29 protein-coding genes, 1 tRNA gene and 1 pseudogene (1 of these 31 only partly in view) are annotated in these 43164 nt (G+C 63.4%); 5 read left to right on the forward strand and 26 right to left on the reverse strand.

Annotation, left to right across the window (positions count from 1 at the left end):
• From AC3A6F_RS23575 to AC3A6F_RS23610, 8 genes and pseudogenes are all read right to left on the reverse strand, one after another.
• On the reverse strand, window positions 1-2901 hold the 5' portion of the coding sequence (locus AC3A6F_RS23575) for a DEAD/DEAH box helicase (protein ID WP_487685795.1). The gene continues 198 nt to the left of window position 1, outside the view; 2901 of the gene's 3099 nt are visible here — the first part of the coding sequence; the start codon lies at window positions 2899-2901; the stop codon falls past the left edge of the window.
• A 214-nt stretch (window positions 2902-3115) separates the two neighbouring features.
• Complete coding sequence (locus AC3A6F_RS23580; RefSeq protein ID WP_487685797.1) at window positions 3116-6247, reverse strand: type III restriction-modification system endonuclease; 3132 nt, start codon at window positions 6245-6247, stop codon at window positions 3116-3118.
• Between the two features lie 83 nt (window positions 6248-6330).
• Entirely contained in the window at window positions 6331-8319 is a 1989-nt protein-coding gene (locus tag AC3A6F_RS23585; RefSeq protein WP_487685800.1) for a site-specific DNA-methyltransferase, read from the reverse strand.
• A 388-nt stretch (window positions 8320-8707) separates the two neighbouring features.
• Complete coding sequence (locus tag AC3A6F_RS23590; RefSeq protein WP_487685803.1) at window positions 8708-9370, reverse strand: DUF4391 domain-containing protein; 663 nt, start codon at window positions 9368-9370, stop codon at window positions 8708-8710.
• Window positions 9367-12660, reverse strand: a complete 3294-nt coding sequence (locus tag AC3A6F_RS23595) for a helicase-related protein (RefSeq protein ID WP_487685806.1) — start codon at window positions 12658-12660, stop codon at window positions 9367-9369. The genes AC3A6F_RS23590 and AC3A6F_RS23595 overlap by 4 nt, the downstream gene beginning before the upstream one ends.
• A gap of 7 nt (window positions 12661-12667) precedes the next feature.
• A pseudogene (locus AC3A6F_RS23600) lies at window positions 12668-13057 on the reverse strand (Fic family protein); the annotation flags it as partial.
• Window positions 13058-14149, reverse strand: coding sequence for a redox-regulated ATPase YchF (gene ychF, locus AC3A6F_RS23605; protein ID WP_147936429.1), 1092 nt, complete (start codon window positions 14147-14149; stop codon window positions 13058-13060).
• Window positions 14150-14289: 140 nt separating this feature from the next.
• The gene (locus AC3A6F_RS23610; RefSeq protein ID WP_487685809.1) at window positions 14290-15375 is read right to left on the reverse strand and encodes a patatin-like phospholipase family protein; all 1086 of its coding nucleotides are present in this window, start codon (window positions 15373-15375) and stop codon (window positions 14290-14292) included.
• A 95-nt stretch (window positions 15376-15470) separates the two neighbouring features.
• On the opposite strand from AC3A6F_RS23610, the gene AC3A6F_RS23615 reads away from it, so the two are divergent.
• The gene (locus tag AC3A6F_RS23615; RefSeq protein ID WP_487685812.1) at window positions 15471-17351 is read left to right on the forward strand and encodes a DUF3857 domain-containing transglutaminase family protein; all 1881 of its coding nucleotides are present in this window, start codon (window positions 15471-15473) and stop codon (window positions 17349-17351) included.
• A gap of 24 nt (window positions 17352-17375) precedes the next feature.
• Here the strand turns inward: AC3A6F_RS23615 and pth are convergent, their stop codons facing one another.
• The 7 genes from pth to AC3A6F_RS23650 form a co-directional block, all read right to left on the reverse strand.
• Window positions 17376-17960, reverse strand: a complete 585-nt coding sequence (pth, locus tag AC3A6F_RS23620) for an aminoacyl-tRNA hydrolase (protein ID WP_147936431.1) — start codon at window positions 17958-17960, stop codon at window positions 17376-17378.
• A gap of 123 nt (window positions 17961-18083) precedes the next feature.
• Entirely contained in the window at window positions 18084-18671 is a 588-nt protein-coding gene (locus tag AC3A6F_RS23625; RefSeq protein ID WP_320473391.1) for a 50S ribosomal protein L25/general stress protein Ctc, read from the reverse strand.
• A 343-nt stretch (window positions 18672-19014) separates the two neighbouring features.
• Entirely contained in the window at window positions 19015-19965 is a 951-nt protein-coding gene (locus tag AC3A6F_RS23630; RefSeq protein WP_109345370.1) for a ribose-phosphate pyrophosphokinase, read from the reverse strand.
• 145 nt (window positions 19966-20110) lie between these two features.
• Window positions 20111-20187 (reverse strand) — tRNA-Gln (locus tag AC3A6F_RS23635).
• Window positions 20188-20252: 65 nt separating this feature from the next.
• Window positions 20253-21152: a 4-(cytidine 5'-diphospho)-2-C-methyl-D-erythritol kinase gene (gene ispE / locus AC3A6F_RS23640; RefSeq protein ID WP_487685816.1), complete on the reverse strand. Its 900-nt coding sequence runs from the start codon at window positions 21150-21152 to the stop codon at window positions 20253-20255.
• Window positions 21153-21155: 3 nt separating this feature from the next.
• Window positions 21156-21749, reverse strand: coding sequence for a lipoprotein insertase outer membrane protein LolB (gene lolB, locus AC3A6F_RS23645; RefSeq protein WP_487685819.1), 594 nt, complete (start codon window positions 21747-21749; stop codon window positions 21156-21158).
• 230 nt (window positions 21750-21979) lie between these two features.
• Window positions 21980-23857, reverse strand: a complete 1878-nt coding sequence (locus tag AC3A6F_RS23650; protein WP_487685822.1) for a tetratricopeptide repeat protein — start codon at window positions 23855-23857, stop codon at window positions 21980-21982.
• A gap of 108 nt (window positions 23858-23965) precedes the next feature.
• Between AC3A6F_RS23650 and mutM the strand changes: the two genes are divergently transcribed.
• The 3 genes from mutM to mutY are packed head-to-tail and all read left to right on the forward strand — an operon-like array spanning window position 23966 to window position 27862.
• On the forward strand, window positions 23966-24799 hold the full coding sequence (gene mutM / locus AC3A6F_RS23655) for a bifunctional DNA-formamidopyrimidine glycosylase/DNA-(apurinic or apyrimidinic site) lyase (RefSeq protein ID WP_487685825.1): 834 nt from the start codon (window positions 23966-23968) through the stop codon (window positions 24797-24799).
• A 19-nt stretch (window positions 24800-24818) separates the two neighbouring features.
• Window positions 24819-26741, forward strand: coding sequence for a dynamin family protein (locus AC3A6F_RS23660; RefSeq protein ID WP_487685828.1), 1923 nt, complete (start codon window positions 24819-24821; stop codon window positions 26739-26741).
• The gene (gene mutY, locus AC3A6F_RS23665) at window positions 26738-27862 is read left to right on the forward strand and encodes an A/G-specific adenine glycosylase (protein ID WP_487685832.1); all 1125 of its coding nucleotides are present in this window, start codon (window positions 26738-26740) and stop codon (window positions 27860-27862) included. The genes AC3A6F_RS23660 and mutY overlap by 4 nt, the downstream gene beginning before the upstream one ends.
• Before the next feature lie 69 nt (window positions 27863-27931).
• Here the strand turns inward: mutY and AC3A6F_RS23670 are convergent, their stop codons facing one another.
• The 11 genes from AC3A6F_RS23670 to AC3A6F_RS23720 form a co-directional block, all read right to left on the reverse strand.
• Complete coding sequence (locus AC3A6F_RS23670; protein ID WP_487685835.1) at window positions 27932-28570, reverse strand: NAD(P)H-dependent oxidoreductase; 639 nt, start codon at window positions 28568-28570, stop codon at window positions 27932-27934.
• Between the two features lie 28 nt (window positions 28571-28598).
• On the reverse strand, window positions 28599-29387 hold the full coding sequence (locus AC3A6F_RS23675; protein ID WP_487685838.1) for an SDR family NAD(P)-dependent oxidoreductase: 789 nt from the start codon (window positions 29385-29387) through the stop codon (window positions 28599-28601).
• 136 nt (window positions 29388-29523) lie between these two features.
• Window positions 29524-30405: a LysR family transcriptional regulator gene (locus tag AC3A6F_RS23680; protein ID WP_487685840.1), complete on the reverse strand. Its 882-nt coding sequence runs from the start codon at window positions 30403-30405 to the stop codon at window positions 29524-29526.
• Between the two features lie 12 nt (window positions 30406-30417).
• Window positions 30418-31563: a deoxyguanosinetriphosphate triphosphohydrolase gene (locus AC3A6F_RS23685; RefSeq protein WP_487685843.1), complete on the reverse strand. Its 1146-nt coding sequence runs from the start codon at window positions 31561-31563 to the stop codon at window positions 30418-30420.
• An 11-nt stretch (window positions 31564-31574) separates the two neighbouring features.
• Window positions 31575-33185: a bifunctional shikimate kinase/3-dehydroquinate synthase AroKB gene (gene aroKB / locus AC3A6F_RS23690; RefSeq protein ID WP_487685873.1), complete on the reverse strand. Its 1611-nt coding sequence runs from the start codon at window positions 33183-33185 to the stop codon at window positions 31575-31577.
• A gap of 105 nt (window positions 33186-33290) precedes the next feature.
• Window positions 33291-35198 (reverse strand): Ig-like domain-containing protein, encoded by a 1908-nt coding sequence (locus AC3A6F_RS23695; protein ID WP_487685845.1) that lies wholly within the window; start codon window positions 35196-35198, stop codon window positions 33291-33293.
• Window positions 35199-35226: 28 nt separating this feature from the next.
• Window positions 35227-37434, reverse strand: coding sequence for a type IV pilus secretin PilQ (locus AC3A6F_RS23700; protein WP_487685848.1), 2208 nt, complete (start codon window positions 37432-37434; stop codon window positions 35227-35229).
• 12 nt (window positions 37435-37446) lie between these two features.
• Window positions 37447-37983: a pilus assembly protein PilP gene (locus AC3A6F_RS23705; protein ID WP_487685852.1), complete on the reverse strand. Its 537-nt coding sequence runs from the start codon at window positions 37981-37983 to the stop codon at window positions 37447-37449.
• On the reverse strand, window positions 37980-38702 hold the full coding sequence (locus AC3A6F_RS23710) for a type IV pilus inner membrane component PilO (protein WP_487685855.1): 723 nt from the start codon (window positions 38700-38702) through the stop codon (window positions 37980-37982). The genes AC3A6F_RS23705 and AC3A6F_RS23710 overlap by 4 nt, the downstream gene beginning before the upstream one ends.
• Complete coding sequence (locus AC3A6F_RS23715) at window positions 38699-39331, reverse strand: PilN domain-containing protein (protein WP_487685858.1); 633 nt, start codon at window positions 39329-39331, stop codon at window positions 38699-38701. Before AC3A6F_RS23715 ends, AC3A6F_RS23710 begins: the two co-directional genes overlap by 4 nt.
• A complete protein-coding gene (locus tag AC3A6F_RS23720) occupies window positions 39331-40353 on the reverse strand; it encodes a pilus assembly protein PilM (protein WP_487685861.1) in 1023 nt (340 codons plus the stop codon). The genes AC3A6F_RS23715 and AC3A6F_RS23720 overlap by 1 nt, the downstream gene beginning before the upstream one ends.
• A gap of 363 nt (window positions 40354-40716) precedes the next feature.
• Here AC3A6F_RS23720 and AC3A6F_RS23725 point away from each other — a divergent pair, with 363 nt between their 5' ends.
• On the forward strand, window positions 40717-43050 hold the full coding sequence (locus AC3A6F_RS23725) for a penicillin-binding protein 1A (RefSeq protein WP_487685864.1): 2334 nt from the start codon (window positions 40717-40719) through the stop codon (window positions 43048-43050).
• Window positions 43051-43164 lie beyond the last annotated feature (114 nt).

A 43164-nucleotide genomic window follows, 5' to 3' on the forward strand; every position in this document is an offset into this window, starting at 1 on the left:
CGGCGAGAACAGCACGATGGCGCGCTCGGCGCCCTGCAGCGCGTGCACGGTGCCGACCGTCAGGCGGCTGTCCTTGCGCAGCAGGTCCGGCATCTCCCGGCGCAGGCGCCGGTCGATGGCGCCCGCTTGCGCCGCGAACGGGGTCACGATGCCCACCAACTTCCAGATCGGCGTCGGCTTGCCTGCGTCATCGAGGTAATGGCGCTCGATGTCGGCGCGGTGGGCCTTGAGCCAGTCGACGACCGCGGCCGCTTCAAGCTCGTTCTGGCGGCTGCCGCCGCGCCGCGCATCCCTGCCGCCGACGTGGATCAGCTCGCATGGCGGCAGGATCCGCGCTTCCGGCGGCAGCGATGCCCGTTTCGGTTCGAGGCGGCCCGCGTAGATCAGCCGGTTGCAGTAATCGATCAGCTCCGGCACGCAGCGGCGGTGTTCGGTCAGCATCAGGCCGCGGATGTCCTCGTACTGCTGGACCGCGCAGCTGCGGTTGGCGACGCGCATCAAGCTGCCGCTGGCCGATGCATAACCGCCCTGCTCCAGGCGGTCGTAGGCGGGGTTGTGGAAGGTCGGCGCCAGGCCGAACTTGACGGCGTTGGCGCGGTCGGTCGCTTCGCCGCTGTTCCAGACCGGCTCGATCTGGAAGGTATCGCCGACCACCATCGCGCGCCGCGCCAGGGCGAACATCGGCGCGCCGATATCGGGCGAGACCTGGCCTGCCTCGTCGACCACCAGCAGGTCGATCGTGTTCCAGAACGGCATGTCCTCGCCTTCCCAGGCGGTGAAGAACGACGGCGCCATGTGGAAGTTCGACACCAGGCAGGGAGAGAGCTTGGCGAAGCGACGGTACTTCGCTTCGAGCTTGCTGCGCCCCTTCGTATCCTTGATGCCGCTCCTGATACGGTGCCGCACTTCCAGGATCCACTGGCCCGACCAGTACCAGTCGGCGACCGCGAACATGCGCGCGCGTACCTTCTTGTCCAGGTGCTCGTTCAGGTTGGCCAGACTGGCGTCGAGCAGCTCCGGATCGTCGCCGGCCACATCGCGCCAGGCGGCGAAGGCGCTGGTGATGCGGGCGCGCTCCTGCTCTGCTAGGGCCATCTCCTGCTTGACCTGTTCGCTCTGTTCGGCAACCGCCTGCTTCAACGTCTGCAGCGCGGCGACGGCGTCGTTCTTCTGTTGCAACGCCTCTTTCTTGAGCAGATGGAAAAAACCTGGAACGCCATCGCCCCGGTGCTGAAGATCGGACGTCAGCGGATGCGCGAGCAGGGCCTGGCGGTCGCGTGCCATGCGGCGCCGACGCAGTGAAGGCACGAAATTGAAGAGGTCGAGCCAGATCGACGCATCGGCCAAATACGCCGCCCAGGATTTCTCGGCCTGCAGGATGTCGTCGCGGCGGGCCTCGTAGGCGCGCTGCGCGGCATCGGCGGCATGCTCGCCCTCGTCCAGCCGGGTGCGCAGGTCCGCCAGCGCTTCACGGCAACGCGTCAGCTCTCCGTTGGCGTTCGCCAGCAAGGCCTTGTACGACGCCACGGCGCTTTCGCCCTCTTCCTGGCCGAGCGCGTGGAACAGCGCGTGGCGCGCCGCGACCAGCGTCTCCAGGCGGGCGGCAAGGCCGGCCAGCTCGGCGTGCAGGTCGTGGACCACGGTTCCGACCCCATCGCCGCGACGCCTGAAGTGCATCGCGGCGCAATCGAGGTAGTGCCGCTCCACGGCGGCCAGCATCTCGGGCGTTTCGAACGCCTCGAAGGCATGGGTCTTGCCGGTGCATACCGGATGCTGGCTCTGGCGCGACTCGGACGCCATGAACAGGCCGAAGCCGCGCTCGTACAAATGCCAGCGCCGATGGCCGGTGTCGGCGGCGATCTTCGCGAAGCTGTCGAGCACGTTCTCGACCGCTTTCACATTGGTCGAGGCGACCAGGATCAGCGGGCACTCGGCGCCGGCCAGGGCGGCATCGACCCAGAGCTGGGCGACCACGCTATGTAGCAAGGTGGTCTTGCCGGTGCCGGGCGGCCCGTTCACCGCCAGCACCTGTCCTTCGGGCAGGCGCTGCAACTCGCGCATCGCGCCGCGCTGGGATGGCGACAGCGGATAGGCGGGATGCACGTGGCCGACGGTCTTGTCATCATGCGGCGCCGCGTCCAGCAAGGCCAGCGGCGCGCGCGCCGGCTGCTCGTCGAGCCTGCGCAGCGTGTCGAGGAGCGGCGTGGGAGGACGGTCCGCGATGATGCTGTCGTACAGTTTTAGTAGATGGCGCGCCACCATCGGCGGCTCGTAGGCGACGCCGTGCCAGCCGGAGACCAGCACATGGTCGTCGAGCGCGAAATCAGGCAGGCGCAGGTCGAGCGAAGCCGGCGCCAGCAGCGGCAAGCCTGCCCCCGTCACCGCTTCGAACAGGCGTGCCGCGAGGTGCAGCGTGTCACCCATGCCGGTGGGCTTTTCGGGCAGGGAGGCGATGAATTCGTCGTGGCGCGCCAGCGCGCCGACCGAGGTGCGCTGTAAGGTCGGCTCGAGCAGATCGCGCGGTATCCACGGTAAGCGCTCGGGGTCGGGCGACAGCGCGCCGTCGCGATCGAGCAAGCATGGAATGCACAGCACCGACGCGCCCCGGTGCAGCTCGGCGCCATCGTGCTTGACGCCATGGCTCGCCGCCACCGATACACGGGCGGGGATGAGCACGTAGGGAATCCGGCCGTCCCGCTCCAGCCTACTGGCGTCGAACTGCGCCGCGACCCAGGTGGGCACGTCCGGCGTGGCGGCGGTGATCCGCCAGCGGCCGTCGATTTCGCCGATGGCGATGGGCTTGCTTTCGGGCGCGACCTCGGGGTGGAGCAGGCTCGCCTGGGCTAACGCGGCGCGCCAGTAGGGCAAGGGCAGCAAGGGGATTGGGACTGGTTCGTTCATATTTCCGGTATTTCTTCCTGCATTTCGGCTTGTTAGATCACAGCCAAAACCGGGATAGGGGCCGTCAGTTTAACTGACGGCCCCCCTCACACACCACCTGGCATGCGGGTCCGCACCGGGCGGTTGAAATAGTTGAGTTCATCGCGTCGAACCCGGGGCACGAACGGCTGCAAGTTACGGCTGTTTATCTCGGAAGATAAACAGCTTGCCTCCGCTACTTCACCACCTCCATCAGCTTGCCGAAACTGTCCACCACGTCGTACTTGACGTTCTCCGGGGCGTAGCGGCGGTTCATCTCATCGAAAAACTTGCGTGCGCACTTGATCTTGATGTTTTCGATCTCACGCAGGTCCAACGAGGACATGGATCCCTTGGTTTCCGCCACGAAATAGATATGCTTGACAGCGCCTTCCTTGAAGCTGATCGCCCAGTCTGGGTTGTAGTCGCCCACGGGCGTGGGAATGAGGAAGCCGCGTGGCAACTTGGCATAGACCACCACCTCATTTGCTGTGTCCAGCTCTTTCACGAACTCTCGCTCTACCTTCGAATCCGTCAGCACGTAGTCGTAGATGTGTCGCTGAAGCTTGTCACCGGCCTTGCTGAAGTCCTGCTTCGTCTGCCCGGCAGTGAAAATATCGAGATCGAACTTCTCTTCGACGGGATCGTAGGCCAGGTGTTCGATGATGACCGTGGCCTTCTGCTCGTTGACGAGTCGCGTGGCCTCGGCGATGAAACTTTCCGGGTTGGTTTTGAACTGCGCAAAAACCGCGACGTTAATACCCTTAAGAATTTCCGCCACCGTGCGACGAGTCAATTGAGTACCTTCGGCCAATTTTCCGATCAGGTCGTACTTGACCGCTGAATGAATCGACTGCTTGTTGTATTCGGTATTTGTTTCAGAGACCTTGAAACCATCTCCACGCTTAAGAGCCTCGCCCGTCACCTGGTCGATCTGTTCGCCTGCCTGGATGGTGTATTGCAGCGGCGTCACGCGCAGGGCCGCATCCAGCTCCTTTACCGCCTTTTGCACCAGCTCGTCCGAGTCAAAATCGACACTGTAGGCCGCCTTGCGGTTGATACGGTTCCACAGCGCCTTGAACTCCTGCTTGTCGAAATTGGCGTTGAGCGGGTTCTTCTTGGGTTTGCGGTCGTCGCCGATGTCGGGCAACTGGCTGGCACTGAACACGCTGTCGATAAGCTGATACACCTGCGCAGCGTGCGGTTGCAGTTCATCTGGCAGGTCAGCCAGCGTTCCAGCCTTCTTGGCATCGTGATATTCATCCGCGATCCGATCTGAATCGTCTGTGTAGTCGTTCTTGACCAGATAACGGTAGATTTGCTTCGCCAGTTGCGGTGTGACCGGTACATCGCCGGTCGCCGTTTTCATCACCTTGCTGGTGAAGTATTCCGCATTTGCGACACGCGGACGTTCCGACAGCGAATCGCTGATGTCCTTCTGCAGCGCGGCAACAAAGTCTTTGAAGCTCTCACTGGCGACCACGGTCAGCACGTTCACGTCGTGAACGGTGGCCGGGTGATCCATCCGGTCGCCTGTCTGGTTGACGGACAGCCGTAACCCACGCCCTACTTCTTGTCTGCGTGTGACCTCGTTGTTGTAATCGGGATGCTTCAAAAAGCAAATCACGAAAACATTAGGGTTATCCCAGCCTTCGCGCAGGGCGGAATGCGAGAAGATGAAACGTACCGGCTCTTCGAGTTTGAGAAGTTGCTCCTTCTTTCGGAGAATCAGGTCATAGGCATCCACATCGTCCGACATGCCTTTGTTTTCACCTGTCTTCGTAATGCTCGGATCAACGTCGCGCTTGCTCTTCTTGTCGATGGAAAAGTAGCCGGTATGGGTCTTGTCGGCCGGAATACCCTTCAAGTACTTGACGTAGGCCGTCTCGTCCAGATCGAGCACCTCGTTTAAGTACTGCGTGTATTCCTCCTCAAAGATTCGGGCGTATTCACCCTTTTCGTCCGCCTGCGTGTAGTCGCGGTACTTGGCCACCTCGTCAATGAAAAACAGGGTTAGCACCTTCACGTCTTGCTGGAACAGCACCTGCTCCTTGTCGAAGTGCGCCTTGACGGCCTCACGAATCTGAATGCGGCGTAGCACGGCCTCGGTCACATCGCCGGTGGCGTCGCCGACGGTCAGCTCCACGCCATTGGTAAAGCTCAGGGTGTCGGTGTTGGCGTTGATGTCCGTCACCACGTAGTTGCGGTACTGATCTAAGCCACCCGACAGGTCGAACAGGTTGTCGCCCTTGCCGAGCTTGCGTACCACGCGCTTGATGTCGCCATTGGCGAGCTTTTGCTCAAACTCCACGCGCGCCTCGGGCGGCTTCTTACTCGAAATTTCGATGGATTGCAGGTACAGATAGCCCGCCGTGCCCGCCAGCCCCTTCACCGCGATGCCGCGCACGGCAATTTTCTTCACCAGCTTTTGGTTGTAGGCGTCCAGCGCATCGAGGCGGTGAATCTTGTTGTGGGTGGTCTTATGGGTGGCCGAGTAGCGCAGCACCATCAGCGCATTGAACTCCTCCAGCGATTTCAGCGTCGCCACACCTTCCATCTTCTGCGGCTCATCCAGAATCAGGATAGGCCGGTTAGCGCTAATGATGTCGATTGGTTTGCGTGATTGGAAATCATCCAGGCCGACCATTTCAGTCTCACCTTTGGCATTCACCCTTGGAGTTCCGTAGATGCGGCGAGCGTCTGCTCCTCGTGAGGCGAACGCCTGCACGTTAATCACCATCACGTTGATGCCCGAATCCGACGAGAAGCTCTCCAGGTGGTGCAGTTGCTTGGAGTTGTAGATAAAAAAGCGCGTCCTCTTGTGATACGTCTCCAGAAAGTGCTCGGCCGTGATCTCTAGCGACTTGGCCACGCCCTCACGGATCGCGACGCTGGGCACGACAATGATGAATTTGCTCCATCCATACAGCTTGTTCAACTCGAAGATGGTCTTGATGTAGCAATAGGTCTTGCCCGTGCCGGTTTCCATCTCAATGTCAAGGTTGATCTTGGCTACCTTGGTCTTGACCATCGTATCCGACAACGGCAGGTTCTGTCCCCGCTGGACGGCCTGGATGTTGTCCAGCAGTGCTGTTTCTGACAGCGTGAAGTCGGCGTTGCGAAACGCGGCATCCCTTTCCGCTGCAGCTTCAGGCGAAGCGGCCTCCAGCGTCAGCATAGCTTGCGGACTCTCAGGGGGCGCTTTCTGGCTGCCTGGATCGAGCCGGTAGCGAATGCCGCCGTGATGTGGAGCCTGCCCCTTGAAGCTGTCCACCACCGCCTGCACTGCCGCCGTCTGGTAGGCTTGCGTCTTGAACTTCAGTTTCATCGGGCACCTCCATGTGCCCACCCCTTCGGGTGCACTGTCGTGCATGCAAACTTATTTCTAAAGAAATTTGTCATCGCCGCCCCTCAGATACTCTTTACTTCGGTGGATGGCGACAAGAGCTTGAAGATTTGTTCCACATTGATCTTGACGGCACTGTCCTTAAACCCAGCGTCGCGAAACACCACGCGCAGCGGTTTGTGCGTGGCTAATTCCTTGACGAAGGCTTCATCAATGCCGCCGTGCGCGTCAAAGCAGGCGACAAGAGCGTCACCGCCCACATAGAACACATCCTTGCCCTGAATGGCTTGCTTTTCGATGGGCAGGGTGAGGTCAACGCCCCAGTCCAGCATCACCTGAAATAGCAGATCTTCCGCTGTACGGTCGAGCTTGATGTTGTCTACGAACAGATCGAGATTGGCCTTGTCCAGCGCATCGGGGGAGTAATAGACGTTGGCCATATTCGATGTATCAAGTGCCAAAACACGGAAACCAGGATCGATCTTTCCTTCTCCCGCAGATTCCAATATAGCGCTTGCTGCCCGTCTAATCCTTTCCTTAGTTAGAGAGGGGATAACCTTGGGGAGGTTGTGCTTTTCACAAAAGAGATAACCATCTTTCTGATTCTTGTCGTCAAATCTAAGCGGCTCTTCAAGCTGGATCAGTAGCCACTTCGCGGCCTCATCGGATTCAGAGTTGTAGTCCATGACTCCGTGCGCAGTCGTTCCCGAGCCCGCGAAAAAATCCATTACCACTTCGTCCGATTTTACACGCGATATTTCACACAGATACTTGATCAAAGAAGATGGCTTAGCAAAGCTAAATGGAACACCGAGTTTTTTCAGCTCATGAGAGCTATTTTGGTTTATATGGTCTTCAATTAAGCTGTTTGGCTTGGCAGTAGAATTAGCAATTACATCGGCTAAGAAAGTCTTCGTGAATACGTTCCATAAAACTGAATTCCCGTTTGAGTCGACTAAGTTGGAAGATCGTACTCTTCTAACGACAATTTTGTCTTTATTATTAAGGTACGTCTCCTTACTCCACCTCCACACCTTATCCGCACCTGTGACTGGAGCCACACCTGCCCCGTCCACCTTGGACTCAGGAAAGGTGTTACCGGGAGGGATTAGTAAGGTGCCGTCTGGAGCTTCGATGTAATATCGCTGATTACTGCAACCTCGCATGGGATCTAGACTGGTCATGTACAACCGAACAAGCTGATACTTTTCGCCTTTTCGTGGACCATCATCATCCACATGTTTATAAGCACTAACGTTAGCACCGCCAAAGAACACTTCGCAAAACTCTTTATTCTTTGCGTAGGTCAAGATGTAATCGAAATTCGGCGACCAATAATCACCTTGGTTATTTGCCTTCTTGGATACCCTGCATGCGCATCCCAAGAAGTTTTCACCTCCAAAAATCTCATCACATAATTTCTTAAGAGATGCTTGTTCGTCGTCGCCGATAGATATAAATATCAGGCCATTGTCCGACAACAAGTTTCTCGCAAGTCTGAGCCTCGGATAGATCATGCTGAGCCAGTCAGAATGAAATCGTCCATTCGACTCATTATTCGAAACCAGTTTATTCCCAGCATCATCTTGCTGGAACGATCGAGAGAAGTATTCCTCGGCGGTCTCAGAAAAATCGTCTTCATAGATGAAGTCATTACCTGTGTTGTACGGCGGATCGATGTAGATCATCTTCACCTTGCCCAGATAAGTTTCCTGCAACAGCTTCAACGCATCCAGGTTGTCGCCCTCAATGAACAGGTTCTTCGTTGTATCGAAGTCCACACTTTCTTCGCGTATCGGGCGTAGGGTCTTGGCAATCGGCGCATTGGCTGTCATTAGCGCCTCGCGCTTGCCAGGCCAGTTGAGGTGAAAGCGCTCCTGCGGCCCTTCAACGATGGAAGTTGAGATTTCCTGCCTGAGCTGGTCGAGGTCCACCGCCAGCTTCACGCTGCCGTCTTCGCCTCGCGCCTCAGTCACGCAGCCGGGGAACAGGTCGCGGATGCGCGCGATGTTGTCTTCGGTCAGGTTGGGCGAGTGCATTTTCAATTTATCCATGGGCAATTTCCTAAAATTCTTACAGATTCAGCAGTATCAAAAAACTGCCCTACTAAAACGGAATGTCGTCATCTTCAGCAGCGACACCAGTATTATCTGCTGGCTCCTGCTTAAACTCGTGTGGTGCTTCAGCCTCGGTTTTTTGCCAGTCAGTGGCGATAGCCTGCCAATCCACGCTGCACTCAATCTTCTCGCCGTGATCATCTCCTCGAGCCCCTCATCAGACCAGAACGCCCAGAAGTCAGGATCATCCGACTTGGGTCGTTGATCCTTGAGCAAGCTATTGATCTGTACCATCATCATTTCTGACCTTGGCGATGTCGGGGTACAGCTCTTATAAGGTTGACTGCTCGCTAATTTTCGGCATGATTTCAAGCTCCTTGTTTTTTTATTCGATCAATGCTGCATGGTCTTTCTTCAACTGCCGCAATTGAGAATTGATCTCCACTTTGCGGTTGAACTGTTTTTGCTTAGCCAGCCGAGCTGAGGTTTTGTCCACCTCACGTTGTTTGGCCTGTGCTTGCTCAACACGCGCGACCAATTCGACCAGCGTTTCTTGTGGCCGTGCTGGCAAAGGGATTAGCCGATGGAGCAGCTGTTCGTATAGGCCCCCTAAGTGCAGAGCAATAGGCATGGCGGTGCGCTCGCAGCCAGCCGGAAACCACTCTGATGCAAAGTAGTCCGAATGGACCCAGCAGCAGGTGTCGGCTTCGCTCGGGCGTTTGTGAGCGGCAATTACCTGCGTTTTTCCCTCGAAGGCCATTTCAAACACGATTGGAAAAGGTATGGCCCCGTCGATGCTGCGCAATACGTCTCGATGTAGTTCCGGTACTTTGAGCTGGATACTGAATACCTGAACCTCTGGCACACCGGGCCGCTCTGGTAGGTGGAGCGTTTCCGGGGCCAGCTTGAAAGCCCAGACGACCTGTTCCACCTGCTTAACGAACAGGTCTTTCAGCCTAGTGTTGGCCCCGGTATGCTCGTAGATTTTGTTCTTAGGTAGCACACGCCCGAAGGCTGCCTGCTTGGGGTAGGCAATCAGCGCACTCATCCAGCCTCCTGAATCACGAGGAAGCTGATGAGTTCGAAGTCGTCCAGTCCGGAGATGGTGCCTTTGAGCGCCGTGGTCTTGCCTCCGGTGAACAGGCTGTCCAGATCCTTTTCTTCCTTAACCTCGATCATCGAACGGATAGCCTTGCCTAGCAGGTCGGAGTAGGGCTGCATATTGCGGCCATCCGCCGTTTCCTGATTGAAGCGCTGGCACACTTCTGCGATGGGTTTGTCCTGTCCCTTGCAGCAGGTGCGCGCCAGATCAAGCAGGCGCTTGACCTCAGTATGGTCGTGGATGACCTCGCCCTCGCGGTTGATGTAGACGAGGTAGTACGGATGCAGGCGGTTGTGCTCGTTGAGGTTGCCCCCTGAGTTACGGTTGCGCAGCGTGAAGATCACCCCCGGGCGCAAGTCCATTTCGGGCTGGGCGGGTACGATGGCATGCATCCCAGTGGGCACGTTATCCAGTTCTCCGTGGGCTTTGACATAGTTGAGCAGGTCCATGCGGAAGTCATTAAGGCCCAGATCGGTGATGGAAACACCCGTCTTCAAGTCCTCCAGCTCGATAACTTCCTCCTGCAAGCGGCGCAGTTGCTCCTTGCGGTACGACACGTCGTTGGCTTGCGCGGACAGCACGTTGTCGTCGCCGGTGGCGGTAACGTCGGCGATCATCATCCGGCTCTCGACGCGCTCTTTGAGGTTGATGTATTCATCAAGCGAAATATCCGGCCAGTAGTTGACCAACTGGATGCTGTTATTGGGTGAGCCGATACGATCCACCCGGCCGAAGCGCTGGATGATGCGCACCGGGTTCCAGTGGATGTCGTAGTTGATCAGGTAATCGCAGTCCTGCAAGTTCTGCCCTTCGGAGATACAGTCGGTGCCGATGAGCAGATCGACTTCGTGCGGCTCGTCCGGCAGCACCACGGCCTTCTCTTTCGAACGCGGGGAGAACAAGGTGAGCAGTTCCTGGAAGTCGTAGTTGCGCTTGTGTGTACCGCTCTTGATGGTGGACTGCGGTGCGCCCTTGCCGGTGACCTTGGCGGTGTGAATGGAAAGGCTGGCCAGCAGTTCCGGCGCAAGATTGGCGTACAGGTAATCGGCGGTGTCGGCAAAAGCGGTGAAGATCAGCACCTTCCGGTTGCCGGGGTTGATGGGGTTGTCGATCTTGCCGAACACCTGCGTCTTGAGGTGCTGCAACTTCGCATCATGCTGCGGGGTGATCTTGTTCATCGAGGCCAGCAAGGCGTCGATAACTTGTAAGTCCGCCTTAAGTTCGTGCTCCCAGGACGGCAAGTCCATGTCCGCGAGGCTGATCTTGATCTTGCCGCCGATCTCGCTGCCCTCGTCGCCGGGCATCGGCAGGTCGTCATCCTCGGCGTCCCGCCCCTCCAGCACGTCCGAAAGGTCGCCCACCGTGGCCGCACCGCCGGATTGATTGAACGCGGCGATCTTGGCTAACGTGGCTTCGTTATTGGCGCGCAGCGATTGCAGGGTGAGGCGGAATGACTGCACAGAGCTTTCTAGACGCTTGAGCAAGTTGACCGTCATCAGGGCCTGTAGGCTCTTTTCACGGTCAGCCTGACGCAGTGTGCCCTTGCCGCCGACTTTGGTGTCGTAGATCTCTTCGTACTTTTTCAGACGACTGGGCAGGATGTAGCTGATGGGCGCATACACAGCCAGCTTGAGCAGGGAGAGCTGCTCGAAGATTTCGTTAAAGCCCAGCACATCTGACCGCTCGGTCAGGCGGCAGTGGAACGAGAGCGGCTTGCGGCGCTCGGGAAACTTGCCGATGTCCTTGGTGTCGTAGAAAGTCTGGATGTGCTTGCGCGAGCGGGCGATGGTGACGCTATCGAGCAGCTCGAAGAAGTCGAAATCCAGCGAGTCAAGGATTGCTCGCGCAGTGCGCTCTTCCGGCGGAAGCTTTGACCAGGTGTTGAAGACTGCTTGAGCATTGCGAAAAACCTCTTCTACCGACTTGCTGGTGCGTAGCTTCTTGCTGAGGCTTTCCGAGTCGCCTTCGTAGGCCAGCGCAAGCTGGTTGCGCAGGTCAGTGAAGCGGTTGTTGACTGGTGTAGCCGACAACATCAGCACCTTGGTCTTCACCCCTTCCTGAATGACCTTGCGCATTAACTTCTGGTAGCGAGTTTCCTTGTCCTTATAGGCATCGTTGTTGCGGAAGTTGTGGGACTCGTCGATGACAACCAGATCGTAGTTGCCCCAGTTGATACGGTTGAGCGGTGTGCCGAAGGATTCGCCACTGGTGCGCGAAAGATCCGTGTGGCATAGGACGTCATAGCTGAACCGGTCGCGGGCGAAGATATTGGTCTTAAGGTTTCGGTTGTAATTGAGCCAATTGTCGGCCAGCTTCTTGGGGCAAAGTACTAACACGGATTTGTTCCGCAACTCGTAGTACTTGCATACGGCCAGCGCAGTGAAGGTCTTGCCAAGGCCGACGCTGTCGGCCAGGATGCAACCGCTGTAGGTTTCCAGCTTATTGATGATACCGGTGGCCGCATCCTTCTGATAGTTGAAGAGCTTGTTCCAGATCAGCGTATCCTGGTAGCCCGTTCGATCGTTGGGCAACACGTCTTCGTCGATGCCGTCGAGGAACTCGTTGAAGATTTTGTAGAGCATCAGGAAGTAGATGCTCTCAGGCGAGTTCTCCTGATAGACCGAGGCGATATGCTCGCAGATCTGCTCAGTCACGTCCTCGAGTTCTTCAGAGTCGTTCCAGATCTGGTCGAACAGGCTAAGGTATGTGGCAGAAAAGGGGGCCTCGTCCATCTTGTTGACGAGGTTAGACACCGCATTGCCTTGCTGGTAGCCGAGATCGACAGCGGTGAAACCGTGCAAGGGCATGTACGCCGTGTCGTTGCCACCAGCCTGCACGCAGGCGAATTGCTGCATAGGCGCTTTGGTGCGGTTGCTGCGGAACGTGGCCTTGCGCCGTACCCAGTCGGCACACTCCTTGGCCACAGCCCGCTGGGTGAGCTTGTTGCGAAGCTGAATCTCGAAGTCGCTGCCGTAAAGGCTGCGCTCGCGGTCGAGCTTGGGTATGTGGAACTCCTTGCGTTCCTTGCGAATTTTGTCGGTGACCTCGTTGGCCACAAAGGTGGGAGAGGTGAAGATGAAGTTCAGCTCGTCGATCTTTTCCAGCTCGGCTTTCAGCGCCTCGAAGGCGTACATCGAAAAGCACGAGGCCGCGACCTTCAGGCGCGTACCGGGCCTGAGGGTCTGCTTAAGATCGTCGCCCAGCAAGCGGCTGATGTTGTCGATCAGTTCCATCATGCTCCCCTTATGATCGATTGATCCATGTCGCGCCTAGCCCCTTGCCTGTCAATTCAATCAATCCCTCTGATCTCATCGCCCGCAGCACTAGCCGAACCATGTCCCGGCTCACGCCCTGGCAGGCTTCCCCAACCACTGGAATAGAAAACGACAGAGTGCGCCCCAGGACTTCCGCCCACACCCGGTCGCCTTTATTGCCAGAGCACGCTTGATGGTGCGGACACGCCCCTCGAACTCACAGTAGGTCCGTAGCAAAGCACCCCGGAAGTAGTTGAGCCGGGGCTTTATGCCGTGCTGCCCCAAGTTGCCAACCCTGCGAACTGGCTTCCAGCGCTTCGTAGTAACCTTCTGTGGTGTCTTCGAAGATGCATTCCAGGCTGATGTAGCGACCTAATGATCAGACGTTGAACAAGAAGTTCAGCACGTCGCCATCCTTGACGATGTATTCCTTGCCCTCAGCGCGCATCTTGCCCGCTTCCTTAGCGCCCGACTCACCCTTGTAGGTCAGGAAGTCATCATACGAAATGGTCTGCGCGCGAATGAAGCCGCGCTCGAAGTCGGTGTGGATCACACCCGCGGCCTGCGGTGCGGTGGCACCAATCGCCACGGTCCATGCACGCACTTCCTTCACGCCAGCGGTGAAGTAGGTCTGCAGGCCCAGCAGCTTGAACGCGGCGCGGATCAGGCGATCCAGGCCCGGCTCGTCCATGCCCATATCGCCCAGGAAGTCGGCCTTGTCGGCATCGTCCATCTCGGCGATTTCCGACTCGATCGAAGCGCAGATGGCGACGATCGGGGCGTTCTGCTTGTTGGCGAACTCGGTCAGCTGGTCCAGCAGCGGGTTATCCTTGAAACCGGTATCCGACACATTGGCCACGAACATCGCCGGCTTGGCGGTGATCAGGTGCAGCGGGTAGATGATCGCCATCTCTTCGGCATCCAGGCCGATGGTGCGCACCGGCTGGCCTTCGTTCAGGTGCGGCAGCACGCGTTCGAGCAGGGCGACCAGCTTGGCCGCATCCTTGTCGCCCGAGCGCGCTTTCTTTTGCTCGCGGTGGATGGCTTTCTCGACGGTGCCCATGTCGGCCAGAGCCAGCTCGGTCTGGATGACTTCGATGTCGTCGATCGGGCTGACCTTGCCGGCCACGTGGATCACGTTCGGGTCTTCGAAGCAGCGCACCACGTTGACGATGGCATCGGTTTCGCGGATGTGCGACAGGAACTGGTTGCCCAGGCCCTCGCCCTTCGACGCGCCGGCCACCAGGCCCGCGATGTCGACGAATTCGACGATGGCCTTGACCACGCGTTCCGGCTTGACGATCGCCGACAGTGCGTCGATGCGCGGATCCGGCACTTCGACCACGCCCACGTTCGGCTCGATGGTGCAGAACGGGTAGTTCTCAGCCGGGATGCCGGCCTTGGTCAGGGCGTTGAACAGGGTGGATTTGCCAACGTTGGGCAGGCCGACGATGCCGCATTTGAGGGTCATGGGTACTCTTCCTAATTCGATAAGCGCGAGCGATCGATGAACCGCTCTAAACCCTGCATTGTAACCCGGACCGGGCCGGCTGCCGCAAAAAACGGCGCTTTCCACGCCTGCCGCAACGGTCGGGTTTTCACAATGACAAGCTAGATCGGCTTGATGCGCCCCAGGTCCGGCCGCAGGGCAAATTCGGCCAGCTCGTCGCGCAGCCGCTCCCCTTCCCCGATCGCCCGCTTCCAGGTGCGCGCGCGCTCATCGTGATCCAGGCCGTAGAAGGAGAAATCGGCCCGGTCCGGCAGTTTCCCGCGCGGCAGCGTGCGCAGGAATTCGTCGGATGGCGCCACCAGCAGCACGTTGTCGAGCCAGCCACGATTGGCGCCGCGCGCCGCCCTTCTCCACGGGAATCCCTTATCCAGCCAGCCCGGCACGATGTGTTCGGTGAAGTGCGGGTACAGCACCAGCTCACCCCTGGCCCGCGAATACGGCAGCGCCAGGTGATAGTCGATGATGCCTCCGTCCCAATAGCTGCCGGCGGGCGCCTCGGCGATGCCGGTCACCGCCTTCATGATCAGCGGCAGCGTGCCGGAAGCAAGCAGCCCGGCCTCCAGGTTGTCGCGTGTGAGCGTCGTGAAATGCGTATTGAAGCTATCAAAGCGCTCGCGCAGCCATGGCGCCGCGCCGCGCGCATCGCCAATCACGACCCGCTCCATCAGACGCCCCAGCCAGGCGCGCGAACCGGCGTTGTGCAGCGCCGCCGACAGGAAGCCGCGCATCTCGGCATAGCGGTGTGCCGGCGCCGCCAGCGAACGCAGCCCGCGCACGGTCAGCAGGTGCAGCCGGTAATGCTCGTGGTTGACGATATCGTCTTCATGCCCGCGCACCAATTCGCCCAGCAAGGCTTGCACGACGTCGTCGATGTCCTGCGGCGTGGGCTTGAGGCGCGTGTAGCGCTGGCCCGCGTACAGCTCTCCCAGCAGGGCGAAAGCCTTCACTGTATCCTTCTGGCAGGCGGCCGCCATGCGCCAGGCGCCGATCGAGGCGCCGATCAGCGTGCGTTCGCGAGGTTGAGAGGGAAACCATTCTCCGAACATCCATTGGTCCAGCGACTGGAAGATCAAGCCCTTGGGGCCACCCGCCGCGGCCGGCACGATGGCCACGTCCTGGGCCCGCAAGCCGTGTTCTGCAATCTGCGCCATGGCCAGCGGCCCGGCATGAAAAGTGAGCGCCTTCATGCCGAAATTATCGCAGGAAGCATGCGCTTGCGCCCGATCAATCCTGTCACCGTACTGCTGCGTAACATGGGCCGGTCGCGTGTCCGGAGAATGCCATGCCCCTGCGCTTCGTCGTCATGCTGTGCTTGCTTCTATGCGCATTGCTGTGCCTGCCTGCGTCGGCGAGCGCGCTCGAGGCCGATAGCGGCACCGACCGCTCGGTGGTGGTGGACCGTTACATCCAGCATTTCGTGGTCGAAACGGGCGGCGGCTACACGCTCACGGTCGAGCAGGCCAAGACCATCGTCAACCGCGCGGCGCTGCACGAACACGCCCAGTTCTACATCGGCTACAACCAGTCGCTCGACGAAGTCGTCTCCGTCGAGGCGCATACCGAAAAGGCCGACGGCCGGCGCCTGGCGGTGCAGCCGCACCAGATCCGCGACCAGCAAGAAGCCGCCTCGCTCGACGCTCCGATGTTCCAGGACACGCGGCTCAAGATCGTCGTCTTCCCCGACGTCGAAGCGGGCGACAAGGTCGCGGTGCGCTACGTCGTGCGGCGCCACACGCCGCTGTTTCCCGGCCACTTCGAAGACCTGACGTCGGCGCGTTTCCAGCGCCAGCGCGACTTCCGCCTGATCTACGACATGCCGGCCTCGATGCCCCTGCACGCCGACGCGGTCGGCTTCGAGGCGATTGCCACAATCAGCACGCCCGCCCCTGCGCCCGGCAAGCGCCGCTACGCCTGGCGCTATGTCGACGGTGACAATGCGCGGCTGGAGGCCGATTCCGTCAGCTATCTCGACTACGGCAGGCGGCTCGCGGTCTCGACCTTCGCCGACTATGCCGCCTTCGCGCGCGCCTACCAGGAGCGCGCCGCCGGCAAGGCGCTGCCCGACGACACGGTGGCGGCGCTGGCGGCCAGCATCACCGGCGCCACCCTCGACCGCCGCACCCGTGCGATCGCCCTTTCCGACTGGGTGCGCAAGAACGTGCGCTACGTCGGCGTCTATCTCGGCCCCGGCGGCGTGGTGCCGCATGCGGCGTCGAGCGTGCTGGCCAACCGCTATGGCGACTGCAAGGACCACGCGACCCTGCTCGAGGCGCTGCTGGCCAGTTCCGGCATCGACAGCACGGTAGCGCTGGTCAATAACGGCGACGCCTATCGCCTGCCCGACGTGCCCACGCTGGGCGTGCTCAATCACGCGATCGTCTACATTCCTTCGCTGCAGCTGTATCTCGACCCCACCGCCGAATCGGTGGCGGGCGGCTTTTTGCCCGCAGCGCTGCTCGGCAAGCCGGCGGTGCTGGCGCGCTCGGGAGAATTCGCGATGATCCCTTTCTTCCAGCAGGCGCGCAGCCGCACTTTCACCCAGTTCGACATCCAGCCCGACGGCGGCAGCCGCTTCAAGGTCACGCGCACCAGCAGCGGCGCCCAGGCCGAGCCTTATCGGCGCGTGGTGCGCGCCACGCCGGCGGCCGAGCGCGACCGCTTTGTCGAACGCATGCTGCAAGGGCTGGGGCAACAGGGAGGCGGCGTGCTGGAGCCGGGCGACACCGAAGGCGTGGCCGACGATTACACCCTGTCGTTCCGTGGCGCCAGCAGCGGCTTCACGCAACTTCCGGGGCCGGCAGGGCTGGCCACCACGTATAACTTCTGGGGAGGATTGGGCGACGCCGTGTTCGCGTTCACGCAGGAGCCCGAGCGGCGCCAGGAGTTCGTGTGTCCGGCGATCGATGCCGAGGATGAACTACGCTTCCACCTGCCCAAGCGCGCGCAGGTGCTGGCCCTGCCGCGCGCCGTCAAGGTGATCGATGCCAACTTCGCCTACCGCTCGCATTACCAGCGGCGCGGTGCGCTCGTGACGGTCAAGCGCCAGCTCAAGTTCAGGCACACGGCGGCCACCTGTTCGCCCGACGACTACCGGCGCATGCGGCCGGCGCTCGAACGCATGCTGCGCGACCTGCGCTCGCAGGTCGTGGTGCGGGGAGGATAAGGTAAAGAATCGAAGAGCGCGGCCTCAGGCCGTGTGCAACTGCATCGTCGCCACGTCGAGCTTGCCTTCGCAGGCGAGCGGGATGATGCGCAGGCTCTTGTCGATCGATTCCTCGATCAGGCTTTGTTCTTCTTTACGCGGGCGGTGCAGCACAAAGTCGGCCACGCCCTGTTGCAGGCTCAGGCTGCGCGGATGGCCGATGCCGAGGCGCAGGCGCCAGTATTCCTGGGTGCCAAGGGCCGCGGTGATGTCTTTCAGGCCGTTGTGGCCGCCCGATGAGCCGCCCTTCTTGAGCTTGGCGACGCCGGGCATCAGGTCGAGTTCGTCGTGCACGACGAGGACTTCGTCCGGATTGATTTTATAGAAGCGCGCCAGCGCGCCGACCGACTGGCCCGAACGGTTCATGAAGGTCTGCGGCTCGAGCAGCCAGACGTCGTTGCCCGAGATCGAGGTCTTGGCCACCAGGGCGTTGAAGCGCGATTCGCGCTGCAGGCGGCAACCCGGCAGGCTATTGGCCAGGTTGTCGACCAGCCAGAAGCCGGCGTTGTGGCGGGTTTGTTCGTATTCCGGGCCAGGGTTGCCGAGGCCGACGATCAGACGGATAGACATGCGTGGGTCTTTGAGGAAAAACGCGATTATCGCTCAAACCTGCCGAGCACAAAAACAAAACCCGCCGGGCAAGCCGCGGCGGGTCTTTTCGATGCGCCACCGAAGCGGCGCGATCAGCCGATATTACTCAGCAGCGGTTTCAGCAGTAGCTGCGCCGCGTGGGATCGAGGTGGTGGCGATGGTCAGGTTCTGGCCATGGGTCAGCACGGTCACGCCTTCTGGCAGGACCAGGTCGCCGGTGTGGATCGATTGGCCGGCTTCCAGCTTCGACAGGTCGACTTCGATGAACTCTGGCAGTTGACCTGGCAGGCAAGACACTTCGATTTCGTTCAGCACGTGCGACACGATGGCGCCGCTCAGCTTGACTGCTGGCGAGACTTCGGCGTTCACGAAGTGCAGGGTGACCTTGGTGTGGATCGCCTTCGAGGTGTCGACGCGCTGGAAGTCAGCGTGCAGGACCAGTTGCTTGAATGCGTGCATCTGGAAGTCACGCAGCAGCACTTGCTGGGTCTTGCCGTCGATTTCCAGGTCCAGCACGGAACCGTGGAATGCTTCTTTCTTGAGCGCGTGGTACAACGCGTTGCCGTCCAGGGCGATCAGTGCCGGGGCTTCGGTGCCACCGTAGATGATGCCTGGGGTCTGGCCAGCGTTGCGCAGGCGGCGGCTCGCTCCGGTGCCCTGTTGAGTGCGGTTAAATGCGACTACTTTCATGTGAAACTCCAAAAAATAAATCGGGCCCGAATGTCGGGAAAAACGTTTCCCGGCCCGGTTGCCCAAGTGGCGACCATCCCCGCGACCAGGGACGGTCAAGAAAGAGCGCCAGGTTGCGCGCTCAAGAAAATCGATACTTCGGCACTACCGCAAGGTCGTCCCCGCGCAGGCGGGGACCCAAGTTCTGCATGCTGCAACGGTACTGCATGAGCCGTCGAAGCGCTTACAAACTTGGGTTCCCGCCTGCGCGGGAACGACGTGCTTGGTATAACTTATTCTGATACGTCAACGGCGCGCCGGCTGTTTCAGCCAGGCGCGCCGTGAAATACGACGTCGAAACTGCTTAGTCGACGAACAGCGAAATCACCGAGTCGCCCTTGACGATCCGCTTGAAGGTCTCGGCCAGCAGCGGTGCGCAGGTCAGCTGGCGGATCTTGCCGCAAGCGGCGCCGGCTGGGCTCAGCGGGATGGTGTCGGTGACGACCAGTTCGTCCAGCGGCGAGTTCGCGATGCGATCGATCGCCGGGCCGGACAGGACCGGGTGCGTGCAATAGGCAACGACTTTCTTGGCGCCGCGCTCCTTGAGCACTTCGGCGGCCTTGCACAGGGTGCCTGCGGTGTCGACCATGTCATCCATGATCACGCAGTTGCGGCCTTCGACTTCGCCGATGATGTTCATCACTTCCGACACGTTCGCCTTCGGGCGACGTTTGTCGATGATCGCCAGGTCGCAGCCCAGGCGCTTGGCCAGGGCACGTGCGCGCACCACGCCGCCGACGTCAGGCGACACGACCAGCAGGTCGTCGTAGTTGCGCTTCTGCAGGTCGCCCAGCAGGATTGGCGATGCGTAGATATTGTCGACCGGGATGTCGAAGAAACCTTGAATCTGGTCGGCGTGCAGGTCCATGATCAGGACGCGCTCGACGCCGGCTTCTTCCAGCATGTTCGCGACGACTTTGGCCGAGATCGCGACACGCGCCGAACGCGGGCGGCGGTCTTGGCGGGCATAGCCGAAGTAAGGAATGGCGGCGGTGATACGGCCAGCCGAGGCGCGCTTGAGGGCGTCGACCATCAGCATGATTTCCATCAGGCTGTCGTTGGTCGGTGCGCAGGTCGATTGCAGGACGAAGACGTCCTTGCCACGCACGTTCTCGTTGATCTCGACCATGACTTCGCCGTCGGAGAACTTGGAGACGACTGCTTTACCGAGAGGAATGCCGAGACTTTTTGCGACCCCCTCTGCTAGTGCCGGATTGGCATTGCCGGTAAAAACCATCAGGTTTTCGTAAGCCATGGGAGTCCTAAAGGGTAAAAAGCGTTTGAACGGTAGAAAAACAATCAGCCGGATTAACCGGCTGATTAGCTTGCTGACGCGGCGCTCGGCACCGTATCGCGATTTTCTTGCTGGACGCTCAGGCATCGACAGAACAAGAAAACTTTGGCAGGGGAACAAGGATTCGAACCTTGGTATGCCGGAATCAAAATCCGGTGCCTTAACCAGCTTGGCGATTCCCCTACACGATCTTTACTGCTTGCCGCCAGCATTTTAACTTGCTGCTCAACGCTGCGACAGGCAGTATTTTATTCTACAACTCCCTGATTTTGCAAGAGCGATTTCATCAGCGGGTGTCTCTTCAGCGACTTCGCTTTCCATGCCGTCCACTTGCCCGGCACTTGCGCCAACACCTGGTCGGCAGCGTCTTCGCTGGAGAACGCGCAAAACACGCACGCCCCTGAGCCAGTCATCCTGGCATCGCCATGGCCGCTCAACCATTCAACCGCCTCTGCTACCGGCGGGAACAGGCGCATCGCCACGTCCTGCAAATCATTTTTCCCAAAACCAACCGTACTGCATGAATCGGTGTGGCTGGAAAAGTCCGCTATTTTGACGGGCTTTGAATCTCTTGTCAAATCCGGCGCAGAAAAAATTGCGGGCGTCGGCACCGCGACACCCGGTTCGATCACCACATACCAGCAATCCGGCCCTGGCACCGCCTGCAAGGCCTCCCCCACGCCTTCCGCGAACGCGGTTTCGCCGAACAGGAAGAACGGGATGTCGGCGCCCAGCGGCAAGCCCAGCGCCATCAATTCTTCGCGGCTCAAGCCGGCTTGCCAGAGCGCGTTGGCCGCCATCAAGGCGGTGGCAGCATCCGACGACCCTCCGCCCAGCCCGCCGCCCATGGGCAAGACCTTGTCCACCCTGACGGAGATGCCTGGCGGTAGCCGGCCACGGCGGCGCGCAAACTCGGCTTGCAGCAGGCGCAGCGCGCGCACGACCAGGTCCTGGTCTTCGGGCACGCCCGGCACGTCGTTGGTGCGGCGAATCTGCTCGTCGTCGCGCAAGTCGAAATGCAGGCGGTCGGCACGGTCGATCAGTTGAAATACGCTTTGCAGCAGGTGGTAGCCATCGGCGCGGCGGCCGGTGACGTGCAGGAACAGGTTGAGCTTGGCCGGCGCCGGGCAATCGTGCAACGAACGCATGAATCAGGCCGCCGGCAGGATGACGATGCGGATCGCCAGGTCCGTAATGTCGCCCGAGGCGGCGCGCTCGGCCTGGATGAGACGCGGCACCGGCTGGCTTGCCGCCGGATCCTGCCATTCGACGAAGCGCAACCGCCAGCCATCTTTGGTCGTCACGCTGTTATTGGCCGGCGAGGCGCGGAAGCGCTGCCCCTGCGCATCCAGCGCATAGCCTTGCAGCCAGTCGCGCAGGCCGGACACCGGCAGCGGCCAGCCCAGCGTCTCCTGGGTCAGGCTGTCGATGTCGCCCGCAGTGCGCTCCTGGCCGCCCTGGACCAGGGTCGCGTTCGTCGGCGTGACATTGATCGTGGCCACCGTCTGGCCCAGCGGAGAAATCAGGGCGACGTCGATCGCCGCAGGCCGCTGTTCCCAGTTGAAATTGCCGGTGATCGACTCTTGCCTGCCATCCTTCTGGTAATTGACCGACAGCTTGCCCGTCAGATCGATGGTGTCGCGGTAGTCGCCGACCGTGGCGGTGGACAGGTTGGCGGTGCTGGTGGCGCAGCCGGCCAGGATGGCGGCGCAGGCGAGCAGGGTGAGACGACGGGTCAGCGGCATAGAAAAATGTCTGGAGTGCAGTTAAGAAAAAACATGAACGTAGCCAACAGCCTGATTGCTGTCAGCGAGCGCGGAAACGTCGTCCCCGCGAAGGCGGGGACCCAAGTTGCATGCAGTGCCACTGCGTTCGATCGGAGCGGCGGAGCGAAATACTTGGGTCCCCGCCTTCGCAGGGACGACGTGCGTGCGCAGCTTAGCTGAGCTGCACAAACCCGCAAAAACGGATTATTTCACAAGGCAGGCCGCAACCGCGCCAGCGTGGTGCGCAGCGTGTCGTTCTGCGGATCCTTGGCGCGCGCCTCGCGCCACAGCTTCTCGGCCGCCGACTTATCGCCCTTCTGCCACAGCACCTCGCCCAAGTGGACGGCGATCTCGGGGTCCTTGCGCAAATCGTAGGCGCGGCGCAGGAATTTCTCCGCCTCAACCAGGTTACCCATCCGATAATGGATCCAGCCCATGCTGTCCATGATGAAGGGGTCGTCCGGCGCCATGTCGAGCGCCTTGGCGATCAGGCCATAGGCTTCCTGCAGGCGCACATTGCGCTCCGCCAGTGAATAGCCGAGGGCGTTGTAGGCATGGTGGTTGTCCGGCGTTTGCGCCATCACTTCACGCAATTGCGCTTCCATCACGTCGACCTTGCCCAGTTTTTCGGCCAGCAGCGCGAAGTCGTACAGCAGGTCGGGATTCTTCGGGAAGCGCTTGGTGGCCGCGTCCATGACCGCATAGGCTTCCTGCAGCTGGTTGGCTTCACGCAGCAGCTGCGCCTCGGCCGCCATGAGCTGGGCCTGGCGCACCGGATCGTCGGTCTTGATTTCGGTCAGCAAACGCCGCGCGCTGTTCAAGTCGCCGCCCTTGCCGACCAGGTGGGCGCGGCGCAGCTGGACATTGAAGCTGGTTTGCGGATCCGTGCCTTCCGGCACCTTGTCCAGCCATTGCAGGGCGCCGACCAGGTCATTGCGCTCTTCCGCCAGTTGCGACAGGATCAGGAGCGCGCGCGAAGGATCGCGTTCGTCGTCAGGATTACGCCCCAGCACTTCCACGAAGCGCGTGAAATATTGTTCGGCGCCGGGCGCATCGTTCATCTGGGTGGCCAGGATGCCCAGCGCATACAGATGGGCGACATTGTCGGGCTGGGCCTTGACCAGCAGCTCGAACTCACGCCGCGCAGCCGGATAATCCTTGCGGTTGACCAGCACCCGCGCATAGGCGGCGCGCACATCGTTCGCCTTCGGATAGCTCTTGAGGAATTTCTGCATCAAGGCCACCACTTGCGCCTCGTCCTCGGTCACCTGCGCCAGCATCAGCAAGGCGATCTCGGCGTCGGGCTTGATCGCCAGCGCCGCCTGGGCTTCGCTGCGGGCCAGCGCCTTGTCGTCACGCACCAGCGCGATCTGGGCGCGCACGACGCGCGCTTCCATCGTGTTTTCGTAGGGCGCGATCAGGCGCTCGAGCATGGCGATCGCCGCTTCCTTGTCCTTCGCGCGGCCCAGCAGTTGCTGCACCTGGAACAGCAGCACGCCGCGCCGGGCCGGGGTCGCCTCGCGCAGGCGCTGCTCGAAGATCGGTTCAAGTTCTGCGATCTTGTCGGACGTAACCGCCATGCCGACGAAATACTGGGTCGCTTCGTCGGAATCCGGATCGAGCCGGTACCACAGGCGCACCGCGGCCAGGGTGTCGTCGGCCTGCTTGGCGGCCACCGCCATCTCGGCCGCGCGGCGCGCCAGGCGCGGATCGCCGGTGCGCTGGGCCAGGTTATAGACGGTCAGATAAGGCCCCTGCCAGTCGCCGTTGCGAAACGCGAATTCCGCCTTCATCAGCTGCTCGAGCATGACGGGCGTGAGCTCGACCTTGGGCAGGCGCGCTTCTTCCTCGGCCTTTTGCTTGGCCGCCAGCTCTTCTTCGTCCAGCTCGGGCTCGGCCTCCTGCTGTGCGGATTGCTGCTGGCCAGACTCGACCTGCTCGCCGGCGGCGAGCGACTGCTGTTGCGGGGAGACAGCACATCCTGAGAGCAGGCCTGCAAGCAGCCCGGAGACGGTTACAATGGCGAAAGCGTTTTTCAAAGCAAGTCCAAAATCCGAGTTGATGTTTTGATTTGATTCTACGCTCATGCGCAGGCGCCTGCCGCGCATGAGCTGCGTCAGGATTCCTGGCGCCAGCCCGGCCCGCAGGCTGCCCAGCCGCGACGGCAACCCGACTTTACACGATTCGTCTCCCCCATGCCTGAACTGCCAGAAGTAGAAGTCACCCGGCGCGGTGTCGCGCCCCATATCGAAGGCCGCATCGTCCAGCAGGTCGTCTGCCGCCGCGACGGCCTGCGCTGGCCCTTCCCGCCCGGCCTTGGCGCGCTGCTGGCCGGCCGCCGCATCCTGTCCACCGGCCGGCGCGGCAAATACCTCCTGATTCATTTCGAGCACGGCACCCTGATCATCCACCTGGGCATGTCCGGCCACCTGCGCGTGCTGCCGCCAGGCATCGAACCGCGCAAGCACGACCATTTCGACCTCGTCGTCAATGGCCCCGAAGGCGTGCAAGTGCTGCGCCTGCACGATCCGCGCCGCTTCGGCGCCGTGCTGTGGCATGCCAACGAGGATGGCGACCTGGAAGAACACATCCTGTTGCGCGGCCTGGGCGTGGAACCGCTCGGCGAACATTTCAACGGCGCCCTGCTGCATCGGGAAACGCGGCGCCGCAGCGCCCCGATCAAGCAGGTGCTGCTGGCCGGCGACATCGTGGTGGGTGTCGGCAATATCTACGCCTGCGAGAGCCTGTTCCGGGCCGGCATCAGCCCCAAGACGGCGGCCTCGCGCATCAGCCGCGCGCGCTACGACCGGCTGGCCGAAGCGATCCGCGAGATCCTGGCCGCCGCCATCGTCCAGGGCGGCAGTACCCTGCGTGACTTTATTGCTGTAAACGGGCAGTCTGGATATTTCCAGCAGACATATTTCGTCTATGATCGTGCTGGTGTGCCCTGCCGCCAGTGCGAGGCGCCGGTCCGCCAGATCAAGCAGGGCCAGCGCTCGACTTTCTATTGCGCGCAGTGCCAGCGCTGAGAACATAACGGGCTGAACGATGCAGGATCTACAACAGTATGGAGCGTGGCGGGCCGGCGTTGCCGCCAGCCTCGATGGCTACGGCACTGCCCTGCGCGAAGCAGGACTGATCGACGCCGCCGGCGAACAGGTGCTGGCGCGCGCGCTCGGACGCTTGCGCGACGACCGGCTGTCGGTCGCCTTCGTGGCCGAGTTCTCGCGCGGAAAAACCGAGCTGATCAACGCCCTGTTCTTCGCCGACTACGGCCAGCGCATCCTGCCGTCCAGCGCCGGCCGCACCACCATGTGCCCGACCGAGCTGCTGTGGGATGCCCAGCTGCCGCCCTGCATCCGCCTGCTGCCGATCGAGACCCGCGCCGGCCAGCTGTCCCTGGGGGACTACCGCGACGATCCCGGCGCCTGGACCGTGCTGCCGCTCGACCTGGACGATCCGGACGCGATGCACGAGACGCTGCGCCAGGTCAGCCAGACCCGCCATGTGGCAACGGGCGAGGCCGAGCGCTATGGCCTGTTCGATCCGGAAGATCCCGACCTGGCCGCCAGCGCCGATGCGGACGGCCGTATCGAAATCCCCCGCTGGCGCCACTCCATCATCAACCTGCCGCACCCGCTGCTCAAGCAGGGCCTGGTGATCCTCGACACCCCGGGCCTGAACGCGATCGGCACCGAGCCGGAACTGACGCTGAACCTGATCCCGAACGCGCACGCGGTGCTGTTCGTGCTGGCCGCCGACACCGGCGTGACACGCAGCGACATCGAGGTCTGGCGCACCCATATCGGCGCCGGGCCGGGCCGCCTGGCGGTGCTGAACAAGATCGACGCCATGTGGGACGAGCTCAAAAGCCCAAGCGCCGTGCAGGCCGAGATCGCACGCCAGCAGCACGACGTCGCGCGCCTGCTCGGGCTGGACGCCGGCCAGGTCTATCCGGTCTCGGCCCACAAGGCGCTGGTCGGACGCATCGGCGGCGACATGGCCTTGTTCGAGCGCAGCCGCATGGGGGCGCTCGAATCGGCCCTGTTCCACCAGCTGATCCCGGCCAGGCGCGCGATCAATGCGCGCCAGCTGCGCGCCGACCTCGAGATCCTGGCGGCAGGCCAGCACGCGCTGGTGGCGGCGCGCCTGCGCGAGCTGGTCGAGCAGTTGCAGGAGCTGCGCAGCCTGCGCGGCAAGAACCAGGGCATGATCGCCCACATGGTGCGCCGGGTGGAGGCCGAGAAGAAGGAATTCGACGCCGGCCTGTTCAAGCTGCAGGGCACGCGCGCCGTATTCACGCGCCTGTCGACCGAGCTGTACACCCTGGTCGGCATGGACGGCCTGCAGGACCGGACCGAAACGGTGCGGGCCGCGATGTCGGCGGCGCGCTTTGCCACCGGCATGCGCGCGCCGGTGCGCAACTACTTCGCCGGCGCGCGCGCCGGCCTGCTCGACGCCTGCGCCAAGGTCGACGAGATCAAGTCCATGATGGACGCCATGCACCGCCGCTTCGCGGCCGAACACGGCCTGTCGCTGGCGCTGCCGCAAGCTTTATCATTGACGCGCCACGCCGACGAGATCGACGCCATCGAAACGCTGTTCGAGCGCCAGTTCGGCACCGCGACCCTGTTGATGACCAGCCGCGCGACCTTGCTCGAGCGCTTCTTCGACTCGATCGCCTCGCGCGTGCGGCGCGTCTACCGCGCCGCCAACGCCGACGTCGAAGCCTGGCTGAAGGTCGCCAACGCGCCGCTGGAAACGCAGATCCGCCAGCACCGCGACAACCTGCGCCAGCGCCAGGCCACGGTCCAGCGCATCCACGACGCCAGCGACAGCCTGGAACAGAAGATCGGCGCCTTCGAGCACGGCCAGGCCGAACTCGAATCCACGCGCCAGCGCCTGGCCGCCATCGCGGCCGGCGTCACCACCACACTAGAGGCTTCGAGCCTGCAACACGACACCGCATGAAACGCCTCACCGAATTCGACCAGCTAGCCGATCCGACCTTCTCGAAGGCCGTGATCGACTGGCAGCGCAGCCATGGCCGCCACACCCTGCCCTGGCAAAACACGACCGACGCCTACCGCGTATGGCTGTCCGAGATCATGCTGCAGCAGACGCAAGTCGCCGCGGTGCTGGGCTACTACGCCCGCTTCCTGGAGCGCTTCCCGACCGTCCACGCGCTGGCCGAAGCGCCATCGGAAGACGTGATGGCCCACTGGAGCGGCCTCGGTTACTACACCCGCGCGCGCAATCTGCACGCCGCTGCCCGCCGCGTGGTGCAGGACTACGACGGCGTATTCCCGAGCGACCCGGCGTTGCTGGCCGACCTGCCCGGCATCGGCCGCTCGACCGCGGCGGCGATCGCGGCGTTTTCCAGCGGCGTACGCGCCGCCATCCTGGACGGCAACGTCAAGCGCGTGTTCGCGCGCGTGTTCGGCATCGACGCCTATCCCGGCCTGAAACCCATCGAGGATGCGCTGTGGCGGCGCGCCGATGCCCTGCTGCCCGAGGTGGCCGGCAACCCCGGCGCCATCGAGGCCTATACCCAGGGCCTGATGGACCTGGGCGCCACCCTGTGCACCCGTTCGCGTCCCGACTGCGGCCGCTGCCCGCTGCAGGCGCGCTGCGTGGCCTTCGCCACCGGCCGCACCGCCGAACTGCCGGTGCGCAAGCCAAAGAAGGCGACGCCGGAAAAGCGCACCGCGCTGCTGGTGGTCATCGACCGCGGCGAAGTGCTGCTGGAACAGCGTCCGCAAACGGGCATCTGGGGCGGCCTGCTGTCGCTGCCGGAAGTGGGCGGGCATGTGCCGATGGATGAGAATGAAGCGCCGGTCTGTACCTCGGACGTTGCCGCTGCCGCCGGGCCATTCGGCACGCTCGACGAAGTGCGGCCACTGAGCCCGCTGGTGCACGTTTTCACCCACTACAAGCTGCACATCGCGCCGTTCGCGGTGACGCTGGCGACGCGCTCCGAGCTGGCGCCTGGTCACGTCTGGTGGAAACTCGATACGATCGGCGAGGCGCCGCTGCCGGCGCCAGTCAAGAAGCTGTTGCTGGATCTGGCAAGGCCAAGCTTGTTCGGATGATTCGTTTTCAATTTTCTCCGATTTTCACGGGCCGTGAAAATCAAAAATTATTGAAACGGTCGGCGAACCTCAACCAAAAGCGAGAACGAAGTCCTCGCGCGAACGCCGCACCTTCTTGAGCTTCACCAGCCAGTCGCCATCCGCATCGCGGTGGCCAAGCGCCAGCATGCTGACGCTGCGCAGGCCCATGGCTTCGAGCCCCAGCACCTGGTCCACGCCGGGCGGATCGAAGCCTTCCATCGGCGTCGCATCCACCCCTTCCATGGCGGCGGCCACGATGCCGGTGCCCAGGCCGATATAGGCCTGGCGCGCGGCGAATTCGAAATTGGCTTGCCTGCCTTGCGCCGCATGCTTGCTCAGTAACACCTTGCGATAGGCTTCCCAGCCCTCGTTGACGAAGCCGCGCTCACTGTTCACCAGGTCGAACATCTTGTCGATGCGGGTCGGCGTCATGTCGTCCCAGGCGGCGAACACCAGCAGGTGCGAGCAGTCGACGATCTGCTGCTGCTCGTTGGCGACCGGCTTGATGCGCGCGCGCAGCTCGGGATCGCTCACCACAATCAGGTCATACGGCTGCAGGCCGCTGGAGGTGGGCGCCAGGCGGATCGCCTCGACGATGCGGTCGACCTGTTCCTGGGCCGCCGGCCGCGCCGGATCGAATTTCTTGGTGGCGTAGCGCCATTCCAGGCGCGAGAGTAGTTGGTTCATCTTCCTGTTTCCTTTGTTGGTAGGCGGTTTACGCGATGGTGTCGACCGTTCCACCGTCGACGCGCAGCGCTGCGCCGGTCGTGGCCGACGCCTGTTTCGAGCAGACATAGACGACCATGTTCGCCACCTCGTCGGGCGTGGCCACGCGCTGCAGGATGGACGAACTGCGATGCTCCCTCACGAATGCGTTCGCCGCCGCCAGTGCGCTGGCATGGTCGCCGCCCGGCGCCACCATCTGCTGCACGCCTTCCGACAGGGTTGGCCCGGGCAGCACCGCATTGACCGTGATGCCGGTGCCGGCCAGGCTCTTGGCCAGGCCGCGCGAGATGGCCAGGTTGCTGGTCTTGGTGAAGCCGTAGTGGATCATGTCGGCCGGGATGTTCAACGCCGATTCGGACGAGATGAACACGATGCGGCCCCAGTCTTTCTCTTGCATGCCGGGCAGGTAGGCGCGGCTGGCGCGCACGCCGGACATGACGTTGATCTCGAAGAAACGGGTCCATTCTTCGTCGGGGATCTCGGCGAAGGGTTGCGGGTTGAAGATGCCGACGTTGTTGACGAGGATGTCGGCGTGCGGCTCGGCCGCCTTGAGCGCCGCCACGCCCTGGGCGGTGCCGAGATCGGCGGCGACGCCCCGCACCTGGGCGGCGGGGACGGCCGCGCGCAGCTGCGCCAGCGCTCGGTCGACCTGGTCCTGCTTGCGTCCGGTGAGCACCACGGACGCGCCGGTGCGCGCCAGTCCTTCGGCGATCGCGTAGCCGATGCCGCGGGTCGAACCGGTCACGATGGCGGTCTTGCCGGTCAAGTCGATATGCATGATGATTCTCCTGTTCAGTAAGAGAAATCATCTTAGACCTCGGCCGACGGCTGAAACATCGGCCAGAGGACAAATCACCTTTCGAGATCCGGCGCGAATCGGCGCAGGTTTGCGCCGGTTTGCGCCGGCTTGCGCCCTACGCTGCCAGCGCCGCCGCCAGGTAATCCACCAGCGCCGCCACCCGCCGGCTGGGCGGGCTGGCCGGGTACACGGCATACAGGTCGACCGGCCCCGCCAGAAAGTCGTCCAGCACGGCTTCGAGGCGCCCGGCGTCGAGATCGCGCTGCACGTCCCAGCGGTTCTTGAAGGTGACGCCCCTGCCCTCCAGCGCCCAGTCGCGCAGCACCTCGCCATCGCTGGCCTGGCGATCCCCGCTCACCTTGACGTTGAACGGTTTTCCGTCGGTTTGGAAATTCCAGGCGGCCAGCGGCGCATCGGGCCGCGCCAGCACCAGGCAGTTATGCCCGGCCAGCTGTTCGGGATGCGTCGGCCGGCCCGCGCGCTCCCAATACGTCGGCGCGGCGCATACCAGGCGGTCGCCGCGCACCAGCAGGCGCGCATGCAGGCCGGAATCCGGCAGCGGGCCGCTGCGCAAGGTCAGGTCGATGTTGTCGTGGATCAGGTCGACCGTGCTGTCGCTGAGCAGCAGGGTCAGGCGCAGGCCGGGATGAAGCGCCTGGAAGGCGTCCAGCAAGGGCCGCAACTGCTTGCGGCCGAAGTCGTTGGTGGCGCCGATGCGGATCGGCCCGGACAGCGGCCCGTCTTCCTTCAGCGCGGCCAGCAGGCCATCCCACTCGCCCACCAGGCGACGCGCGTCCGCCACCAGTTGCTCGCCCTCGTGCGTCAGGGCCAGGCGGCGCGTCGAGCGCTTGAGCAGCGTGATGCCGAATTCCTGTTCCAGCTGGTCGACCGCCAGGGTGACGGTGGAGATGGCGACGTTGCGCTGGCGCGCCACGCCCGAAAAGCTGCCGGTGGCCGAGACGTCGAGCAGCAGGCGCAGCGCGTCGATCCGGTCCATGGCGGCCCAGGATCAGAAATGATCGAGCGAGAAGATGCGCCGATGCTCGCGAATCGCGTAGCGGTCGGTCATGCCGGCGATGTAGTCGGCGATCTTGCGCGCCTGCTTGATGGGGTCGCCCTCGACCTGGTAGTCGTTCGGCAGCAGCACCGGGTCGTCGAGGAAGGCCTGGAACAGCTCGCGCACGATGCGGCTCGCCTTCACCCGCATGCGGTTGACCTGGAAGTGGCGGTACAGGTTGGCGTACAGGAAGCGCTTGAGGGCCGTGGTCTCGGCGCGCATCTTGTCCGAGAAGCGGATCAGCGGCGGGCCGGCGCGCACGTCGTCGATGGTCTGCGGGTTCGCGTCCAGGATCCGCTGGGCCGAGGTCTCGACCAGGTCGGCCGTCATCGCCGTGATCATCAGGCGGATCGTCTCGTAGAGCGCGCGCCGTCCCGCCAACCCGGGATACTGGAGCTCCACTTGGTGGCGAAGGCGCGCGAACAATTCCACCTCTTCCATCTGCTTCATGGTCAGCAGGCCGGAGCGCAGGCCGTCATCGATATCGTGGTTGTTGTACGCGATCTCGTCGGCCAGGTTGGTCAGCTGCGCTTCCAGGCTCGGCTGGCTGCGCTCGATGAAACGCTGGCCCAGGTCGCCCAGCTGGCGCGCATTGTTGAGCGAGCAGTGCTTGAGGATGCCCTCGCGCGTTTCGAACGTCAGGTTCAGGCCATCGAAGGCGCCGTAGTGCTCTTCCAGATGATCGACCACGCGCAGGCTTTGCAGATTGTGCTCGAAGCCGCCGAAGTCCTTCATGCAGTCGTTGAGCACGTCCTGGCCCACGTGGCCGAAGGGCGTGTGGCCCAGGTCGTGCGCCAGCGCGGTGGCTTCGACCAGGTCTTCGTTCAGGCGCAGGCTGCGCGCCAGGGTGCGGCCGATCTGCGCCACCTCGATGCTGTGGGTCAGCCGGGTGCGGAACAGGTCGCCCTCGTGGTTCAGGAACACCTGGGTTTTATATTCGAGCCGGCGGAAGGCGGTCGAGTGGATGATGCGGTCGCGGTCGCGCTGGTATTCGCTGCGCGAACCCGGACCCGGCTCGATGTGGCGCCGGCCGCGCGACTGCGACGAGTGCGCAGCAAAGGGAGCCAGGCTGGCGTCGAAGCTCCACGTAGCGTTCATCGTGTGCCCCTTTAGCCGCTGCACGCCGCCAGGGTCGAGCGCAGGATGTCCAGCGGGGCCGTGGTGATCGACGGGCTGCCGAGCGGCTTGAGCAGGATGAAGCGAATCTCGCCGCCCTCGTTCTTCTTGTCGACTTCCATCAGTTCGATCCAGCGCGCCTCGCCAAGATCGGGCGCCACGGCCGGCAGGCCGGCGGCGCGCACCAGGGCGCGCACGCGCTCCACGGCGGCGGGCTCGATCAGGCCCAGGCGCGCCGACATATCGGCCGCCATCACCATGCCGCAGCCGACTGCCTCGCCGTGCAGCCATTCGCCGTAGCCCAGGCCATTCTCGATCGCGTGGCCGAAGGTATGGCCGAAGTTCAGCACTGCGCGCAGGCCGCCTTCGCGTTCGTCCTTGCGCACCACCTCGGACTTGATCTCGCACGAGCGCGCGATCGCATAGGCAAGCGCTTGCGGCTCGCGTGCAAGCAAGGCCTCGACGTTCGCCTCGATCCAGTCGAAGTAGGCCGCGTCGAGGATGGCGCCATGCTTGATCACCTCGGCCAGGCCGGCCGACAGCTCGCGCGCCGGCAGGGTGTCGAGCGTCGCGGTGTCGGCGATGACGGCGCGCGGCTGGTAGAAGGCGCCGATCATGTTCTTGCCCAGCGGATGGTTGATGCCGGTCTTGCCGCCCACCGAGGAATCGACCTGGGACAGCAGCGTGGTCGGGATCTGCACGAAAGGCACGCCGCGCATATAGCTCGCCGCGGCGAAGCCGGTCAGGTCGCCGATCACGCCGCCGCCCAGCGCCACCAGCGTGGTCTTGCGGTCGCATTTGTGTTGCAGCAGCGCGTCGTACACGAGGTTGAGCGACTGCCAGTTCTTGTGCTCTTCGCCGTCCGGCAGCACGATCTCGAGCACGTCGCGGCCCGCGGCGCGCAGGTGGCCGGCCACCTTGGCCAGGTAGAGCGGCGCGATGGTGGTGTTGGTGACGATGGCCACCTTGTTGCCGCCGATGTGGCGCGCCAGCAGCGCGGCGTCGTCCAGCAGGCCGCGGCCGATCGCGATCGGGTAGCTGCGCTCGCCGAGGTCGACGTTGAGGGTGATGTGGTCCTGTTCGTTCATCGATGTCCTTGCCAGCCGGCGCGCGCGCGCTGTTTCCTGCGCCGCCAGCTGATCCAATATGGTCTGTACCATCGATTGTACGTTAGGACGGCCGGTGTCGATGACGAGGTCCGCAATCTCGCGGTACAGCGGATCGCGCTGGGTCCACAGTTCTTCGAGTTTCGCGCGCGGGTCGGCCGTCTGCAGCAGCGGACGGTTCTTGTCGTGGGCGGTGCGCTGCAGGATGCTGCCGATCGAGGCGCGCAGGTAGATCACGGTGCCGCGCTCGGCCAGGAAGGCGCGATTCTGCGGGTTCAGCACGGCCCCGCCGCCGGTGGCCAGCACCAGGCCCTGCTGGCCGGTGAGGTCGCGGATCACGTCCGCCTCGCGCCGCCGGAAGCAGGCCTCGCCCTCGATCTCGAAGATCCAGGGGATGGTGGCGCCGGTGCGCGCCTCGATCTCGTGGTCGGAATCGACGAAGCGGCGATTGAGCTTGCGTGCAAGCAATCGGCCGATCGTGGTCTTCCCCGCCCCCATCAGGCCAACAAGGAAGATATTGTCGTTCTTGGGATGTGGCACTACCAAACCCGCTCTGATAAAAAGACGGCCAGTATAGACTGGCCGCCTGTCAATCCGCCAATTTTATGGGCGGGAGCACGTGAAGGCCAGCTTGAACGGGATCGAGGTGATCTTGCCGCGTGGCGTGGTGGCGCGCACGTTGAACGTGGCCGCACTGGAGGTCGTGCACGGCTTTTCGCCGGTCGCGGCCACGGTGATGGTGTGGCTCGACCCCACGGCGCCCGTAGCGGTGCCGACGAAGATGCTCGGCACGGTTTCGGGGATGACTTCGACGCCGCTGGCGTTGACCGCGCCGGTGACCGAGATCGTGGTGCCGGCCGGCAGCGGGTTGTCGTTCAGGTCGGTGAGCTTGAGCGTGAACACCTTCGAATCGTTGGCGTTGGCGCTGCCCAGGTCGATCGGCATGGTGGTCGCCGGCCGCGCCGCGTTGTCGAGGTAGACGTTGGCCACGTCGGCATTGCTGAAGGTGATCGTGGTGCTGGCGAACTGGGTGTTGGCGCCGTCGGTCGTGCTGGCGCAGATCGTGGCCACGCCCATGCGCCTGATGTCCGAAGTGGAGCCGGGGCCGGTATTGCAAGGGGTGGCCGGAATGTTCGGGATGGCCTTGCGCGGTTCCTGGGTGCGGAACGGCACCGAGCAGCCGCCGTTGACGGTGGTGCAGCCGCCCTTGTCCGACGAACCGATGGCGCCCATATTGGTCTGGAACACGACCGGGGTGCCGTCGGCGACCGGGTTGCCGAAGGCGTCGGCCAGCAGCACGTTGACGGTGGCGGCAGGCGTGACGGGACCGCTGTCGAATTCCCAGCCGTCCACGTTACCCTGGGTCACGGAGAGCGAGAAGGCGCGCTGCACCGGCAGGCCGGTGGTCACGACGATCGAGTCCGAGGTGGTGGAGATGTCGGTGCCGTTGGCCGGGGCGGTGCCGGGCAGCACGGCGCGCACGCGGAACGAGGTCGGCACGGCGCCCGAGTTGACGGTGGTGATCACCTCGCCGTTCTGGTCGGTGCGGTCGATATTCTTGTTCAGCGTGACCAGCCCTTCGGGTTCGAGCGAGAAGCGCACTTCCTTGTTGGCCAGCGGACGGTTGAACAGGTCGAACACGCGGAAGCGCAGGGTCGCGGTCTCGGTGCGGTTGATGCCGCCCTGGCCGCGGATCACGATCGACTTGTCGGTCGGCAGCGCTTCGACGAACTGCACCGACGCGGCGCCCGGCTGGGCGATCACGAGCGAACCCGTGGCCGGCGTCGTGACGCCGTCGGCGGTGACGGTGATGGTGTCGTTATTGCCGCAACCCTGGTCGCGGTAGACCGTCTCGGCGGTGCCGTTATTGGTGGCGACGACGGCGGCCAACGTGGCCTTGCCGCCGGCGACGCAGGCCGACGTGAAGTTGACGTTGACCTGGCCCATGTACTTGGCGCCGTTGGCCAGCAGGTCGACCGAGATCTTGCTCGAATCGTAGGCATTGATGCTGGCCGGTTCCAGGCGCAGCGCGCTGAAGGTCAATGCGGTGGCGTTGACCGAGTAGTTGGCGGAACTCGTGATCGCGGTGCCGGCCACGGTGGCGCTGGCCGTGACGCTGCCCGCGCCGCCGGCCGCCAGGCTGGCCACGCGCATGGTGATGCTGGCGGTGCCGCTGGCATCGCTCAGGGCGGTGCCGGCGCCGGGCGTGAACACGGCCAGGTCGTCGGCGGTGGTGAAGGTGACCAGCGCATTCGGTACCGGCTGCTTGTTGGCGTCGAGCACCAGGGCGCGCACCGTCAGCGGGGTGGCGCCGGACAGCGCGGTGCTGGCCGCGCCCGTGGCGCTGACCAGGCTCACGCCGACCGTCGGCGCCGCCGGCGTGACCGGCGTGCTGTCGTTGCCGCCGCTGCCGCCCGGGGTGCCCGGATTGCCGCCGCCGCCGCCGCAGGCGGACAGGGTTGCGGCCAGGAGCAGCGCCAGGCTGCCATACTTGATGTGCTGGTTGTTCATTTTATTATCGGTTGGGGTTAAAGTCGGTTCAGCGCGTTCCAGCCACGTTTTCGTTCACGATCTTCGGGGTGATGAAGACCAGCAGCTCGGTCTTGCTATGCTCGGTGCCGGTGGTCTTGAACAGATAGCCCAGCAGCGGGACGTCGCCCAGCAGCGGCACCTTGGTCACGTTATTGCGCTCGGTCTGCTGGTAGATCCCGCCCAGCACCACCGTGCCGCCGTTCTCGACCATCACCTTGGTCTTGACGTGCTGGGTATTGATCGCGAAGCCGGCGCGCGTCTCTTCACCCTTCGAATCCTTGTTGACGTCCACTTCAAGCACCACGTTGCCGTCCGGCGTGATCTGCGGCGTCACTTCCAGGCGCAGGTTGGCCTTCTTGAACGAGATCGAGGTGGCGCCGCTGCTGGTCGCCTGCTCGTAGGGCAGCTCGACGCCCTGCTCGATCACGGCGATCTGCTTGTCCTCGGTGACCACGCGCGGGCTCGAGATGATCTTGCCCTTGCCGTCGGCTTCCAGCGCCGACAGTTCCAGGTTCAGGAAGCGGTTCGCGGCCGACGAGAACAGCGAGAACGCCAGCGTCGACGGGGCGATGCCGCCGATGCCGGCCGCCGGCAGGTTGACCATGGTGGTGTTGTCGATGCTGCTGGTGGCAGGCGTCTGGCCGGTGACCTGGCCGACGCCGGCCAGGTTGCCGCCGATCGCGACGCGCTCGTTGCCGCTGATCTGCCAGCCGGAGTCGCCGCCGCGCTGGGTGCGCAGGTCGTTGAAACCGAGCTTGGCGCCGAGGTTGCGCGAGAAGCCGTCGTTGGCCTCGACCAGGCGCGCCTCGATCAGCACCTGCTTGGAAGCGATGTCGGTCTTCTGGATCAGTTTGCGGATGTCCTCGATCTTGGAGGCGATGTCGGTCACGAACAGCTGGTTGGTGCGCGGATCGATGATCGCGCTGCCGCGCCGCGACAGCACGCGGTTGCGCCCGCCAGCGTCGCTGCCCGAGGTCGCGCCGCCGGCGTCCAGGCCGAACACGTTGCGGAACGATTCCGCCTTCTGGTAATTGAGCTGGAAGATCTCGGAGCGCAGCGGCTCGAGTTCGGCGATCTGGGCGCGCTGCTCGAGTTCGAGCTTTTCCTTGGTCAGCAGTTCTTCCTTCGGCGCGATCCACACCACGCTGCCGTTCTTGCGCTGGTCCAGGCCCTTGGCGGTCAGGATCACGTCCAGCGCCTGGTCCCACGGCACGTCCTTCAGACGCAGGGTCAGCGAACCGGTGACCGAATCGCTGGCGATGATGTTCAGGCCCGAGATATCGGCCACCGCCTGCAGCGCGGCGCGCACTTCGACGTCCTGGAACTCGAAAGAGAGCTTCTCGCCGCGATAGCCCTGCGGATTGTCGCGCGAGCCCGGGCTGCTGCGATTCGGGTCGCCTTCCACCTTGCGCACCTCGACCACGAGCTGGGAGTCGCTCTGGAACACCGACTGTTCCCAATCGCCTTGCGCCTCGACCGTCATGCGCACATTGTCGCCCTGGGCAAGGGTCGAGACGCGGGTGACCGGCGTGCCGAAATCGGTCACGTCCAGGCGCCGGCGGAGCGTCTCCGGCAGGCGCGCATTGAGGAAGTCGACGGTCACGCCGCTGGCGGTCTGGCGCACGTCGACCGCCACCTGATTGGCGGGCAGGTCGACCACGACCCGGCCGGCGCCATTGGCGCCGCGGCGGAAGTCGAGGTCGCGCAGTTGAGGGCGCGTTGCGGGCAGCGCGGCCGCAGCACCAGTTGCAGCAGCCACCGCCGGCATGCCGCTGGCGTCGAGCGCGCGCGCCACGCCGCCCGAGCCTTCCACCGTCACGATCACCGACTTGCCGTCGATCGTGGTGGCATAGTTGAGGGCGCGCGCCAGGTTCAGCACCAGTCGGGTACGCTCGCCGGCCTGCACCACGTTCAGGTTGCGCACGTCGCCCAGGTTCATCTCGTGCACCGTCTTGCCGGTGGCGTTGGCGGTGGCGCCGAAGTCGAGCGCAATGCGTGAGGGATTGGTGATCGCAAAGCCGATCGGCGCACGTGCCGGGACCTCGCGCATGGTCACGTTGATGACCACGTTGCTGCCCTGCTGGTTGGCCGTGATCGACTCGATCGCGTTGCCCTGGGCCAGGGCGGCGCCGGCGCACATCATGAGCATGAGTGCGGCCGCGGCGCGCGCCAGCCAGGCCGGCGGGGCAATGCGAATCTTGACGTTGAAGGTCATTTACTGCTCTCCTTATTTTGCCGCAGCTCGGTGCTGCAGCTCGATGTGGGCCATGCGTTCAACCCAGTCGCCAGTGGCGTCCTGCACCGATTCTTTGATCTCGATGGCGCCCTCGCTCACACGCGTGATGCGCCCATAGTTCTGTCCAATCCGCTGGCCGCTGCGCACCCGGTACAAGGAGCGCTCGACCTGCACCAGCGCGTAAGTCACGCCGCCCTTCTGGATCGTGCCGACCATCCGCATCGTGTCGAGCGGGAAGGTCTCCATCAATTCCTTCGGCCGCTCCAGGTCGGGCTGGTTGGCATTGCTGCTGGCTTGCGCCATGCGCGCCATCTCGCCCAGCAGCTTGCCCGGATCGAAGGGGTCAAGCGCCTGGCGCGCATCGTAGCCGTAGGGCTCGAAGGTCTTTGGCTCCGGCAGCGGCTTGACCTTCGGCACGGTCTGCTTTTCCACCTCTTTCATCCAGGCCCGGGTCTCGCCCACGCCGCCGTCGCCGCAGGCGGCCAGCAGGCTGCCTGCCAGCAGCACCATCAGTCGTGCGCGCATCATTTCTTGCCCCCGGTCTTGGTCTTGGCCTTGGCGCTGTTCTTGTCCTTACCTTTGCCCTTGCCTTTGCCCTTCTTCTTCTCGGCCGCGCGTTCGGCGCGCTGGGCCGCCAGCTCTTCCTGGTCGAGGTAGCGGAAGGTCTTGGCCACCGCCTGCATCCCCAGGCTGCCGTCCTTGCCGACCTGCAGGTTCAGGTTGTTCAGGGTGACGATGCGCGGCAGGTTGGCCATGTCGGCGGCGAACGCGCCCATGTCGTGGTAACGGCCGTTCACCTTGATGTCGATCGGCAGCTCGGCGTAGTAGTCGCGCACCACTTCCTGGCCCGGCTTGAACAGCTCGAACTGCAGGCCGCGGCCGACGCCCGACTGGTTGATGTCGGACAGCAGCGAATACATTTCGGACTTGTTCGGCAACTGCTTCTCCAGGCGCACCACGTACTGGTCGACCTGGGCCTTCTGCGCCTTGAGCGCTTCCAGGTTGATTGCCTGCGCCATCTTGGTCTTGTACTCCGCGCGCAGCTTTTCCTCGTCGCGCGCGCCGCGTTCCTGGGTCGCGAACTGGTCGCTCCAGTAAAAGTAGTAGCCCAGGCCGACGACCACCAGCAGCACGCCGGCGGCGCACAGCAGGCGCGGCGCCAGCGGCCACTGGCCGGGCGGACGGCCCTGCAGGTCCTGGAACTGCGCCGCCAGCCGGGCGCCGAGGTCTTTGATGTCGATGTTCATGACTTCTCCGCCGCACGCCTGGCCTTGGCCGGCTGCGCGCCGTCCAGCGCCTGCTCGCCGTCGTCGCTCAGGCGCGCGCGCTTGATCGACACGCCGAGCGTGAACTCGACCACCTTGCGGCTGGACTTGCCCTGGGCCAGGCTGATGGCGCGGACCTCGGTCAGGTCCGGGTTCTGCAGCCACGCCGAGCCGCTCGACAGGTTGCGCAGCAGCTCGGCCACCCGCTCCTGCGACTGCGCGTTACCGGTCAGGATCACGCGCTGGCCGCTCTGCTTGACCGATTTCAGGTGCACGCCTTCCGGCGTCTGGCGCACCAGTTCGTCGAGCAGATGCACCGGCTGGTTGCGGTCGCCCTGCAAGTCCTCGACCGCCTGCTGGCGCGCCTGCAGGGCCGCGATGTCTTCTTTCAGGTTGGTGATCTCGCCGATCTTCTTGTCCAGCTCCGCGCTGGCATTCTTCAAGACGTCGTTGCGCTGGTTCTGGACCGAGATCTGGCTGGCGTTATAGGCGCCGACCAGCATCACCACGATGGCGCCTATAACGCCGCCCAGCGCCATCAGGGCGACGAAGGCGGTCTGCTTCTGCTTGCGCTTGGCCTCGCGGTGAGGCAGCAGGTTAATCCGGATCATCAGCCGAACCTCCGCAGCGCCAGGCCGCAGGCGACCAGGTAGGCCGGGCCGTCCTGGCGCAGCTGGTGTTCGCGCACGCCGGGGCCGAGCTGCATGCCCTCGAAGGGCGCCGCGAGGCTGACCGGGAGGCGGGTGCGACTGGCCACGATGTCGAGGATCCCGGGCAGCAGCGCGCAGCCGCCGGCCAGGTACAGGCCGTCGATCCGGGTGTACGGGGTCGAGGTGTAGAAGAACTGGATGGCGCGGGTGATTTCCAGCGCCGCGCTTTCCAGGAACGGCGCCAGGATGTCGGCGCGGTAGTTCTCGGGCAGGTCGCCCGCCTTCTTGCGCGTCTCGGCTTCCTCGAACGCCATGCCGTAGCTGCGCACGATGTCCTGGGTCAGCGCATTGCCGCCGAAGGGTTGCTCGCGCTCGTAGACCGCTTCGCCACCCAGCAGCACCGACACGTGGGTGGCGTGGGCGCCGATCTGGAACAGGGCCACGATCTGGTCCTGCCGTGGCAGGGCGGCCTGTTCGAGCGCGCTGCGCGCGGCGTACGATTCGATGTCCATCACGGTGGCGGTGAGGCCGGCGGCTTCGGCGATCGCGACCCGGTCCTCGACCTTTTCGCGGCGCGCGGCGGCCAGCATCACTTCCATGTCGTCGGGCGAATTCGGCGCCGCGCCGATCACGTCGAAGTCGAGGCTGACCTCATCGAGCGCGAACGGGATATACTGGCTGGCCTCGGACTCGACCTGTACTTCCAGCTGGTCTTCCGATAAACCGGCCGGCAGGATGATCTTCTTGGTGATCACGGCGGCGGGCGGCATGCCGAGCGCCACGTGGCGGGCGCGGGTGCCGCTCTTCTTCCAGACCCGGCGCACCGCGTCGGCGACCTGGTCCATGTTTTCGATATTGCCGTCCACCACGGCGCCGCGCGGCAACGCCTCGGTGGCGTAGCGCTCCAGGCGCACGATACCCTTGCCGGCATCGGCCAGCTCGACCAGGCGGACGCCGGACGTGCTGATATCGAGCCCAACCATCGGCGGACTCGATTTACCAAACAAGGAACCCAGATTGATCACCAAATACACCCCTTGGCTGCAGAATGGGCGTGAAATCGCCCGGAATTGGATATTGTCGTAAACAGAACAGTTATTTGCTTCTTATAACTTTCTTATAAAAATCCGGTACTTACGTGCAGCACCGCCTCGGATCGTAGCAACAAAGGATGACTACGGACAAGAAATTTCTGCACTGGAACACCCTATTCAGGGCGTGCGCGCCACACTCTGGTGTTTTCATTGCCAGGCCAATATTGCCCTTGAGTTCCATTAAGCTCCGGCCAGTATCGGGCTCCAAACCGCTGCCTTATAATGAGGCGGATCAACAAAGTGAAAGTCAGCATGAAAGAGAAACAAGCAGCACCCTCTTCTTCCTCGAAGTTCAGCCCTAAACGCCTGGTCCTGATGGCCGTCGCCGGCCTGTTCGGCCTGGGCGCCATCGGCGTGCTGGTGCTCGTGTTCGCCCTGGCGATGGCCTACCCGAACCTGCCGGCGCTGGACACGATCACCGACTACCGGCCCAAGATGCCGCTGCGCATCTTTACAGCCGATAACGTCCTGATCGGCGAGTTCGGCGAGGAGCGCCGCACCCTGGTCCACTTCAAGGACATCCCGGACGTCATGAAGAAGGCCGTGCTGTCGATCGAGGACGACCGTTTCTACGAGCACAGCGGCATCGATTACCTGGGGATCCTGCGCGCCGCCTTCCGCAACGCCACCGGCGGCGCGCGCCAGGGCGCCTCGACCATCACCCAGCAGGTCGCGCGCAACTTCTTCCTGTCGTCCGAACAGACCTTCAAGCGCAAGGCCTACGAGGCCCTGCTGGCCTGGAAGATCGAGAAGAACCTGTCCAAGGACCAGATCCTCGAGCTGTACATGAACCAGATCTACCTGGGCCAGCGCGCCTTCGGCTTCCAGTCGGCGGCCCAGATCTATTTCGGCAAGGACCTGCGCGACATCACCGTGGCCGAAGCGGCCATGCTGGCCGGCCTGCCGAAGGCCCCGTCGGCCTACAACCCCGTGGTCAACCCTACCCGCGCCCGGACCCGCCAGCAATACATCCTGCAGCGCATGCACTCGCTCGGCTATATCAACGACGCGCAATTCGCCCAGGCGAAGGAAGAGCCGCTCAAGATCAAGACCGACAGCACCGCCTTCGGCGTGCACGCCGAATACGTGGCCGAGATGGCGCGCCAGCTGGTCTACGAGCAGTTCAAGGAAGACACCTATACCCGCGGCCTGAACGTGTTCACCACCATCACCAAGGCCGACCAGGACGCCGCCTACCTGGCCCTGCGCCGCGGCGTAATGGACTACGAGCGCCGCCGCCCCTACCGCGGCCCCGAATCGTTCATCGACATCCCGGGCGCCAAGGCCGAAGCGGATGAAGCGATCGAGGCCGAGCTGGCCGAGCATCCGGACAGCGACAACATCATCGCCGCCGTTGTGCTGCAGGCCTCCGCCACGCAGGTCCAGGCCACCATCGCCTCGGGCGACACGATCACCATTTCGGGCCAGGGCCTGGCGTTCGCGCGCGCCTGGCTGTCGGACAAGGCGGCCCCGAACCGCCGCGTGCGTCGGGGCGCCGTGATCCGCGTGATGCAGGACGACGAGTCGAAGTGGCTGATCACGCAAATGCCGGAAGTCGAATCGGCCTTCGTGGCGGCCAATACCGAGGACGGCTCGATCCGCGCCCTGGTCGGTGGCTTCGACTTCAACCGCAACAAGTTCAACCACGTGACGCAGGCCTGGCGCCAGCCGGGTTCCTCGTTCAAGCCCTTCATCTACTCGGCGTCGCTCGAGCGCGGCCTGTCGCCGGCGACGATCGTCAACGACGCCCCGATCAGCTTCGATGCCGGCCAGACCGGCGGCCAGGCCTGGGAGCCGAAGAACTACGACAACAAGTACGAAGGTCCGATGACCATGCGGCGCGGCCTGACCTCGTCGAAGAACATGATCTCGATCCGCATCCTGAACAAGATCGGCGCGCGCTACGGCCAGGAATTCGCGGGCCGCTTCGGCTTCGAACCGGAACGCAATCCGGCCTACCTGACCCTGGCGCTGGGCGCCGGCGCCACCACCCCGCTGCAGATGGCCGGCGCCTACGCGGTGTTCGCCAACGGCGGCTACCGCATCAGCCCCTACCTGATCTCGAAGGTCACCGACAGCGACGGCAAGGTGCTGTCCGAGGCGCGCCCGGCGCGCGCCGGCGATGAAGCCAACCGCGTGATCGACGCCCGCAACGCCTTCCTGATGGACAGCATGCTCAAGGACGTGGTGCGCTACGGCACCGCGGCCAAGGCGATGGCGCTCAAGCGCACCGACCTGGCGGGCAAGACCGGCACCACCAACGACTCGATCGACGCCTGGTTCGCCGGCTACCAGCCGAAGGTGGTGGGCATCGCCTGGATGGGCTACGACAAGCCGCGCAACCTGGGCGCCCGCGAAACCGGCGGCGGCCTGGCGCTGCCGATCTGGATCGGCTACATGCAGAAGACGCTCAAGGGCGAACCGAACGTCGAGCGCGAAGTGCCGGCCGGGCTGGTGCAGTACGGGTCGGATTACTATTACGCCGAGACGCCGCCGGGCAGCGGGGTCGAGACGCTGGACGTGGGGCCGCCACCGGCGCCGGAACAGCAGAAAGAGCGTGATGCGGTGAGGAACGAGTTGTTCTAAGCAGGACCGTTAGCCTAAAAGTCGTCGTCCCCGCGAAGTGATGTGACCCCTTAAACTGAGACGGGTGGATGTTCGTTTAGACGGCCTGGGCTCTGTATTGCACAGGACTCAGGC

The organism is Massilia sp. Soil_C_3 (assembly GCF_057657035.1).

Coding starts and splice junctions, on each gene's coding strand:
- AC3A6F_RS23580 (WP_487685797.1), bottom strand. CDS start 6,247: ATGAAACTGAAGTTCAAGACGCAAGCCTACCAGACGGCGGCAGTGCAG.
- AC3A6F_RS23585 (WP_487685800.1), bottom strand. CDS start 8,319: ATGGATAAATTGAAAATGCACTCGCCCAACCTGACCGAAGACAACATC.
- AC3A6F_RS23590 (WP_487685803.1), bottom strand. CDS start 9,370: ATGAGTGCGCTGATTGCCTACCCCAAGCAGGCAGCCTTCGGGCGTGTG.
- AC3A6F_RS23595 (WP_487685806.1), bottom strand. CDS start 12,660: ATGATGGAACTGATCGACAACATCAGCCGCTTGCTGGGCGACGATCTT.
- ychF (WP_147936429.1), bottom strand. CDS start 14,149: ATGACCCTCAAATGCGGCATCGTCGGCCTGCCCAACGTTGGCAAATCC.
- AC3A6F_RS23610 (WP_487685809.1), bottom strand. CDS start 15,375: ATGAAGGCGCTCACTTTTCATGCCGGGCCGCTGGCCATGGCGCAGATT.
- AC3A6F_RS23615 (WP_487685812.1), top strand. CDS start 15,471: ATGCCCCTGCGCTTCGTCGTCATGCTGTGCTTGCTTCTATGCGCATTG.
- pth (WP_147936431.1), bottom strand. CDS start 17,960: ATGTCTATCCGTCTGATCGTCGGCCTCGGCAACCCTGGCCCGGAATAC.
- AC3A6F_RS23625 (WP_320473391.1), bottom strand. CDS start 18,671: ATGAAAGTAGTCGCATTTAACCGCACTCAACAGGGCACCGGAGCGAGC.
- AC3A6F_RS23630 (WP_109345370.1), bottom strand. CDS start 19,965: ATGGCTTACGAAAACCTGATGGTTTTTACCGGCAATGCCAATCCGGCA.
- ispE (WP_487685816.1), bottom strand. CDS start 21,152: ATGCGTTCGTTGCACGATTGCCCGGCGCCGGCCAAGCTCAACCTGTTC.
- lolB (WP_487685819.1), bottom strand. CDS start 21,749: ATGCCGCTGACCCGTCGTCTCACCCTGCTCGCCTGCGCCGCCATCCTG.
- AC3A6F_RS23650 (WP_487685822.1), bottom strand. CDS start 23,857: ATGAGCGTAGAATCAAATCAAAACATCAACTCGGATTTTGGACTTGCT.
- mutM (WP_487685825.1), top strand. CDS start 23,966: ATGCCTGAACTGCCAGAAGTAGAAGTCACCCGGCGCGGTGTCGCGCCC.
- AC3A6F_RS23660 (WP_487685828.1), top strand. CDS start 24,819: ATGCAGGATCTACAACAGTATGGAGCGTGGCGGGCCGGCGTTGCCGCC.
- mutY (WP_487685832.1), top strand. CDS start 26,738: ATGAAACGCCTCACCGAATTCGACCAGCTAGCCGATCCGACCTTCTCG.
- AC3A6F_RS23670 (WP_487685835.1), bottom strand. CDS start 28,570: ATGAACCAACTACTCTCGCGCCTGGAATGGCGCTACGCCACCAAGAAA.
- AC3A6F_RS23675 (WP_487685838.1), bottom strand. CDS start 29,387: ATGCATATCGACTTGACCGGCAAGACCGCCATCGTGACCGGTTCGACC.
- AC3A6F_RS23680 (WP_487685840.1), bottom strand. CDS start 30,405: ATGGACCGGATCGACGCGCTGCGCCTGCTGCTCGACGTCTCGGCCACC.
- AC3A6F_RS23685 (WP_487685843.1), bottom strand. CDS start 31,563: ATGAACGCTACGTGGAGCTTCGACGCCAGCCTGGCTCCCTTTGCTGCG.
- aroKB (WP_487685873.1), bottom strand. CDS start 33,185: ATGGGGGCGGGGAAGACCACGATCGGCCGATTGCTTGCACGCAAGCTC.
- AC3A6F_RS23695 (WP_487685845.1), bottom strand. CDS start 35,198: ATGAACAACCAGCACATCAAGTATGGCAGCCTGGCGCTGCTCCTGGCC.
- AC3A6F_RS23700 (WP_487685848.1), bottom strand. CDS start 37,434: ATGACCTTCAACGTCAAGATTCGCATTGCCCCGCCGGCCTGGCTGGCG.
- AC3A6F_RS23705 (WP_487685852.1), bottom strand. CDS start 37,983: ATGATGCGCGCACGACTGATGGTGCTGCTGGCAGGCAGCCTGCTGGCC.
- AC3A6F_RS23710 (WP_487685855.1), bottom strand. CDS start 38,702: ATGAACATCGACATCAAAGACCTCGGCGCCCGGCTGGCGGCGCAGTTC.
- AC3A6F_RS23715 (WP_487685858.1), bottom strand. CDS start 39,331: ATGATCCGGATTAACCTGCTGCCTCACCGCGAGGCCAAGCGCAAGCAG.
- AC3A6F_RS23720 (WP_487685861.1), bottom strand. CDS start 40,353: ATGGTTGGGCTCGATATCAGCACGTCCGGCGTCCGCCTGGTCGAGCTG.
- AC3A6F_RS23725 (WP_487685864.1), top strand. CDS start 40,717: ATGAAAGAGAAACAAGCAGCACCCTCTTCTTCCTCGAAGTTCAGCCCT.